Genomic DNA, 54,924 nt, shown 5'->3' with positions numbered 1-54,924 from the left:
TTCTCGACCTCGGTGGTGTTCATGAGCGCACCACCGGCGGTGACGGCTCCCTCGAAGACCAGCGGCTTGAGGGAGGCACGGGCCGTGTAGAGCGCAGCCGCGTACCCGGCCGGGCCGGAACCGATGATGATCACGTTACGGATGGGGGTGCTCAAGGCGGTTGCCTCCTGATAGCTCGCGGCGACCTGGTAGCTCGCGGCGACGGTTCTCCACGCCGGACCCGGCCGCGCCGTTGCGGGGCCGTGCGGCGGGCGTCCGGCCGATCCCTGGGGCGGGAGCGACCGGAACACCTGCAACGCATCACGGCATGGTGATATCAGGCAAGAGTGGTATCACGATCGAGTGATGTGTGATAATCGAGGCATGCTGACATCAGGTACCGACACGGCGACGCCGACGCAGGGCGACCTCATCCGGGTACTGGGTGAACCACTGCGCCTGCGCATCGTGACGCTGCTCGCGCAGTCGGCCCTGTGCACCAACCACCTGATCCAGGAGACGGGTGCGCGGCAGACCGCGCTGTCCAACCATCTGCGGGTGCTGCGCGAGGCCGGCATCGTGGAGCCGGAGCCGCACGGCCGCTTCACGTACTACCGCCTGCGCCCCGAGGTGCCGCAGGCCCTGGCGGAGTTCTTCGGCGAGCTCGCCCGCACGGCGGCGGAATCGCTGGCCGAGGACCGCAAACGGCCGTGCGAGTGACCGGCGCCGAGCTTGCCGCCCCGCTCGCGAGGACGGCTGCTCGGCCCCTCTGACACCCCGACCCTGCCGGAAGCCGGCAAGCCCATCTCCCCTGCCTGATCGTTGTCGACTCCGGGGACTACGACCCAGTCGCCGCGTCAGTCGTCGTGGCGGGCCCGAAGGCCGTCCAGGGTCTCCTGGAAGCTGCGGATCAGCGCGGTGAGGCCGGTCTCGAAGGCCTGCTCGCGGAAGTCGGGCGGCGCGTTGCGCAGCGGCCCGAGCCCGGGCGGGAGCGCCTCGTCCGTCCAGGCCGCCTCGTGCGGGCTGTTGAGGTGGAGTGCGGAGCCGATCAGCAGGTACTCGATGGACTGGACCACCGGGAGCACCTGCTCCTCGGGCCAGCCCGCCTCCCGCAGCATGGCGAACGCGCAGGCGTAGGCCTGCAGGGCCGCGGCGGACCGGGTCGGCCGGGCGGAGAGCAGCGGCACCATGTTCGGGTGCCGGGCGAGGGCGGCGCGGTAGGAGCGGGCCCAGGCGTCGAGGGCGGCGGTCCACGGCTGGACGGTCGGGTCGAGGTCCATCTCGGCGACGATGAGGTCGCTGACTCCGGCGATGATCTCGTCGCGGCTGGAGACGTAGTTGTAGAGCGAGGGCCCCTTCACGCCCAGCCGGGCCGCGATGCGGGTGGTCGACAGCGCGGCGGCGCCCTCCTCGTCGACCAGCGCAAGGGCTGCCCGCATGATTCCGTCCCGGGTCAGCAGTGGCCGTGACGGCCTGCCCATCTGTTGGTCCTCTCGTCCGCTGGCGGTTACCCCCGGGTAGTGGCGTTGCCGCGGACTAGTGTACGTTCTCGCCCAGGCAAAACTACTGGTTCTAGTTTTAGGGATTGCCCGTGGCTGGGCCTGGCGTCTTCCCCTGTGGCGCCAGGCCACGGTCGCGAAGGCCGACGCGCCTTCGCGGCACCGGCCGACGGCGGACTTCGGCCACCTCCCACGTGCCCCCTCGATGCACCGGTAGCCACCCGGACTTCCTCCTGCGGTGGACCTTGCCGACCTCACCGTCTGGCATGCCCTTGACACCTTGTTGATCGCATACCGACGGCTTCCCTGCCCGCCTTACGCCGAAGGTGACCCTCCGCATGTCCATGCGCACCCTCGCGCTGCCGGCGCTCGTCGTCTCCGTGGTGCTCTCGCTCAGCGCCTGCGACCCGACGAGCCCGACAGCCCAGCCCGCCGACCACGGCGCCGCCGCCCAGGCCGTACCGGCTCCGCCCGACGGGACCACGCCGGTGCCCCCGGCCCCCGGCAACCGCGCGGTGGCCCTGGTGGTCCCGGCCGCCGACCGCACACCGTCCAGCACGCCGCCGCCGCCAGCTGTCGCTTCGTCGGTCACCCAGGCGGTGGCCCCGATCGTCCCGGGCACTCCGGCCGCCACCCCGGCCCCGTCCGGGACACCGACCGTCGCGGCCGGGGCTGCGGACCTCCAACTGACCAAGTACGACCGGCAGACCGGCAAGGCCGAGCTTGCCGTGGTCGCCGACGACGGCAAGGGAGTCCCGAGCCCGTCCGCCACCGCCGCGGCCACCACCGCCGTGCAGACCGGCCGGCTGATCGACAGCCCGCCGTCGGCCGCCGCGCCGCAGGGCGCGCTGCTGGCGATCACGGCCGTCAAGCCGGCCGGCACGGGGAAGGTGCAGGTCGACACCCGCCCGGCCACCATCTCCGAACTGCTCGGCCAGACCTGGGCGAAGATCAAGACCGCGCTGGATCCGCACAAGATCCAGGTCACCCCCCAGGTCAAGGACCTCAAGGTCTCCTACGTGCCGAAGCCCGACGGGGGCAGCGGCTCGGCCTCGGCCGTGTTGAAGCTCGACGCGAACGACACCGTCCCGCTGCCCGGCGGCTCCAAGGCGGCACTGACGGGTTCGCTCGAACTCGACCCGAGCGTCGTCTTCTCCTACCAGGGCAGCCACGGCATCCTCGCTCCCGAGCAGGCCGAGGTCGGCTTTGATCTGGGCGCGCACGCCGACTGGCACCTCACCGCGGCCCTCACCGGCTCCACCGGCCCGGTCAGGATCCCGGTCGCCACCCTCACCGCCACCCCCACCGTGATGGTCGGCGCGCTGCCGGTCGTGATCACCCTCAACCTCACGGTCTACGCCGAGGTCAGCGCCGACGGCACCGTCAGCGTCGACGTCGGGCAGACCATCGACGGCACCTGGGCCGTCCACGCCGACTACACCAAGGCCGCCGGCTGGCACAGCGTCACCAACCCGGTCAGCACCACCGTGACCCCGGTCAAGGCCACCTTCACCGGCTCCGCCACCGTACGCAGCGCCCTGGTCGCCGAAGGGTCGGTCGCCCTCTACGACGCGCTGGGCGTCAAGGCGACCGTCAGCCCGTACCTGCGGGCCCAGGTGCAGGGCACCGTCACGGTCACGGTCGACGGCAGCGGCGCCAAGCCGACCGTCGACGGTAGCGCCGGCCTCTACGGCGGGCTCGACGTGGACGGGGCGGTGCTCGGGAGGATCGCCATCCTCGGCACCCCGCTGATCGAGAAGGACGTGCCGTTCCCGATCTACCACCAGGAATGGCCCATCGTGGCCTGGTCGCACCACGGCAGCACGACCCCGAGCGCCACACCGGCCACCTGACCGACCGACCCTCAACTCGAAAGCTGATTCACCGATATGAGCATCAAGGCACAGCTCGTCGCCACCGCCGCCCTGACGACCGCGATCACCGCCGGTCTCGCCACCCCCGCCGTCGCCGCCCCGGCCGCCCCGGCCGCCCCCGTGGTCGCGGCGGCCCCGGCGGCCGGCGGTGCGGTGACCGAGCAGCAGTGGCTGGCCGACGTCACCGCCGCGGTCGCGCCCGCCCGCGCCTACCTCGAGCAGCGCACGGCCGAGCCCTCGGACGAGAAGCCCGCGATCGTCTTCGACATCGACAACACCACCCTCGCGACGCACTTCCACCCGTTCACGATGCCGGGCATGGCGCCGGTCGTGGAGCTGGCGCAGTACGCCCACTCGCGCGGGGTCGCGATCATCTTCGTCACCGCGCGCGTGGACTTCATCGAACCCGTCACCCGCTACAGCCTGGAGAAGGCCGGCTACACCGTGGACGAGCTGCACGGGCGCGACCTGGGCGACCTCTTCAAGCCGGTCCAGCAGTACAAGACGGACGAGCGGACCAAGGTCGAGAACGAGGGCTACACGATCATCGCCAGCGTCGGCAACAACTGGACCGACCTGAACGGCGGCCACGCCGAGAAGACCTTCAAGCTCCCCGACTACAACGGCCTGCTCTCCTGACCCACCCCACCGGGACGCACCCACCCCGCCCGGGCCCGGCAGACCGCCGGGCCCGGGCCGGATGTCACAGCTTCCTCAGGAGCCGGTCGAGGGCCTCGGCCGTCGCCTCGATGTCGGCGGTGGTGTGCGCCGTGCTGAGGAAGACCTTGCCGGACGGCATGAACAGGAAGCCCTGGCGCAGCATCCCTTCGAGGATCACGCTCCAGAGCCCGCCGGTTCCATGGAGCCCGGTGTCCCCGCCGGCGGGGACGTACTGGAGGAGCGAGCCGACCCGGTTGAAGCGGCCGAAGTCGGCAGACGAACCGAGAGCGCCGCCGACGAGGGCTTCGAACTCGGAGGAGGTCTTCTCGAGCTGCTGGTAGACCGCGGGATCGGCCAGGACGCGCATCGTCGCCTCGACGGCTGCCAGGGCGATCGGGTTGGCGTTGAAGGTTCCCGCGTGCACCACACCGGCGGTCACCTGGTCGACCAGCTCCGCCCGGCCGACGACGGCGCTCTGGGTGAAGCCCCCGGCCATCGCCTTCCCGAAGACGGACAGGTCGGGTAGCACGCCGTACGCCTCGGCCGCCCCGCCCCGTGCGATCCGGAACCCGGCGATCACCTCGTCGAAGACGAGGATGACGCCGTGCCGGTCGCAGAGGGTCCGCAGCGTCGACAGGAACTGCGGTGCGGGCGCTTCGACGCCGGCGTTGCTCATCACCGGGTCGACGAGCACGGCCGCGATGTCGCGCTCCACGGCCTCGCCCAGCAGGCGCTCGGCCAGGTGTACGTCGTTGAAGCGCGCCACGACCAGGTCGTCCAGCACGCTGGGCGACTGTCCCGGCCCGCCGGGGGCTGCGGGGCGGTCGCAGTCGTCCTCGGACATCCCGGCGTACACGGTGTCGTGCCAACCGTGGTAGCTCTTGGCGAACTTGAGCACGCGGCGCCGCCCGGTGGCGGCTCGCGCGAGGCGCAGCGCGACCTGCACCGCTTCCGTCCCCGTGTTGCTCCACAGCAGCCGCTCCCCGTGCGGGACGGCCTCCAGGACCGCCTCCGCCGCGCGGTACTCGAGCGCGTGCCCGGTGCCGACGACCTGCATCTTCGTCACGATGTCGGCCACCGCGGACACCACGCGCGGGTCACCGTGACCGAGCAGGAGCGGGCCCCAGGCCATCACGTAGTCGGTGTACCGGTCGCCGTCGAGGTCCCACACGTGGGCGCCGAGTGCCTCCTGCACGAAGAGCGGGTGGGGAGGCATCGCGGCGCGCAGGCCGGACCCCACGCCACCGCCGATGCTGCGGCGAGCCCGCTCGAAGGCCAGCCGGGACGATTCCAGGGCCATGCGATTGCCACCGCCTTTCAGTACGTGATCACCGAGCGGATGCCGATGCCGCGCTTGAGGTGGTCGAAGCCTTCGTTGATGTCCTTGAGGTCGATCACGCGCGTCACGAGGGAGTCGAGGTCGATCCGGTCGTTCAGGTAGTGGTCGATCAGCAGGGGGAAGTCCGAATCCGGCGTGCTGGAGCCGTAGTTCGACCCGATGAGGGAGAGCTCCTGGTCGGACATGACGAACGGGTCGATGGAGATCCGCACACCGTCCGCCACCTGCCCGGCGACCACCGCCGTGCCGCCGCGGGCGAGGGCCGCGTAGGCCGCTTCGATGGTGCGCGGCAGCCCGATGGCCTCGATGGCCACCTCCACGCCGCGTCCGTCGGTGAGCTGGACGATCCGCTCCGCGAGGTCCTCGCGGCGGTTGTTGATCACGTCGGTGGCGCCGAAGTGGCGGGCCTGCGCGAGCTTCTCGTCGGAGACGTCGGCGGCGATGATCCTGCGGGCGCCGACGAGCCGGGCGCCCTGGATCGCGTTGAGGCCGACGCCGCCGCAGCCGAGGACCAGCACGGTGTCGCTCGGACGCACCTTGGCGGTGTTGACGGCCGCACCGACGCCGGTGGTGACGGCGCAGCCGACCAGTGCCGCCTGGGCGAACGGGGCGTCCTTACGGACGGCGATCGCCGCCGACTCGGGCACCAGGGTGTACTGCCCGAACGAGGCACTCGCGCATCCGCTCGATGGAGGCGTAGCCGCCCAGCGGGTCGCCCTCGGGCAGCGGGGTGACGATCTGCCGCGAACCCGGGTAGTGCGGGGCGATCAGGTTGGCCACCTCGCGCACCGAAGTCGGCGTGCCCGTACCGATGTTGATGACCTGGCCGGCCGCGCGCTCCTCCACCAGCGCGAGGACGGTCGCCGCCGCGATGTCCTCCACGTGGACGAGGTCGCGCACCTGCACGCCGCCGCCGTTGAGGTGGATCGGCAGGCCGAGGTGGGCGTGCATGGACATCCACGCCACCATCCACGAGTGGCTGCCGGGCTTGGGGATCTGCGGGTCCCCGTAGACCGAGAAGTACCGCAGCACGGTGACCTCGGCCCGGCCGGGGCCGCCCAGCATCAGCCGTGCCTGGTGCTCGGCCCACAGCTTGGTGTTCGCGTAGACCGAGACGGGGACGAGGAGTTGGTCCTCCTGGAACACCTGCGGACCGGTCACGCCCGGGCGGCCGTTGCCGTAGACGGCGGCCGAGGAGATGAACACCAGCCGACGCACCGGGGCCGCGGCGATCTCCTCCAGCACGATCTCGGTGCCGCGCACGTTCGCCTCGAAGGCGACGTCGGGGTGGCGGGCGCAGGCTGCGACGTCGGCGTAGGCGGCGGCGTGGATCACGTAGTCCGCGCCCTTGACGACGCGGCGCACGGTGTCCCGGTCGCAGATGTCGCCGACGGCCAACTCGGCCCCGAACCGGTCGAGTCCGAACAGCTCGCGGACGTCCTCCGGGTACGCGTCGAAGCGGTCCAGCACGGCGACGGAGGCACCGGCCCGGCGCGCCAGCGCGACCACCCGGCTTCCGACCAGACCACCCCCGCCCGTGACGGCGACGCGGGCGCCCCGCAGTCCTGAGAGACGGCGCAGCAACGATTCTTCCGCTGCCGTGTCCTTGTCCTGGGATTCGGACCCCAGGGATGGTGCCTGCACGCTGGGCGCGATCATCGGTTCCCCTCCGGTTCTGCGCGGGAGCGGTGGCCCGGAAAGCATGCAGTGGTGCGCAGGCAACGACAAGAGTGCCTTTTCGGCCCACCTGACACACCATCAAGACCTGCTTGTTTCACGGCAGAAGGCTGCTGGTAGCTTCCCTCCGAGGCCGGGCGGACGCGCAACGGATGCTTCCGCCCGGCGGCATGGGCCGAGGAGACGACGGAGCGCGCGATGCCTGGAAACAGCTCGACCCGCCACCGGATGAGCGGTTCGGTGATGACCCACCCCAAACGACTCGAAGCGGCCGAGCGGATCGCCGCCGACGCCCCGCCCGGCGCCCTCTCGGTGGTCGTCGACCCCGACCCGACCGGCAGGCCCTCCGTGTTGCGCACCGCGCTGGCCGCCTGGTCGGCGATCGAGGAGGGAGCGAGCCACCACCTCGTCGTCCAGGACGACATGATCCTCTCCGACTCCTTCTTCGAGCGCGCCCGCCTGGCCGTCGAGGCGATGCCGGACGCCGCACTCGCCCTGTTCGCCCTCTGGGACTCCCGCAACGGGGCGGCCGTCCGCTTCGGCGCCCTCTCCGGCGCCCGCTGGGTGGGCGCGGTCGGCGAGTACTTCCCCTGCGTGGCCATCATCCTGCCCCGGGCGGTCGCCGCCGGGTACGTCGAGTACGCGAGCCGGCACCTCTTCGCCTGGCCCGACGACATCCTGATGGACCGCTATCTGCGCGCCGCCGACGTCCCGCGCTTCGTCGCCGCACCCAACCTGGCCGAGCACGACGACCAGGGCAGCATCTCCGGCAACGCCTTCCGCGGCCCGCGCCGGTCCGTCTGCTTCCTGCCGTCGGACCAACCAGGCCATGAGGGTCGGCAGTTGGCGGATCTGGAGGTCGTGCCCTACTTCAAGTACGGCATCGCCCGCTGCGACGTACGCCTCCCCGGCCCCGGCCGACCGCGCTGGCTGCACCTCGAGTCCGAGCAGTACCTGGCGGGCCGGGGTGTCGCGGTCGACCAACTCCGGTCCCGGCTACCGCGGTTCGACCGTGCCATCGACTCCCGGATCGCCTGGGGCAGCTGGCTGACGGCGTACACCACGGGCCTCCTCCACCACGGACTGCCGACCCTCGCCGAGCCCGACCCCGCCGTCCTCACCGAGTGCCTCGACACCCTGGGAGCGGGTGGCATCGCCCAGAACGGCACGGCGGCCGAGATCGCCGCGCTGCGCGAGGGCCTCGCCGAACTCACCCGGCACGGCCTGCTCGCCGCCCGGGAGGACGGCCCCCGCGGCCCCCCACCGCCCGCCGCCGCCCCTCCCGCGGCACGGTCGCCGTCCTCGGGGCCGACACTCCGCTGGGCCAGTACCTCGCCCGCGGCCTGGCCGACCAGGGGTACCGGATCGTCGACGCCTCGGCGGACGCCGTCATAGAACTTCCCGCAGCCGACGGCCCCTTGACCATCCACCGCCCCCCGCGCCCGCCGGTCACCGTCCAGCCCGGAAACCTCTACGGCCCGGGCACCTCCCGCCGTACCCCCGTCGGCCGCATGGTGTGGAGCGCCCTACGCAGTCACCCCGTCGTCCTCGACACGGACCCCGAGGCTCCGCTGCACCCCCTGCACGTCAAGGACCTGGTCTCCGCCCTCTCCGCCGTCCTCCAAGACCCGTCCGGCGCGGGCGGGTTCACCCTCGCCGGCGAGAAGCCCAGCACCGCCCGCGACCTCGCCGAGACCGTCTCCCGCGTCGTCCGCCCCGTCCCGGTCGAGCTCTCCCCCACCCCCTCCGCCTCCCCGTCGACCCCCCTCGTCCCGGCCCTCCCCCCGGGCTGGCACCCCACCGTGGACCTCGACTACGGCCTTCACTCCTTCGCCCAGTGGCTCGCCTACGAGGCCATCCACCTCCCCGAAGCGGACCAGTGACGAACGAACTGTACGGTCGGGGACATGACTGCTTGCGCTGCCGGGGCGAGCCCGGAGAAACTGCCGTACGACCGCCTCGGCCACACCGTCGCCGCCGTCCGTCCGGTCCGGGACAGCGGCAGGTGATCGGGGTGGACACCGGTCACTGGTACGCGGTGCAGGAGCTGGACGACGGCGTCGTCCGGATCACCGAACCGCAGGTCGATCCATTGCTGCGGGCGAACCTGTGGTGGGTGCGCGGCGCCGATCGCGACCTGGTCGTGGATGCCGGCCTGGGGGTGGCCGCTCTGCGTACGGAGATCCCGCAGTTGTTCGAGCGGGATCCGTTGGTCGTTCTCACCCATGCCCACCTGGACCACGTGGGCGGAGCCCGGGAGTTCCGCGAGCGAGCCGCTCATCCGGCGGCCGCCGAGGCCCTGGCACGAGGCATCCCGGCGAGCCTGTACGGCCCCGAACTCTACGACCAGCTCGGCATCGACGCCGGTGGAGAGCCCGTACCGGAGCTGCTGATCAACGCCCTCCCCCATCCCGGGTACGACCCGCGCACCTACCGCGTGGCTCCCCTGGCGGGGGTTCAGCCGCTCCAGGACGGGGATGTCGTCGACCTGGGTGGTCGGCGGCTGACCGTCCTGCACCTGCCTGGCCACACCCCCGGGTGCATCGCCCTCCACGAGGAACGCAGCGGCGCGCTGTACACCGGCGACGTGGTCTACAACGGTGACCTCATCGACGACCTTCCGGAGTCCGACCCGTCCGCCTACCGGCGCAGCATGCAGTACCTCTCAGACCTGGACGTGTCGGTCGTCCACCCGGGCCACGGACGCAGCTTCGGTAGAACCCGACTGCGCGAGCTGACGCAGAACTACCTCCGTTAGTCGACCGGGGCTTCGACTACGACAGGTACCGCCGCCTGTCAGCGAACGTCGGGCCGCGGGACGGTCCAGGAGGGGCGGTCGTTGACGTCGGCGACGGTGGCCAGGGACAGCTCCTTGTACCGTCCGGAGACGGCGGCGGCTCGGTCGGCGGGCAGCGGGCCACCGTGCTCGGCCGCGCGGGCAATGATCTCCTCCGGCCCGAGCGCGCGGTTGGCCAGGACCAGCGCGTTCAGGGCCGGGCGGCGGAGGTCGTCGTACTGCCGCAGGGCGGCCACCGGATCGGCCTCCCGAGCCAGGCACCAGGCCAGCACCCGGGCGTCGATCACGGACTGCGAGCCGCCGTTCATTCCCATCGGGAGCATCGGGTGGGCGGCGTCCCCGAGCAGGGTGACCCGTCCCGCGCTCCAGGACGGCAGCGGGTCGCGGTCGACCATCGCGTACGCGAGGACGGTGGAGGTGCGCCCCGCCAGGGCCGGCAGGTCGATCCACGGTAGCTGCCACTCGCGCAGCCGGGCCTGGGCCTCGGCCGCCGTGACCGGGCGGACCTCGGTGGGGGCGGTGGGGCGGCCGGCGTGCCCCGGCGCCTGGGCGGGCGACTCGTCGGGTACCTCCAGCACCCAGTTCAGCAGCTCCTCGCCGGGTTCGGCGGCCGGGGCGATCGGGTAGGCGACGAACTTCGCGCCGGGCGTGCCGCCCGCCACGACCAGCGAGCGACCGTCGAGCAGTCGCGGGTGGGGCGCGATGCCGCGCCACATCCAGACGCCGTGCCGGCGGGCGGCGCTCTCGTGCGGGTGGAGCCGGGCCCGGACCGCGGAGTTGATGCCGTCGGCGCCGATCAGCACCTCGGCCTCCTCCACCACCGTCGCCCCGCTCGACCGGTCCAGGAAGTGGGCCCGGACGCCGCCCGGCACCGTCTCGAAGTGCCGCAGCCGCCGCCCGGTGCGGACGGCGTCCGGCCCCAGCCGCTCGCGCACCGCCGCCAGCAGCAGGGTGTGCAGTCGGCCGCGGTGCACGGAGTACTGCGGCCACCGGTAACCGGCCGCCGTACCCACCGGCTCGTCCCACACGGGTACGCCGGCCCGGTCGTAGTAGCGCAGCCGCTGCGGCGCGAGGCCGATCGCGGCCAGTCCGTCGGCCAGACCGAGCTCGGCGAGCTCCCGGACGGCATGCGGCAGCAGGTTGATCCCCACGCCCACCGCCTCGATCGCCCGCGCCGCCTCGCACACCCACGGGCGGAACCCGGCCGCGTGCAGGCTCAGCGCGCAACTCAGCCCCGCAATCCCGCCCCCGACGACCCCGATCCGCATCAGCCCCTCCTCCTTCTCGCACCACTCCGGTCGACGGTCGACACGGGCGCAGGACGCCCGCCCCAGGTGGGGAGAAACGTATCCTCGCCGCTACCGCCTGCTGTGGGGCAGACGCCGAAGCCTTCCTCGCATTCCGGTGACACACTGTCAGATGCTCGTCCGCCGACGGACCGCCCCGTCGATCTGCGCCCCGAACGGGTGATTGCCCCCGGCGTGCTCCAGTACTCGATCGCCGCCGTGCTGAACTCCTCGGCGGAGAGCGTGCCGTTGCCCTCACCAGGGCCCCGGAGCACCACCTCGACGACCGCACGACCCACGGTGATGCGCCCGGTCCCACCACGACGGGATCGTCGGGCAGCGCCGACCGGCCCAGGGCTGGTGGGACAGGCCCGGGACCCGGCCCGGTGCCGCGAGCACCGGACCCGGGAGGCGCAGGCCTAGGGCGCGTCTTGTGGATCAGGCCAGGCCCGCGACGCCAGGGCACGCACCTCGCCGCGTTGTCGTCGGTCGCCGATGCTCCGCATGGACTCCCTCCTCCGCCTTGCGATGCACGCACCCTGACGCCGCGGCCTGGTCCGACCTGATCCACAAGACGCGCCCTAAGCTGCCGTGGGGGAAGCGCCGACCGGCGCGGAAGGGGGAGTGGCGGCGATGACGACGGCTGTGGTGGTCGGCAGCGGGCCCAACGGGCTCGCCGCGGCGATCCGGCTCGCCCAGCGGGGCGTGACGGTCCGGGTGTTGGAGGCGCGGGGCACGATCGGGGGCGGCACCCGGTCCGGTGAGCGGACGCTGCCCGGGCTGCTCCACGACGACTGCTCCGCGATCCACCCCACCGGTGTCGCCTCCCCGTTCCTGCGAACGCTGGGACTGGAGGCGTACGGGTTGCGCTGGCGGTGGCCGAGCGCGGAGCTGGCGCACCCGCTGGACTCGGGGGCCGCAGGGGTGCTGTGGCGCGACGTGGACCGGACGGCCGCGGAGCTGCCGCGGGCCGACGGCAGGGCGTGGCGGCGGGTGTTCGGCCCGATGTCCCGGCGTTTCGACCGGCTCGCCGAGGACGTCCTCGGGCCCCCGCTCCACGTCCCGGCCGCACCGCTGGCCTTCGCCGGGTTCGGCGCCCGGGCCATGCTGCCCGCGTCCTGGACCGCGCGGCGGTGGCGCGCCGAGCAGGCCCGGGCGCTGTTCGGGGGCGTGGCGGCCCACGCTTTCAGCTCGCTCCGCACGCCGTTCAGCAGTGCCGTCGGCCTCCTGCTGACCGCCGCCGGCCACGCCCACGGGTGGCCGGTGGCCGAGGGTGGCTCGCAGGCGGTCACCACCGCGATGGCGCGGCTGCTCGGGCGGCTCGGCGGCACGGTGGAGACGGGCGTGGAGGTCGCCGACCTCGGCCAGCTCGACCGGCCGGACCTGGTGCTGCTCGACGTCGGTCCGCGGGCCGCCGCCGGGATCCTGGGCGACCGCCTGCCGCGGCGGACCGCGCGCGCCTACCGCCGGTATCGGTACGGGCCGGCGGCGTTCAAGGTGGACCTGGCGGTCGAGGGCGGCGTTCCGTGGACCAACGAGCACTGCCGCTCGGCGGGGACGGTCCACCTCGGCGGCACCTTCGAGGAGATCGCGGCCGCCGAGGAGGCGACCGTGCGCGGCAGGATGCCCGGTCGGCCGTTCGTGCTGGTCGGCCAGCAGTACCTGGCCGACCCGTCCCGCTCGGCCGGCGACCTGCACCCGGTCTACGCGTACGCCCACGTCCCGCACGGCTACCGGGGCGACGCCACCGGGGCTGTCCTCGACCAGATCGAGCGGTTCGCCCCCGGGTTCCGGGCGCGGGTGCGCGCCCGGTCCGTCCGGACGGTGGAGCAGCTGGCTACGGACAACGCCAACCAGGTCGGCGGGGACATCGTGGGGGGTGCCAACTCCGTGGGCCAGCTGCTGCTGCGACCCCGCCCCGCGGTGGACCCGTACGCGACCGGGGTGCCCGGCGTGTACCTGTGCTCCGCCGCGACCCCGCCGGGCGCGGGGGTGCACGGGATGGCCGGCTTCCACGCGGCGGAGTCGGCCCTGCGGCACCTGGCGGCGCGCTGACGGACCGGGGCGGCGGCCCGCCACCCGGAGCGGCCGTCCGGGACAAAGGCGATGAACTGCGACCGGACTTGCACGTACCATGATCTGCTTCCGTGCAGCGGGGGGCAGTTGACGTGGCATCAGCGCCGCAGGGCCCTCCCAGGTGTCGAGGAGAGAGCAGCGCACATGACCGACCAGCAGGTTGTCCGACCGGCCGCCATCAGCGGATTTCCCGAGTGGCTCCCTGAGGTGCGGCTCGTCGAGCAGCATTGGCTCGACGTCATCCGGGCGGGCTTCGAGCGGTACGGCTTCTGCTCCGTCGAGACCCCGTCCGTGGAATCCCTCGACGTGCTGATGGCCAAGGGCGAGACCTCGCAGGAGGTCTACACGCTGCGCCGCCTCCAGGAGGATCCGAACGACGCGTCGGACGCCAAGCTGGGCCTGCACTTCGACCTGACGGTGCCGTTCGCGCGCTACGTCGCCCAGCACTTCAACGACCTGGTGTTCCCGTTCAAGCACTACCAGATCCAGCGGGTCTGGCGGGGCGAGCGCGCCCAGGAGGGCCGCTTCCGCGAGTTCACCCAGTGCGACATCGACGTCATCAACGTCGACCGGGTGCCGCTGCACTTCGACGCCGAGCTCCCCCGGATCATCCACGAGGTGATGACCGAGCTCGACCTCCCGGCGTGGACCATCAACGTCAACAACCGGAAGGTCCTGCAGGGCTTCTACCAGGGCCTGGGCGTGGACGACCCGCTGGAGGTGATCCGGACCGTCGACAAGCTCGACAAGATCGGCGTGTCCGGGGTCAGCGAGCTGCCCGTATACCGGGCCGTCTCGACCCTGCGCAATGCCTTGAACGCTGCTGTCCGCTCGTGGCGGCTGCGCTACAACCCCGCCACGTACTCCGTCCCGCCCAGGCCCCGCTCCGAAGAGCGCACCTGCTGGACACTACCGTGCCGCGAACGCGCCGACCTTGAAGTCGGTGCCGCAGACGCTGAAGACGCCGCCCGGCGAGCCGTTCGCCTTCATCACGTTCACCGTGGTGCCCACGTCCTTGGGCAGCGCGACCTTGACGTGGGACGCCTGCACCGGGCAGGTGAAACGGGCCGACGTGGTGCCCTCGCTGTTCACGTCGTTGTACAGCACGTCCGCCACCACCGCGGCACCCGCCGGGACGTCGACCGCGTCCGAGCCGTCCTTGGAGTTGTCCCCCGAGACCGGGCTCGCCTTGCCCTGGTCGTCGGCGGCGACCACGGTCGTCGGGCCGACGATGGTGCAGGGGGCACCCGAGCTGTTGGTGATCTTGAGGGTCGCGGCGGCGGGCTGCGCGTCACTGGCGTGGCCCGAGGACTGGAGGAACGTCACCGAGGTGTTCTTGGTCGTGCAGGCCGCGGTGACGCCGCCCCCGCCAGCGCCGGAGGACGAGCTGCCACCACCGCTCGTGCTCGTCCTGCCCCCGGACGGCGCCGAGACCGAGCCCCCGGACGGCGCCGAGGCCGAGCCCGCGGCCGGCGCCGAGGCCGGGACCGAGGTTGCACCCGACGGGGCGGCTGATGATGCGCTGGTGCCGACGGCGCTGTCCTGCGTGCCGCTGCCGTCGTTGCAGGCGGTCAGGGACAGGGCGAGCGTCGCGACGGCGCCGACGGCGAGCAGGGCGGGACGGGTGGTGGTGCGCATGGCTGGTTCCCCCGGTTCTCGTTCGTGGGTCGCGATCCTGCACGAGGTCGTTTCCCCTTACACGAACCAGGGTGTTGCGGCGCGCTGGCAGATCACTAACGAGCGCGGCGGCGGCGCTAACGCCCGGCTAACGCGCCCGGATCCTGGCGTGTGCCGCCGCATGCCGACGCCGCAGTTCGGGCAGTTCGTCCTGGTCGGCGATGCGCAGCAGGGCATCGAGCGCGGTGACGGCGCCCGCGTCGTAGCCGGTCTGCTCGGCCTCAAGCGCGGCCTGCGCAAGGCAGCGCCGCCCGGCCACGGTGTCGCCGAGCCCGGCCAGCGCCTCGCCCTGCCAGGTACGCAGGAGCACGCGCCGGGCGACCGCCTCGTGCTCGGGGCCGAGGCCGAGCGCCACCTCGGCCGCCTCGTACGCCTGCCGGTGGCGGCCCGCGCCGAGGTGGATGCGGGCCAGGTGCTGGAGCGCGAGCATCCGGGTGTGCGCGTCGTCGGCCTCGGTGGCGAGGGCGAGGGCTCGGGTGCAGGCAGTTTCGGCGGCGCCGGGTTCGTCGTCGGGGAGGGCCGCGGCGAGGTTGACCAGGGCGGTGGCCTCGCCGAGTACGTCGCCTGCGCGGGCCGCGAGTTCGGGCGCGACGCGCAGGTGCCGGACGGCCTCGGCGGTGCGGCCCTCCTCGGCGAGCACCCAGCCGAGCAGGGTCAGGACGCGGGCCTCTGCATAGGGGTCGGCGCAGGCGCGGGCGTCGGCGAGGGCGGCCTCCAGGGTGGGCGCCCAGTCGGCGAGGACCCGCCAGACCACGAGCGGCCACTGGGTCACGGCGATCCGCCAGGCCCGCTCGGGCCGGTCCTCGGCGCGGGCCGCAGCGGCGATCAGAGCAAGGTCGTCGCGTTCGGCGGCGAACCAGCCGAGCGCCTCCTCGCGGCTGGTGAAGTCCCGTACTGCGGGCGGCTGTTGAAAGTCATGAGGCTGCACGAAGGCGGGCTCCCCGCCCGGTTCCGCGGCCTCGGACGCGGACAGCGCGGTCGCCACGCAGTGGTCGTACAGGCGCAGCCGGGCCGCGGTGCGGGCGGCCGGGTCATGGCTCTGGCCACGCGCGTAGAGCCGGACCAGATCGTGCAGGACGTAGCAGCCGGGGGCGGTCTCGGTGAGCAGGTGCGCGGCGACCAGGCAGTCGAGGGCGCGGGCCGCATCCGGCGGGGTCGTGCCGGCGAGCGCGGCGGCGCTGAACCGGTCGACGTGTGTGCCCGGGTGATGGCCGAGCGCGGTGAACAGCTGTGCTGCGTCGACGGGGAGGTGGGCGGTGGTGAGCCGCAGCGCGGAGGCGACGCCGATGTCCTCGACGGCGAGCAGCGCGAGCCGCTGGCGCTCGTCGGCGAGCCGGTCGGCGAGGGAGGCGAGGCCGAGGGCGGGGAGTTCCACGAGCCGAGCGGCGGCGACCCGCAGCGCGAGCGGCAGCCCACCGCACAACTCGGCCGTACGGCGAGCCGCTTGGGGCTCGGCGGCGGTGCGGCGCTCGCCGAGGAGACGGGTGAGCAGGGCCACGCTGTCGTCGGTGGCGAGGACGTCGAGGGCGAGGACGCGGGCGGCGTCGGAGGCGACGAGACCGGCGAGGCGGGCACGGCTGGTGACGACGGTGACGCAGCCGGGTCCCGTGGGCAGCAGCGGGCGCACCTGGGCGGAGGTACGGGCGTTGTCGAGGACGACGAGCAGACGCAGTTCGGCGGTGAGCGAGCGGAACAGGGCACCGGCGGCGTCCGCCGACTCGGGTATCCGGCGCGGTGGAACGTCGAGAGCGACGAGGAACTCCCGCAGCAGCTCGGCCGGTTCGGGGTCCGAGGTGTCACTGAACCCGCGCAGATCGGCGTAGAGCGTCCCATCAGGGAAGTCGGAGTGCCGGCCGGCCGCCCAGCACACGGCCAGTGCGGTCTTGCCGACCCCGGCGGGCCCGGTGACCACGACGACCGGCCCGTCAGGTCCGGCCGCGGCCGCGGTCAGCGCGGCGCTCTCGGCGGTGCGGCCGTGGAATCCGCGCGGGGTACGAGGCAGCAGGTTGGGCCGGAACTGAACTGGTTCCAGGGCCGGTTGGGGCGCATCGGCCCGGGCCACGGGGGCGCTGTCGGGGCCGAGGGCGAGGGTGAAGGCGGCGGTCAGCTCGGCGCCCGGAGCGACGCCGAGCTCGTCGGAGAGGACCTGGCGGGCGCGTTGGTAGGCGTCCAGGGCCTCCGAGGAACGCCCCGCATGGTGCAGCGCCTCGACCAGCCGGGCGGCCAGCGGCTCGCGCAGCGGATGGGCCCCGGTCTCCGGCCGCAACAGCTGGACAGCGCGCTCGTGTTCACCGCCCACGACGTACGTGTCGGCGAGCAGCTCGACCGCTGCGAGCCGCGCCTCGTCCAAGGTGTGCGCGGCGGAGCGAAGCAGCGGCGACGGGTAGGCGCCGGCCAGCGCGGGGCCCTGCCACAGGTCGAGCGCCTCGGTGAGCAGCGCGGCCCTGTCACCGGGGTCGGTGGCACGGCGGGCGAGCGCCACAAGACCCTCGAAGCGGTGGGCGTCGAGCAGCGTCTCCGGCAGTTCCAGGTGGTACGCGGAGCCGCGCGTGCTCAGCTCGACGCCGTACGCCGATGCGTCGACGCCCGCCAACAGTGCCCGCAAGCGTGAGACATGGCCTTGGATCACGGTGCGGGCGTGCAGGGGGGGTTCGTCGTCCCACAGCGCCTCGGTGAGTGTGTCGACGGAGACCGCGACATTGGCCCGCAGCAACAGCATCGCGAGCAGGCTGCGCCGCTTGGCGGGCCCGAGCGGCAACGGCCCATCGCTCCCACTGACCGACACGGGGCCGAGGACCTGGAACTCCATGGACGGAACCCTATCTTCCGAGGGCTACTGGGGATCGGGACGTCGAACCGTACGGATACCGCGCTGCTCCGTCACCGACCAGGTCGGGCCGGTCGGCGGCGGAGGCGATGGGACGAGGGAGCAGGGCTCGGCGGTGAGGGCGGTGGCTTTGACGGACCGGGCCAGGTGGCGCCGTCCATCTCGCCGGTGCGGCGATGTACGGCCGCTGACATCGGATCAGGGGGTGCTGGTGAGCGCGGCCCAGAGGGTGTCGGCGGTGAGGGTGCGGGCCAGACCAGCGGCCCAAGTGGTCTCGTCGCCGTCCTCGTCGCGCCAGGACCACAGGCGGGTGGTGGCGAGGTGGAGCGGGTGGAGCTTGGTGATGCCGATGGCACCGTGCAACTGGTGGGCGATCCGGGCGATCTCGGCAGCCGAGGCGGATGCCTGGGTCTTCGCGCCGGCGATGGCGAACCGGGCGGCCGCGGGGCCGGCGTCCAGCGGGACGGCGGCGGCCTGGACGGCGGCGCGGACCAGCGCGGCTTCCTCGATCAGCTTCGCTTCCTCCTGCTTGACGGCCTGGAAGCGGCTGAGCGGGCGGCCGAACTGGGTGCGCGCGGTGGTGTGCGCGACCGTCAGCTCGACACAGCGCTCGCCGGCTCCGGCGATCAGGGCCGCCCGGGCCAGTGCCGCCCGCAACTCGGCCTCCGCCAGGAGCTCGCGGGGGATCCGGCGGACCCGCGCGGCGGGGATCTCGACACCGGCGAGGTGCAGGTCGTCGCGTGCTTCCTCGGCCAAGTTGACGCCTGGGGCGAGGACCGCCTGGTCCGGGGCGAGGGTGAACAGGACGGGGCCGAAAGGGGCGTGGGCGAGCACCACCACGGCGGTCGCGGTGCGGGCCCAGGGGACGCGGCGCAGGGTCCCGGCGACCAGCACGGTGTCGTCCTCGCCCGCGCTGCCGGCCGAGCCGACGGCCGAGGCGGCCGGGTGCGCGTGGCGGATCGTCAGCTGGGGGGCGATGGCGTAGGTGAGCGGGCCCTCGGGCACCGACAGGCCGGCACGGCGCAGCAGTGGGCGGGCGACCAGGGCGGTCTCGGCGAACGGGGCGGGGACGGTGCGGCGGCCGGCTTCATGGACGGCGGCGAGGAGTTCGGCGGTGCTGGCGTCCGGGGTGGGGAGGGGCACGGTCTGGGAGTCGGCGGTGTTGGTGACGGTGGCGATGGCGTCCGGGTCGGCGAAGAAGGCGGTGGTGTCGTAGTCGTCGGCGGGGACGGCGGGGGCGCTGGTGTCGATGGTGTGGGTGTTCATCAGTGCTGCTCCAGTCCACGAGTGATGATGCCGCGAAGGATTTCGTTGGTGCCGCCACGCAGGGTGTAGCCGGGGCTGTGCAGCAGGGCGAAGGCGAGCAGTTCGGCGTGGCTGCCGGGGGTGGCGTGAGGGTCGGCCGGGGTGGGCAGGATGCTGCGGACAGAATCGACCAGCGCGCCCTCCAGGCGGGTGCCGAGGTCCTTGACCAGGGCGGCCTGGGTATCGAGCGAGGCGCCGGCGTCCAGTGCAGCGGCAACGCCGAGGGAGAGCTGGCGGATGCTGTGCAGGCGGGCGGTCAGGATGCCGACCTGGGTGAGCTGTTCGGCGGTCATGGCGCGCCGGTCGAGCTCGCGCAGCAGGGAGACCAGCAGGGGGAAGGTGGACAGGTAGCGCTCCGGCCCGCTGCGTTCGAATGCGAGTTCGCCGGTGACCTGCTTCCAGCCGTCGCCCTGCTGTCCGAGGAGCATGGCCTCCGGGACGTGAACGCCCTCCAGGTGGAAGGCGTTGAAGCGGTGCTCTCCGCTCATCAGGTGGATCGGCTCGATCCGCACGCCCGGGGCGCGCAGGTCCACGATGAACTGGCTCAGGCCGGCGTGCTTGTCCTCGGCTTCCTCGGTGCGGGCCAGCACGATGGCGTAGTCGTTGGCGTGGGCGCCGCCGGTCCACATCTTGGTGCCGGTCAGCCGCCACCCGCCTGCGGTGCGTTCGGCGCGGGTGCGGACGGAGGCGAGGTCGGAGCCGCTGTTCTTCTCGCTCATCCCGATGGAGAAGAAGCACTTACCGGCGGCGATCCGGGGCAGGAAGAAGCGGCGCTGCTCCTCGGTGCCGTGCTGCAGGATGGACGGGCCGGCCTGCCGGTCCGATACCCAGTGCGCGCTGACCGGGGCGCCGGCGGCCAGGAGTTCCTCGATCACCACGTAGCGCTCCAGGAAACCGCGCCCGGCACCGCCGTACTCGGTGGGCAGCGCCATGCCGACCCAGCCGCGTTCGGCGAGGCGGCGGGTGAACGCGGGGTCCCAGCCGGCCAGCCAGGAGTCGGGGCGGCCGAGCACGGTACCCCGGGCACGCTCCTCGTCGAGGAAGTCGCGTACATCGAGGCGCAGCTGCCGGGCCGATTCGGGCAGGACGGCCTCGGGAAATCCGAGCGGGGAAATTGTCGCTGTGGGCATGGTTCGCTCCGGAATGGTCGATGGGGATTCGGTCTCGGGAAATCCAGTGGATCGGGTCAGTTGGCGGAGTGCAGCAGCGCGGGGTCGAAGCCGGCCTGGCCGAGGACCTCGTCGGTGTGCTGGCCGATGGCCGGGCAGGGCCGCAGCGGCGGTTCGGGGTCGGCCGAGTAGCGGACCGGGCGACCGATGACCCGGTAGCGGCCCTCGGTGGGGTGGTCGGCCTCGTAGAGCAGGCCCCCCTCTCGGGCGTAGGCGGTGGTGGCGGCGGACTCCAGGTCGAGCACCGGGGCGGCGGCGATGCCGGCCTGATCGCAGAACTCCTGCCATTGGGCGCTGGTGTGGTTCGGCGTCAGTTCCGCCATCAGCCGGTAGAGGTCGTCGGCGTGGTGGGCCCGGTCGGGGCCGGTCGCGAAGCGAGGGTCGTCGGCCAGTTCGGGACGGGCGACGAAGGCGGTGAAGTCCCGCCAGTTGCGGTCGCTCTGCGGCAGGATGCACATCCAGCCGTCGGCAGTGCGCTGGGCACGGCGCTCGGGGCTGAGCGAGCGGGTCGAGCCGAACGCGCCGTCGGGCTCCAGGCTGGCCGCGCCCAGGTGCTCGACCAGGTTGAAGGCGAGCATGGTGTCGACCATCGGGACCTCGATGTGCTGACCGGTGCCGCCGTGTTCCCGATAGTGCAGCGCGGCCAGCACCGACTGGGCGATCTGCATGCCGCAGATCTTGTCGGCCAGCACGGTCGGCACGTAATGCGGCTGGCCGGAGACCTGGTGGTTGAGCCAGACCAGACCGCTGGTCGCCTGGATGATGTCGTCGTAGGCGGCGTGGGTGCCGTGGCTGCTGTCGCTGCGGAAGCCCTGTGCGTTGGCGTAGATCAGGCCGGGATTGACGGCCGCGACCTCGGCGTAGTCCAGGCGCAGCCGGGTCAGGGCCTGCGGGCGCAGGTTGGTGATGAAGACGTCGGCGGTCCGCAGCAGGGCGAGCAGGGCGTCGCGGCCGTGCAGGGCCTTGAGGTCGATGGCGACGCTGCGCTTGTTGCGGTTCAGGTTGAGCGCCGCGCCGCCCATACCGGGGTGGCGCAGCGGCGGGTAGTGGCGGGTCATGTCACCGGTCGGCGGCTCAACCTTGATCACGTCCGCGCCCAGGTCGCCGAGCTGCTGGGCGGCGTACGGGGCCATGATCACGCTGGCCAGTTCGACGACGCGGACTCCGGCGAGGAGTCCTCGCCCGGACGGACCGCTGGGCTCCTGGGTCATCTGCTGGTACCTCCTGAAATGTCGGGTGAAGGGCGGGCGGCCGGGCCGCGTCGCCTCGTTCCGCAATCCAGGAAACCCGCGGGGAATCGGCACCGTCCAATACGAGTTGGGCGCCGGATCGATAGGGCGGAGGATATTCACGCGGCGCCGGCTCGGGTCATATGGGCACGGATATCGGTGATTCGGGGAATCCGTATTGGACGGTGCGGGGCCGGACCGGCTGTTCTGGTGGAGGCCGCCCGACCGGGTCGGCCGCCGCGGCACGCGCGGCTCGTCATCTCCGGAAGGAGAGTCGGACATGGCAATCGATCAGGCGCAGCGGACCAGTGCGGCGTACCGGGCCCTGGAGGACCTGTACCGCGAGTTGGGGATCACGGCGGCGGACACGGGCGGCACCGTGAGGATCCAGGGGGCTGACCCGGTGACACCATCGGTGCACCGGATCGGCGACGCCGCGGCGGCTGCCCTGGCCGCCCTGGGCACCGAGGCCGCCGCGCTCCACCGGGAGCGCGGCGGCGCGGCGCAGGACGTGACCGTCTCGGTGACGGCGGCGGTGCGCCAGCTGATGGCGGTGTTCTTCACCCGGATGCGGGGCGTGCCGGTCCATCGCTTGCAGGAGGACCCCAACCTGCTCGGCAACAGCGACTTCTACCGGGCAGCCGACGGCCGGTTCGTCTACCTGCTCCTCTCCTACCCGCACCTGCGTGACACCGCCTGCCGGGTATTGGACTGCCCGCCGGACCGCGAGCGGATCACCGCCGCCATCGCCCAGTGGGACGCGCTGGAACTGGAGGAGGCCATCTGCACCCTGGGCGGCACCGCGATCGCAGTGCGCTCCCGGGAGGAATGGCAGCGGCATCCACAGGGGCGGCTGCTGCAGGACGGCCCACTGATCCGGATCGAGAAGATCGGGGAGAGCGCGCCGGAGCCGTTCTCGGCGTTCCCGCCGAAGCTGTCCGGCGCGGCGGACCGGGACCTGCCGCTGGCCGGGGTGCGGGTGTTGGACAACACCCATGTGATCGCCGGCCCGATCGGCGCGCGGATCGCCGCCGAACTGGGCGCCGACGTGCTGCACATGTCCTCGCCCGACCATCCGGACCCGACCGGGATGATCGTCGAGACCGGCATCGGCAAGCGGGCCGCCTTCTGCGACCTGCTCGACCCGGCTCAGGCCGCCGCCTTCCGGTCCGTGCTGGCCGGCACCGACCTCTACGTCTGCAACTACCTGGGTCTGGACGCCAAGGGCTTCGGCCCGGCGGCACTGGCCGAGCAGCGGCCCGGACTGGTTGTGCTGGACTTCCTCGGCTGGGGAACCGAAGGGCCGTGGGCGGCACGCGGCGGCTTCGACCAACTGGCCTCCGCTGCCACGGGTTTGGCAGCCGAGGAAGGCTCGGTCGACGCTCCCCGGCTGCCCCCGACCTACCTTCTGAACGACTACCTAGCCGCAGTGCTCGGGGCCGCGGGCGCGCTGGAAGCGCTGCGCCGCCGGGCCCGGGAGGGCGGCAGCTACCGGGTGCACGTCGACCTGGCGAAGGTCTGCATGTGGGTGCAGGACCTCGGGCTGCTCCAGCGCGCGGGCGTGGTCGAGCTGCCCGCCCCCGACCCGGCGCACGACCAGGCCGAACTGGTCACCGTGCGGGGACCGTTCGGAGAAGTGTGCTACCTGCCGACCCAGGTGCGCTACTCCACGCTGGCACCGCGCCTGTCCCGCACCGCCGAGCCGCTGGGCGCATCGGAGCTCATCTGGTGACCACAGTCCGGCGCGTCGGCCTCCTCCTGCGGGCGCACCGTTGCGGGGCCCTCGATCTCGGAGCGGTGGCGCTCCATCAGCTCCAGCAGAGTGGCGACGGCCGGATCGGCGTTCGGACGGCTCAGCGCCGCGACCGTGGTCACCAACCGGTCGCCGCCCTCGATCGCGACGAAGCGGATCATCGGGTGACCGAGCGCCGCGACCCGCTCCGGGACGAAGCAGACGCACACCCCGGCCGCGGTGTAGCCGAGCATGCTGGTCAGGTCCTCGGCCTGGGCACGGGTGCGCAACTCGAAACCGGCCTTGCGACAGGCGTCCTCGATCAGCGCCCGGATCCGGGGCATGGCCGGCTGCGCGGCGGTCACGAACTCCTCGTCCCGCAGCCGGGCGAGCGGCACCGACCCGGCCCCGGCGAGTGGATGGTCGCACGGGACGGCCAGCACGGTGCTCTCCTCGGCCGCCTCCCGCACCTCCAGACCCGCCAGGTCGGAGACCGGCAGCCGGACCAGCGCCAGGTCCGCCACCCCTTGCCGGACCTGCTCGCACAGCTCGGCGGACGACCGCTGACGGACATCCAACCGCACGCCCGGCAACTCCCGGGCGGCCATCGCGAGCAACCGGGGCAGGTGCCAGTACCCCAGGCTGCTCACGTAGCCGAGCCGAACCGTGCCCTCGACGCCCTTGGATATCCGACGGACCCGAGCCACCGCGGCCTCCTGCGCCTCCAGCATCCGCTTGGCGTCGGCCGCGAAGGCCGCCCCGGCCACCGTCAGCCGCACTCCCCTGCTGGTGCGCTCGAGCAACAGCACTCCAAGGCCGCGTTCCAGGCGCTGGATCGCCTGACTGAGTGGTGGCTGACTCATCGACAAGCGCCGGGCGGCATGCCCGAAATGCTGCTCCTCGGCGAGTACCACGAACTGCTCCAGCAGGCGAGGGGTGAGCTCCATGACCGTCAACCCTAGGGCGCGGTTCACACACCGAACAAGGACAGGGGACACACGGGCGATCTTCTTCTCGTTGACCGGAACGCCGGCCTCCCGCATTTCGGGGGTCACGCGCGGTGAGCCGTAGGAGGTGACCCCCGGAACGTGGGCTGCAGGCTGGCGCATCTCCTGCACCGGCCGAATCGCCACGATGCAGGGTGCCGGGCAATGGCGCGCGCCTCGGTCACCGCGCTCGCCCTCCGGCCCCGATTTCTACCTCGAGCACCTCAAGCGGCTGACCGCCAACGGCATCCAGCCGCACTTCATGCTCGCCAACCTGCCCCAGCCTGGAGACCGTCGAACGACTGATCCGCGCCGGCCTCTACACCGGCCCGCTCAACCTCAACTTCGTCGCCATCGGCGGCGGCGCGTCCGCGTTCCACCCCGCCGATTTGGTCGAGTTCGCCCGCCGCACCCCGGACGGCGCCGTGCTCACCATCGAGAGCATCATGCGCTCCACCCTGCCGATGAACACCATCGCGATCGCCCTGGGCCTGCACGTCCGCGTCTGAGCACCACCCGGTAACGGGGCACCCACGCCCCGCTCCCCGTCCGGTCGGCGGCCCACCGCTGGCCGATCTGGCTCACCAAAGTGGAACCCGATGCCAGCTGGCTCGGCCGGGTGGCATCTGACCTCTCGGCCGATCAAACCAGCGCTTTGAAGCAGATAGCGGTGTCGCTCTCCCGACACGATCGCCATCTGCGCGCTGGGGGCCGCGCCGTGCTTCGCGCGCCGGCCGCGTTCTCCTCATGAGTTGTTGGCTGGTGGGCACTTGTCTCACCACGATCACCTGACGCAGGGAGAACACGATGAGCACCTGTCCACCCGTGGCCGTGTCTACCGCCGCTGTGGCTGCCGTGACGAGAGCCGACGGCAGTTGGGATCCTCGTGTCCGGCGCTGCAAACCAAAGCAGGGCGCGGGAGTTGGGCGTACACGGTAAACCTGCCGTCTTCGGAGGTGGGACGCAAGACCCGCCGCCGCAGCGGTTACCGCTCGGAGCAGGACGCGCGGCACGCGCTGGAACTCGTGCTGGCTGCGGAGCGGATCGGAGTGTTCGAAGACCCGAAGATCACCGTGGGTGCCTATCTGCTCGAGTGGCTGGCGTTGAAGGAGAAGACCCTCAAGGCCTCCACCTACGCGAACTACCACGCGTACGTCCACAAGGACCTGCTGCCCACATTCGGGCGGATCCGGCTGGTCGAACTGAAAGCCCGACACATCGAGAAGTGGAGCACCGATCAACTCTCCGCCGAACGCGGCCCGGTCGCCGTGTACCGAGCCGGCTCCGTGCTGCGTAGCGCGCTCGGCCCGGCCGTGTGCGGCAAGCGCTTGACCTACAACCCGGCCCGGCGCGCCATCAGGGCGCGGCCGGCCTCGCCCGAGCGGCTGTGCTGGACCTCGCTGCAGGCCGCCGGTTCCTTAGCCACAACGCCCAGAATTACGCGGATCAGCTCGGGGACCTGTTCGAGGTGATCCTCGCAACCGGTCTTCGGCGCGGTGAGGGACTCGGTCTGCACTGGACGGACGTGCGCTTCATGGAGCGCAAGGTGTACGTCCGCTGGACCCTGTCCGCGGTCAACAACAACGAACTTCACCTGGGACCGCCGAAGACCAAGGCGAGCCTGAACTGGGTCAGCCTCAACGCCCGGGCCATGGAAGCCCTGCGGCGCCAGGCCGACCACCAGCAGTCACTGCTCCCGCCGGGCGCGCCGTTGGACGGACTGGTCTTCGCCGGGGTGGACGGCTCGCCGCTGCGGCCCCAGCACGTCCTGAATGAGCTGCGGCGCACCGCCGAGATCGGGCTGCCCCGGATCGGGGTGCATGACCTGAGGCACACTGCGGCGACCATCATGATCACCTCTGATGTGCCCATGGCGGTGGTCTCCAAGACCCTGCGGCACTCCACCCTGGCCACGACCATCAACATCTACGGGCACCTGCTCAAGTACGCCGCGGACGAAGCGGTCCACGCCCTGGCCGACGCCCTCGCACAAGCCGAGGCCGACCTCGACTCCGGCCGTCCTCACCACCTCGGACGCGCTGCCTAGCAATCGAAGTGCCGGGCTCCGGGCGCCAGGGCTTCTCGCATGCCGGGCTTGGAGCCGGACCGGGCACGGTCAGCTCCAAGCCCGAGCGAGTGCCGCTCGCACGGGGTCGCGATCCGGTGATCACGAGCCCAGGCAGTCACCATCTTCTGCCTCCACAGCGAGGGAACCGCTGCGAAGCAGTTGATCAACGACAGGCCCCGGCACCAGCAGATCAACGCTGCCGGCCGACCAGTGCGCAGCCACCTGATACACCGCGAGGACACCGGCCTCCCACCGGGGAAGCCGGTCCTCCTCCCCCTCCCCGCCGTGGGCGCGGTCGAGCGGCGGGAGATCGACCGTGACCGAACGGCGAGGCCAGGCTCCGACGTGCGCAATCCACTGCTCCGGCGAGCCCGGTACGCATCGGCTCGACTCACGGCGCAAGCCACGGGTACGCCGCCGTGACCACCTGACTCTCCAGCAGCTGCGCCTGCAAGCTCCACCACCTCCGACGCTTCCCCTCGCGCGCAGCATCCGAGTCCGCCCGCCTCACGCCCTCCGTGACGGGGCCCGCCTCGAACTCTGCCTCATCGCCCGGGGCACACACCCGCGCCCTCAATGGCGTCAGAGACGACACCGCTTCAGCGAAGGCGACGAGCGGATGTTCACCCGGAAGCGGCCACGCGCAATGCGTGCACAACTCCCCGACCGCGAGCATCAGCGGCATCTCCAGACGGTGAACCGCCGGCGCGGATCGCAGCTGCCCGCAATCCGCGCCGCCATGAAGCCTTCCCAGGCCGGACGACGACCGGAAGCAGGACAGCGGCAGCTCCTGGAACAACCCCAACGGAACATCGGCCGCAAAGATCTGACCCAACCGAAGCCTGCGCGTTTCCGGGTTCAGCATCGCGGCGCCAACCGAAAAGCACAAAGACGAAGAGCGAATCGCGCCTCACCCGCCGCGACCCGAGCGGTTACCAGCGGCCCTCGGCGCAGCGACGGGCGAAGTGAGCTCCTCGTCGCGCTCTCAAGGGGTAGCAGCAGCTCAGCAACCACGCCCGGCCTCTGGTGATCGCGTGGTGGTCGCAGCGCAGCGATCACTCGACAGGACTTCAAGCGAGGATCCCGACCCAGAAATCGGGACGAACCGGTGCGAATCAGTCGCCACCGAGGAAGATCGCGTACGGCGCCCGTCAAGCCGACGACAGCAGGTCACCCCCTCAGGAGGGCCGAGCTCCTCCGACCGCGAAGCACCACGCTTGACCACCCGGCCCCAACTCCAGCCTGGCTACGGCGAGTTGTCCACCGCCACCTGCCATCAGGCTGCGTTCCCAGACCGGCCAGGGCGCGACCACGACCACCACCCCGCGACGCGCACAAAAAGGCGCTCCCATCATTTTGATGGAAGCGCCCTCCGACCTGCGAAAACTCGCGGTCGGGACGACAGGCCTTGAACCTGCGACCCCTTGACCCCCAGCCTGTTGACCCGGTTGTCCGAGACATGGAGCAGGATGAGCCTGACCATTCGTGTCTCAAGGAGGGATGTGCGGCATGGCCACCACCAGCTCACGGCTGCCCGTGGATTTCCTGGTTGCCGTCGCAGCCGGTGCCGACGCCGGGTCGGCTGCGGCCCGGATGGTTGCCGGGCAGGCCCGCGCGCTGGCGGACGACCGGCAGTACACGCGCCTCCTCGAAGCACTGCTCACGAAACCGTTCCGGGGCGAGGCGCCTGACTGGCTCCTGGAAGCAGCGGTGACGAACGGCCTGCGGAAGGCAGAGTCGGAGCCCGACTACATGGTCGGGACGGCGATCGAGCTGGTGGCTCTCGCACTTGCCCATCCCGCGTGCGGGGATGCCCTTCGGGACAGCGCACTCCGACAGTGCACGGCTAACCAGCTCGGCTCGCTCGGTACCGCCCGCCGACCGCCCGTCCTGTGCAGGGCCGTCGCAGCTGAACTGCGCAGGCGCGTGCCTGAGCGTCCGTTCATCACACCGGCCCTGCTCAAGGAACCGACACCGGCCCAGCTCGTCCTGCGGACGGAACGCCTCCACGACGACGTGTTCGACACCGCGATCTCTCTGCTCCCCGATGCACCAGACGAGAGCGATCACGACAACGAGAGCTCCGAGGCCAGATGGAAGCGGTTCAAGCAGGCGTTCGCCGCCTGGGGAACCATGTGGTTGGCGGTCCTCGAGCGCCACCCCGACCGGCACTCCCAACTCGTCGTCGGCACCGAAGGAACCGACGCCCATCCCGTGATCACGGACCGGCTGCTCGGCAGCGTGCCGTGGATGGTCGAGCCCGGCCTGCTCAAGCGGATCGCCCTGCAGGACCTGGACCGCTTCGCTCAGGCCAGGTTGGCGGCCCGGGTGTGCCGCGCCGTCCAGGACGGGTCCTCACCGGAGGAAGCCCGGGAGCGCTTCGCCGCCGAACTCGCCTCCCTCAGCGCGGAGGACCGCGAGCACATCGAGCACTATCTCGAGGACAGTGGTCGCCGGGCCCGGTGGGGCGTGCGCGCCGCCGTATTCTGGGCTTCCCACGCCGCCGAGGAGCCGTGGCGTCTGGTGCTCAACCCCGCAGAGGCCAAGCCCTCGTACGGCGATCCCTACACCTGGCTCACGCCAGCGGATGAACTCGCCGAACTGGGACGGCGCTTCGCCGACGTGGCCGTACAGGCGCTCCACACCTGGCAGCCGAACGACTCCCTCGGCGTCAGCCGGGCGGCCGACCTCCGCTGGGTCCACGCCATGCTGCTCCACCTGCCCGAGGTGACGCCTGCCGTCAAGAAGACGGTCCAGTCGATGATCCACGAAGCCCGCCGCGGCCAGGCCCGTCCCAGGTCCTACGACTACACGGCGCAGGAGGACCATCGACAGTTCACCGAACTGATCACCGCGATCAGCCGGATCGTCGCCGACCCGCTCCCCCAGACACCCGCCACACGACGCGCGGCCCTCGGCGATCCCGCGCAGGTAACGCCCCGCGCCCTCTCCGCCGTAACGGCGGACGTCCTCGACGAGTACCTCGACCGGCATGCCGACGACGAACTCGTCGAGAAGGCACTGCTGTCGTTCGCGCACAGCGGCTACGGGCACAACCGCTCCTTCCCCGACGTCCTCGCTCGCCACACGAACCCGCAGCAGGCAGTCCACATCCTGACCCACGAACTTCGGAGCAGGCTGGGCGGCAATCCCGCCAACCGCGAAGCCTGGGCCCGGCACGTTCTCGCTCTGCCCGACTGCCGCAACGAAACCGTCCTCGCCATGCCCGCCTGGACCGCGCTCAAAGCGAGGGGAAACCACTACGACAGCATCCACCCCACCGTGGTCGCCCTGGTCGTCGGCACGCTCGGCAACGACGACAACGCCTGGCAACGGCTCGCCGACAGCCCGATCAGCCCCTCCGGCCCCAACGCCTGGCTCCGCCTCGGCGACATCCTCACCGCCGCAGCAGAGGGATCAGCATGGCCAAAGCCGCCCACCTCCCGATGACAGCCCCGGGCCGCCCCGAAGCAGGCTGGCCGTAGACAACACCGCGCCGGTCCGAGTGCGCAGGTCAAGACGGTCGGCTGTCTCGGGCCTGGCCTGCGTGCCCCAGAAAATGCGGCTGGCGCTCCAGACCTCCTCAGCGCCTCACAACCCCGCTGGATGGCAACGGCCGGCCTTCCGGCCAGAACCCCAGCACCGTTCTACGAGGAGGGGCGCTCGCTTGAACGGGCGACCGCGCTGGTGGCTCGCTGTGTACCGCGGTCGGCGCGGCCTGCCGGGTCTGGGGGCTGCGCTTCCCTTCCCTGGCGTGATCCCGCGAAGCTACGATGACGACCTTGATGTGAGGGGGATCGGTGAATTTCGAGCAGCGCATGTACGCCCGTTTGAAGTTCCTCGACCTCATGGCCGACCTCGACGGCGCCGCCTTCGAGACCTTCTTCCAAAAGGTCATGCAGGCGGTACCCGGGATTCCTGGCCGTACGGACGCACGGCAACGTGGGCGATCAGGGTTCAGATGGGCTGATGCTGAACAGCAACCGGCTCTACGCCTGCTACGGCCCGCAAACAGTGAGCGCGAAGGACATCAAGAAGAAGTTCAAGGACGACCTCGCAAGCGCACGCAGACAGCGCTCCGGCCAGTTCACCACGTTCGTCTTCGTACACAACGACCGGCGCGGCGTGCATCCGGAGGTGGCGACTCTTGTCGCTACCGCCCGCAACGACCACCCCGATTTGCGTTTCGAGGAGCTGGGCAGCCGGGCGCTGTGGCAGGAGCTGATGCAGCTCGACGTCGTCGTTGCCGAGGACGTGCTCGCGTGTGAGATCCCGGTCAGACCGATGGCCTACGGCGTCGGACTGGAGGACCTCGTCCCCCTGCTGAACCACCTCACCCAGCTGCGCGCCCAGGCCGATCCACTCATGGAACTTCCACAAGTGCACGCGGACAAGCTCAGCTACAACCAGCTCGACTCAGAATCGCGTGAAAGCCTCAAACTCGGCCTGCGAAGCGTCCACCTGGTAGGGGCCTTCTACGCTGGCGGGATCCGCGAGCTGGAACAGGACGAGGTCGCGCGTGGCTTCCGCATCTACTACGAGCAGGTTCGCCAGGAGTGCGCCGACCCGGAGGACGTGCTGTGGCAGCTTGAGATGTACGTGATCGGCAACGCCGCCCAGCCACCCAGCCGCCATCGCGCGGCATGGGTCGTGCTGGCGCACTTCTTCTTCCGCTGTGACATCTTCGAGGCGCCACCGGCAGGCTGGAGCCCGGCCGAACTCACAGGGGCAATCCGGTGATCACTCCGACCAGCTCAACGAACCCAGAACCGTCAATCAGACGTGGGCACGGCTCAAGGCCTGGCGCGAGGAGAAGGATCACAACTCGCCGCTGTCGTTCAGCTGGTTCGTCCTGGCCCTGGACGTGCTGTACGGAATGGGCGTGGTCGAGCTGCGCCACGACCTGCTCGTCGCGAGGAGTGCACATGCTGCGCCGGCTGAGCGCTGACGACGCCCGGTTCAAGACGGTAGTGTTCGCTCCGGGCCTGAACCTCGTCCTCGCGGACAGGACCAACACCTCGGCGACGACCGACAGCCGCAACAGCGCCGGCAAGTCGAGCATCATCGAGCTCGTCCACTTCCTGCTCGGTGCGCGTGCTGATGCCCGCAGCCCCTTCGCCAAGCGTCCCCTGAAGTCGATCACGTTCCAGCTTGACCTCGACTGGCCAGGCATCACCCAGCCGCTGACGGTGCGTGGAACCAGCTCATCGACCGCAACCTGTTCGGCATGGGGCCGGACCACCCCGGGGTCAGCGGCCGCACCCTCCTCTCGTACCTAGCGCGCCGGGTGTCGTCACACGGCTTCAACGAGGCTGGCCGGACCCACTCCAAGCAGTCCGCGGCCGACGCCACGACCAACCTCGCCTTCTTGCTCGGACTCGATTGGCGCCTGGCTGATGGCTACCGACAACTGGCCGCACGCGAGGCGACCCGCAGGCAGCTTCGCCAGGCCGTGAACGACGCCTTCCTCGCCATCGAAGCGACCCGTAACCAGATCAGCGTCACACCGCGCATCGACAGCGACGGAAGCCGCGGCATCGGCAACATGGTGATCTTCTGCTTCGACCTCACTCTGGCCGTCATCGCCCACCGCCACAGACGAGGACCCGACTTCCTCATCCACGACAGCCACCTCTACGACGGCGTCGACGCGCGCCAGGTAAAGGCCGCACTTGAACTCGCCATCCAGGTCGCCGGCGAAGAGAACATGCAGTACATCGTCACCCTCAACACCGACGACCTCGACAAGGCGACCAGGCTCGGATTCGACTCCGCCCCCTACGTGAACACCACGGTCCTCACGGACGAGCACGCGGCCGGCGGCCTGTTCGGTTTCCGCTTCTGACCGCCCGAACACACCTCCCAAGCGGTCGTCGCGAGCGCGGCAGGGGGACCCGAATGCTCTCCACCCGACTATTAACCTGTCCACATTCATTCGAGCGATGATGGAGAGCCGTAGCGGGCAGTATCTGGTCGGTGCCACCCGCCGGCCGACGAACGCCGTAGTCGGTGCCCCGCTCGGCCAGGGCGCCCCTTTCCTCAGCCGATGCCGACCCGTCACCGTGACGGGGTTGGTGGTTCGCGCTCGCCAATGAGTTTGCCGACCTCTCGTACGCGATGGTGCTTGCGGGCCTCTCGCACAGGAGCGCCGGGTGTTGTCAGTCGAGGCTTCGCCGCCGGGCTGACCGCGCAGACGGATCCGGAGGCTTCTTGGGAGGCCGGTGGCCATGAGCGCGGAACTCGGTCTCGTCGGGGTGCCGCCTGACCCGGACGGCCCTCCAGGCTGTGTCGAAGTCGATCTGTCCGCCGGCCGCCCGTGTGAGGCGCCAGGCGCACCAGCTGGTTCGCGGGGCAAGCACCCAGCGCAGGACGGTGGTTCTCATCCTGCCGGTTCCGACAGGCCAGATCCCTCCGCCGGGTCGGCCGGGCCAGGTGGCTCGAGGAGCGCGTCGAGACCGTCCGCGAGGTCGCGGTGGCCTGCTTTGCGCATGTAGTCGGAGGTGAAGGCGAGGAGCATGCGCCGCTGGTGCAGCTGCTCGAAGCGGGAGAAGAACGTGCGCAGGATCTCCAGGAACTGAAGGTCGGCCGGACCGGTGGCCGGAGCCCGGGCGGTCGCCAGCAGTTGCGACAGGTTGGTCAGGGCCTTGATGAAGTTGGTCCTGGCGCTCTCGTCGGTCAACTTGAAGTCCTTGAGGTGCTCCGCCCAGGTTCCCGTGCCGGGCATGGTCAGGGCGGCGGCCAGGATCGCCGGATCGGCGAGTGCGTGAGCACGGGCTCTGGCCGCCTGGAGGAAGACGGTGTCCTCCAGTGCCTGGCTGCGGCGGGCGCGCATCAGTACGGCGGTGGCCTCGGTGGCCGTGGGGTCCAGGACCGCGGTGATCTGCGCCTGCAGGATGACGTCAGGGTGCCCGGGCAGCGGGCGGCAACCGGCCAGGTGCTCGGCCAACGCATCCTGGGCGCCTGGCAGGTCGGCCGGGTCCAGCCGGGCGGCGGCATCCACGGCGGCGCGGCGGAGCGTGGTGCGGACCAGCCGCGCGAGGCCCGCCGTGTCGTGGCCCGGCAACTGGTCGGGGTAGGTGGTGGCGGTGATCTCGGCGGTGAAAGCGATGTCCGGGTACTGGGTGGGCAGGACGGCCGGGAATGCGGTCACCGCGCGCCGTAGTTCCCGCCGCTGTGCGCGGGTCGGCTGGTCACTTCTCACGACGGCTCTGGTCGGGCGGCGGGGAAGCGGCGGCTGATCAGGCGCCGACGGAACTCGCGCATGGCCTTCGACTCGGTGTTGACCTCGCGGCCGATGACGACGGCGGCAACCGGGTCTAGGCTGATGCGGCCGCTGACGACCCGCTCGATGAGCTCGAGGACTTGGTCGGCCGGCAGGGGTCCGTCGATGCTGGCCTCGGCCCAAGCAGTGAGGCTGCTCTCGCAGGTGCGTGCGAGTGACGAGTCGGGCAGGGTGGCATTCCAGGCCGCGACGATCTCGTCGGTGACGGACTCGTCATGGCGGGCTGCGGCGAACAGGAGCTCCGTGGGATTCGGGTCGGTGGTCAGGTCCGCCAAGGCGAGGAAAGCGCGCCGGCCGGCGCGCGAGCGGCCGGCCCTGGCGGGGCTGCTGCTGTCCGGCGGTCCGATCCAGTCGTTGACCGCCGCCCAGGTCACAGCGAGCTTGCCGTGCTCGCTCACCAGGGCGCGAATGGCCTGTCCGGCCTCCTCGTTGGCCTGGTCCTCCACGTCGCGAGCGAGGACGTGGCGGAGGCGTACCAGGGCCTGGCCAGGAAACTGCTCGGCGAAGGCACCCTGGCACACCAGTGCGGCGACCCTGGCGACCTCTTGGTCCCGGCTCGGTGCCCAATTCTCGCGCAGCTGTTTGCGCACTCCCGCGCCGAGGACAGGGTGCCGGGCGGCGGAGGACAGCATGAGGGCGGCGGCGCTACCACGGCTGAGTGCGGCGGGGGCGCCGCCGCCCCGGGTCGTGGGGCTGGGCAGCACGCTGCTGTCGTTGTACTCGGCCGCCAGCTTCGCCAGCAGGTCGGCGATGGTGCCGAGCCGGTCGGCCCCGATCTCGCCCGTGGCTGTGATCCGTGCGATCCACTGCCTGATGTGGCTCTGGGTGTTGGCGAGTTCGGTCCAGATGTGTTTGAGGACCGCGTAGCCGTAGCCGGGCCGGTGAGTGAAGGTGACCTTGTTGTCGCTGACGTTGGCTCCTGCCTCACGCAGGCGGCTCCCCAGGTCCAGGCCCGACAATGCGTCGCGCACGCTGTTGTTGTCCGAGTCCCCAAGCAGGTCGCGGGCCGCCTGGTGCACCTGAGAGGGACTGGCGCCTTCGAGGAGTACCGCGGCCAGGAGCAGTGCGCGATCTTCCGGGCGTTCGACGGTCCGGCCGAAGAAGCCTGTGATGTAGTCCTTCCAGCCGGTGAACCGTTCGACGGCCGCTGAGAGCTTCTCCTCGCTTTCTACCGCGTCGGCGAGCAGCCGGGCGAGTTCGGCAGCGTCGGCCGGATGCATGCCCTTGGTTACGAGATGGGCGAGGTCCTGCTCGTGCTCCTGGGGCTCATGTCCGGGCTGCAACCGCTCGAGGAGTTCCGGGCGGCGGTGGTACAGCCCAAGGTGCGATCTCACCAGGTCCAGAGGGGCCGGCGGCCGTGCCCGCACAAGCACCGCGGATTCAGGGCCCATGGTGGGCCAGCCGTCACGGCCTGCGATCACGACCAGGCAGGAACCGACCTGCGCGAGACGGCGACCGTAGTCGCCCAGCTTCGAGGGCATCTCCTTCGGCCAGTCGGCGATCTCGGCAGAGACGTCCAGCAAGTACCCACAGTTCTCTTCGATCGGGAGCAGGCTGGTGTCCGGCGGATCCCAGTCCGGTGTGATCTGCCACAGCCGCAGCGAGGGTCTTCCTTCGCTGCGGCGCGGCTTCTCCAGCAGGACCAGGGACCGGACGGCGATGGCATAACGCCCGTCGCCGCCGTCTCCGCCAACGACCGCCAGACCGCCTTCGCGCAGGAGCACATCACGGGTCTGCTCTGCGGCGAGCACCTCCGTGCCGTCGCGGCTCGTCCTGACCCATGCCTGCCGCACCGCAGAGATCACCGACGGATCGACGGGGTGAACCGGAAGCAGTTCCTTTTCATGGATGTTGACCACGGCGAGCACGCTGGCCCCGCTGGCGGCCTGGGCCTGGACGATCACCGACCGGTGATTGCCGTCGGCGCGCTGGACTCCGGGCGTGCCAGGGCCCGGCTCCTTCAAGGGCTGTTCCACCGTCACCGCTTAGGCCAAGTTGAGGCAGCGATGGAACCTTGCCCCGTGCTCACGTTGCCGCTTGCCTGGATGACGACGCTGCCGGTGTTGCCGTTCGCGTTCATCACGGAGCCCGTTGTCCTGCCTCCGTCCCCCAGCTCGACGAGCAGCTGCTCCAGTTCCTCAACCGCGTCGGGGTTGCGTTGCAGACAGGCTCCAAGCTGCCAGAAGCACTGTGCCCGGAGCGCATCGTGTGCTCCGTCGCCGTCCGGGCCCTTCTCCGCGGCAGCATCGAGGTCCGCCAGCTGCCGCTCCGCGGCCTCGGGTTCATGACGCGTCAGGAAGCGAGCGATCCGCTCCTTGACCAGACCCCACCCGGACCGTGCCACCTCCACGGCCAGCGCCTCGGACGCCCGTGTCGCCAGGTCCATCACGTCGATTTCGGCAGCACCCATGTCTCACCTCTCGTCCGGCCTCACGCGATGGGCCGCGCCACGAAAGGATGCGAACGGAATGTGACGCCGCACAAGCCGATCGTGCACATCGACCGGATCCCGCCCTCCCGGAGCGCCGACCTGCCGCCGGCGCGTCCCCGCCGTCGTTCGAATCCTGTGCACGGCAGGTATGTCGACGCATACACAGTCTTCGACCACGGGCAGGCCCGTGCTGTTCGACTGCCGGAAGCCCGACCACGGCACGAGGCAGCGGCCCCAGAGTGGCGCGAATCCAGGGTCGGGCTGAGAAGACCTGCCCTGCCGCCCGCTCCCCGGATGACAGCGGCTGTCCCACCGACCCCAGAGCCTCGATCGCTCTGAATCGCGCAACTCCCGCCAAGGACAAGGTGCGCCGGGCAGGCTGTTGCCCGCTGGCAGGCAGCCGTGCTGGAAGCCAGCGGGCTTGCGCTGGTCCGGCCATGAGGCCCACTGTCACACCAGTCACAGGAGTGTGACCACCTGTGGACCGACGGCTCGGCCGCCCTTCCGGCCCACAGGTGGCGGTGGCCCCGGTCAGCGGCGGAAGCCGCGGTGGGGGTCGCGCGCCTCGACGTTGTCGAACGACTCGAACCACGCTGCCGGGCGCAGGTCTCCGATGCCGAGTCGACGGTTCGCGTCGTCGTCAGGGTCCTCGATCCCGTCGAAGCGGGGGCTGTAGAGCATCAGCACGTCGGCGTCCTGGAAGAACAGGTCCTTGCAGGTGTCGAAGTCGTAGTCGTCGTCGTGGACGGGGAGCTTACGGTGCAGGCTCTCCTCATTGTCCTCGACCTCGTCGAGGTAACTCGGTGCCTCCCGGAGGGCCAGGTGGAGGGCCAGTTCCTCAGCGGTGCACGTCGGTTCGGGCCAGCGGCCGTGTTCGAGGTCGTCGGTCAGGTCGTCCAGGGCCCTGGCCATGCGGCGGCGCCACTGCAGGTCGCAGCCGTGGGTGAGCTTGGGCAACCGGGCGAAGAACTCCCAGTCGCCCTTGTCCTCGACCGTGACGGGCTCGTCCCCAAATGCCTCCGCGTCGTCGTATGCCTGGTCGGCCAGGCCGCACAGCGCGCTGTGCAGGAGGTCAGCGGTACGCGGGGTGAGCCGCCAGGCGCAGTCGTCGCACTCCTCGTCGTCGCAGTCATGCTCGGTCGCCGCGAACAGCGCTGCGAAGTCCGGGACTTCCCCCCATTCTGTGCTGATGGTCCGGCCTTTGGCCTCCTGGGTGGAGAGTCGCCAGCCAGCGCCGAACTCAGCGGTCACGGGCTTGGGGCTCCAGTCGGCGACCTCGTCCCCGTCCTCGGCCCGCAGCCGGTGGCCGGTGCTCTGGTCGGTGACGTTGTCGGCGCCGTCGATCACCTCGTCGCGACTGCTGAGGCACATGACCGCGCCGACTACGTCGTTCGGGTCGTCGTCATCCAGTTCCTCCGCCGGCAACGGCGCCCAGCCTTGCGCCGCAGCCGTCCTCACCAGCAATTCGGGGTCGTAAACGTGGTACTCGCGCAGTGTAACGATCTGCACGACCGGGCCCGCAAGCTCGCGAAGGCGCGCGTCGTACGGCGTTCGGACTTCCCGTTCCTGGTGCCCACCGTCGTCGGCCTCGTCTCCCGCGCCCTGCGCGGTGTCCTCGGACAGCCCGCGCCAGTCGATGAGCGATCCGGCAACCGCGGGCCAGGTCCGAGCGAGCGCGTGCGTGACGGCCTGCCGGAGGGAGGCGGCCGGAGCGTCCGGAAGCTGCGCGCAGAGTTGCTCCATCGACACCGCCCGCCAGGTCTTTGGGGCGGAGGTGAGCGCCTTCCGCAGCAACTGGGCTGCTCGGTGCGCGAGATCGCTGTCGCGGCAGGTCAGTACAGCCTGGAGCGAGGTGGGTCCGGTGGCGTGGCTGACGAGGGCCATGACCCGGCTCTTGCTGGATGTGTGTTCGCAGAAGAAGTCTTCTGGAACCGCGTTGACCTGGTGGTCGGGCATGCGGAAAGCTCCGATGTAGGAAGGCGCACAGCACGGCAAGCGTGCGCTGACGTTGGAGTTCCGCTGGTGGGCACGCTGCGAACGTTCCCCCGGACGGCGATGAAGTCGGTGAGCCCGTAGCTGGTTCCGCCGGTGCTACCGGCGGTCCGGACCAGGTGCTACCGCCACTGTACCTGGGCGCCCGGTGGAAGCGCCCCGGCACACGGGCGCACCGTCCGGTCACACGGGCACGTGAGTAGTTACGGAGGGCCGTTCCGATCAAGTCAGCTTTGGTTCCGCCAGGTTGAGAGGCCGTAGGCAATGGGGCTTCGAACAGGTGTGGTGGCACGGCAAGAGGCCACTGCGGAGCGATCGCAGCGCCATCCACGTCAACCACCCATCGACCACAGAACGTGACCGCTCAGCCAGTGCGTCATGGGCAGGTACACCACTGACCACTCCACGACCAGCCACGAATAGGGTTCGCTGGAGAACGAGCCAACAGGAACCATGAGCGGGCGCCCTCATGCATATGCCGACCAAGCTCGGTCAGCCCCGGACAGCAGCATTGCGTGGCGGGAACGATACATCCTCTGACAACTACGGAGGGCTGCCCATGGACGGCGCAGGAACGCCGATCGAGCGCATGCACAGACTGGATCACCTGAGCCCCTTGGAGGCCGCGAAGGCGTGGGGTGTCCCCAAACCGGCGTTGAAGAACGCGGCGGAGCAGATCCGCCAGATCCGGGCCGGAACAGACCGTTCACTCGCCAGTGACAGGCCGCGCTGTCCCGAACCGGTCGCTTCGTTCTACGGCTTCCCCTGCAAGGTCCCGGTCGAGTCCGGGATGGACGTCTGCTACCAGCACCGCCGGGTGAAGGCCAACCCGGGTACGGATGTGACCTCTTACGCTCTGGCCGCTGTGCAGGCCCACGCCAGCTGGGAGGAACTGCGCGAGAGCACTCGGAGCCTGGACAAAGGCGCGCTGCAGAGCGAACGACTGCGCCTCTTCAAGGCGTTCGAAGCCAAGGCTCCGATGACCGAGGAGGACTATCGGCTCGCCTCCCTGCTGCTACCCTCCGACGATCCGGCCACACAAGCCCGCCGCGCCCTGGGCCTGCCCGGGCCCAACGACGGAATCGGCGACGGAGCTCGCCTGCGTGGACTCGGCGTACTACTCGCCGCCGCAGAGGCGGCCGCGCTCAACCTGCCCACCGGGCTGCCCCAGCACACGCCCACAGGTTGCTCGAGCGACGACAAGCCCAAGAGCGACGAACCCCTGCTGCACTCCGTCACGGAAGCCGCGAAACGCCTCGGCGTCGGCGTCGCCTGGCTGCGTTCGGAATCCGCCGCCGGTCGAGTCCCACACCGGCAGATCGGCAGCCATCGAATGTTCAGCGAGGACGACCTCGCGCAGATCGTGAAGGACGCGTACCGGCCGAGCAGCGGGAAGACCCGAGGCCGACGCTGGTGAGATCGAGCGTCCCCGCACCTGCCGGATCACGCGTAGGGGTCGCGCAGTGGCCTGGGCGCACGAACCCCGCGCGTGATCTCATCGGGCAGGTCGGGGCCAGCGGTGTAGTAGCGGCCCTGGGCCTCGCCTTTGGCGGCGAGCCAGCCGGCGCGGACGAGTTCGCGGATGTCGCGTTGGGCCTGCTGTTCGCTGAGCTCGGCGTCGGCCTGGTAGGTGGCGCGGCGCAGGCGGTTGCCCATGGCCGCGGGGTAGAGGGCGTAGAGCATGCGGTCGGGCCAGCCGTGTTGCTCGACGGCTTCGTCGAGGGCGGTCCAGACCTCGCGGGTGGTGTTCACCTGGCGCTCGACGCTCTGGGCCTGCTGGTGGTGGGCGCGCAGGCAGAACCGGATCCAGGGCAGGGTGTCGCGGTCGGGGGTCCAGACCGGGCCGCCGACGTCGGCGAGAATGTCGTAGTAGCGGTAGGTGTTGCGGGCCCGGCCGAGCCATTCCTCGATGCTGGAGAATTCCGGCGCCATGATCCCTTCGCGGGCCAGGACAAGGGTGTGCAGGGCGCGGGACATCCGCCCGTTGCCGTCCGACCACGGGTGGATCGACACCAGATTCAGGTGCGCCATCGATGCGCGCACCAGACCCGGTGCGTCGAGGTCTCCCTCGTTCAGCCACTCGACCAGCTCGCCGGTCAGGCCCGCCAGCTGTTGGGCATCAGGGGCGGTGTAGGCAGCGATGGTCGGGTCTTCGGCGGAGGTGACGTACACCGGCCCGGTACGCCACCAGCCGGGCCGTTTGATCAGGTGGTGGCCCTGCATCATGAAGTGCAGTGCGTTGAGCAGGCCCTTGCTGTAGGCGAAGTCGTCGCCCGCGTCGGCGAGGCGCTGGATGTAGGTCATCGCCTGCCGATAACCCTCGATCTCGGCCGTGACGGTGTCGTTCGCATCGATCGGCGCCTCGCCGACCATGATGTCCTCGACGTCCGAGACGCTCGCCGCGTAGCCCTCGATCGTGTTCGAGCCGGCGATCGCCCGCGCCGTGAGGTTACGGCGCAGCTGCCTCTCCCAGCGACGTGGGGTACGCAGGTGAAGACGCAACCGGTCCCGCATCTCGTCGATCTCCGCGAGGACGGACTGGTCGATGTCCTGCAGCGAGGGCACACGGTAGAGCATGACGCAATGACACCATGACGGCATCAAGCAAGCAAGGAGAATCGGCGCAATCATGGTGCATGAGTGCTTCAACGCATTCCTGGAAATCAGCCACCCCGGACCCGTTCAGCGAGATCACCACCGCCGACCTTCCGGCCCCTCCGAGCGGCCTGCGCTCGCAATACCGCATTTCGCCGCTCACCAGCCGCCGCTCGCTGGCCTCCCAGGCCACCCCGGCCCAGACACAGGCCTGGGCCGGCATCCTGGCAGGGGCCGTCCACAATGGGCTCGACCCGACATTGATCACCCAATGGCTGACCATCCTGGCCGACGCCACCGGCAGCCCTGTCCTCCCGTCCCTGGCCTCCATGCCGTTGGGTGACTACGTCAATCCCCGCCTCCCGGTCATCCTGACCGGCCTGAAAACCACCACGCACGCTCCATACCTCGCCGGCTGACACCTGCGGATCGAGCCTGAGCTCGGACGGCTCCCCCTTCGCCTGATCACCACCGCTCTCATCACTGCGGCAGTTTTCGGCTGGATCGCCGATGGCTGCAGCCGCTCCACGATGAAGAACACCCTCGCCATGCTCTCTCTCGCATCTTCGAGCACGCCATAGTGGACGGCATCCTCGAACACAACCCCGCCCACATCACCGGCTGGCAGCGCGAATACCAGCAAGCCGAAGACGAACTGCGGGATCCCCCGCTCCCTCGCCCCGCGCGACTGGGACGCCCTCACCGAACTCGCCGATGCCCTGGTCGCGGCCTCATACAACCGCTATCGCGGATGGGGTGATGTCGTCGTCCACAGCGCCTGCACTGCCACCCGGATCGGCGAGGTCTCCGGAGTCCGGGCCCGCGACGTCGATACCGACAAGTGGCTCCTGACCTGCCGCCGACAGACCACCCCGCTCCCGGCGGCCTGGTCGACAAGCGCACCAAGGGTAGGGTCGCCCGCCTCATCCCGATCATCGAACCGTTGCGCCCGCTCATCATCAGGCGGATACAAGCGGCGCGAGGCGATCCGGATGCCCGCCTCTACACCGGCCCGCGCTGCGCTCGCATCAGCACCGCAGTCCTGCGCGACGCCACCCACTGGGACGACGTAACCCGGGACCTCGGCTACGAACACCTGCGTCGCCACGACCTGCGCCACACCGGCCTTACCTGGACGGCCGACGTCGGCATCCTTCCGCACATCCTCATGGAAATCGCGGGACACCGGCTCATCACCACCACTCAGCGCTACTTCCACCCCGACGTGCTCCGGATCCTGGAAGCCGGCCAATCCCTCACCCATCACCTCGAGAAGCTCCAACGCGACGGCCAGATCACCCGCCGCTGGTAACACACCGTTACTGCCATCGCCTCGAAATGGCCGCTGACAAGCCGCTCCGAGGCTGCCCGAGTCACTCCGCGGCAAGCAGAAGGCGCCAGAAGGGCCTTAGAAATGACCCGATATGAACCAGTTTGACCTACTTGACCCGCGGCCGGCGCACTTCACCTAGATTCGAAGAACAACCCGCATACGAGCCGCTGGAGCAACGGGTGGCGACGCACCAGCGGCCAAGCCTGGGGACCATCTTGGGACCCGCCCAGGACCAAAAACGGGCCCCGAAAACCAGTAAGAGCGGGCCCTTGGTTTCCCAAGTACCCGCTCTCACAAGCGACTTCACAGTCGGGACGACAGGATTTGAACCTGCGACCCCTTGACCCCCAGTCAAGTACTTCAAGTAGTGTCGCCAGCCAGGACCTTAAGGTCCTGGCTCCTCTGCTTCTCAACTGCCTTGCTCTCAATGGGCGTTGGAGGTATCAGACATGCCCGACCGATCGAAGGGGATCGTGCGGAGTGAGGCACCGTCAGCGTTCACTTCGTGCACAAGCGTCCGTTATCGCCCATGGGCGCTCATTGGCGCTCGTCGCGCGTGGTCCCAAAGTGGTCCCCAAGCGGTCCCCAGGGCTCCGGTCGCGGCGAGTGACACCAATCTGGCGGGCCTTCAGCAACCGCGGGTCGAAGCACCCCACGATCCACCAGCAACGCCACCGGCCAGCGGGTTCGCAGAGGGCGAATCAAGGTCGACTACCCATCGGCTACGGATGGTGATCTTCCAGGCGGTGTGTCGTCTTGAGCGTGTCATCGCCGATTGGTTCTGACGTGCCTCGCGCCCCCTCCCACACGCTCTGCCGCCACGCCCGACAGGGCAGCGACTCTTGGTCCCGGGATCACCCAATCCGAGAGAGGGAAGCTCATGGGACAGCGTGCGCAGCGGGGCCGGGTTTACCGGCGGTGTGGCTGCTCGGACGGGCACGGGAAGCAGTTGGGTCCGTGGTGTGTGCGGTTGTTGGAGGAGGCGGATCACGGGAGGTGGACGTACTGCGTGGACCTGGCCAGGGAGGACGGGAAGCGCAGGACTCGCCGTCGGGGCGGTTTCGCCTCCCGGGCGGAGGCGGTGCGGGAGATGAAGGCGGTGCTGGACGGTGAGCTGCGCGGGGTCTACGAGGACCGCCGCACCACCGTGGCGAGCTTCCTGCGGGAGTGGCTGGCGGCGAAGAAGGAGGTGCTCGCGCCGAACACCTACGCCGGCTACGCGGACTGCGTCGAGCGGGACCTGATCCCCGCCTTCGGCCACTACCGGCTCCCCGACCTGCGCCCCAAGCAGATCGACGCCTGGGTCACCGCCCAGCAGAAGGCCGGCCGCGGCCGGGTCACCGTCTACCGGGTTGTTTCCACGCTGCGCAACGCCCTGAACCACGCGGTGCGCACGTGGCGGCTGCGGTACAACCCGGCCAAGCACTCCGTTCCGCCCAGGCCCCGTGCCGTCGAGCGCACCTGCTGGACGCCGGACGAGGCGGCGGCGTTCCTGCGCCACAACTCGGAGCACTACGCCGACCGGCTGAGCGACTTGTTCGAGGTCATGCTCGGCACCGGCATGCGCCGCGGCGAGATCCTCGCCCTGCACTGGTCCGACGTCCACCTCATGGACCGCAAGCTCTACGTCCGCTGGACCCTCGCCGCCGTCAACAACAACGGCATCCTCTTCCGCGAGCCCAAGACCGAGGCCAGCCGCGCCTGGATCAGCCTCTCCCCCAGGGCCATGGCCGCCCTCCACCGCCAGGCCGCCCTCCAGATGGCCGCCCACCCCGAAGGACGTCTGGAGGGCCTCGTCTTCGCCAAACCGGACGGCTCCCCGCTTCGCCCGCAGTGGGTCCTCGACCAGCTCCGCAAGCGCACCGCCGAAGCCGGCCTCCCCAGGATCGGCCTGCACGACCTGAGGCACACCGCGGCCAGCATCATGATCGCCGCCGACATCCCCGTCGCCGTCGTCTCCAAGACGATGCGCCACTCCACCCTCGCCATCACCATCAACCTCTACGGCCACCTCCTCAAGGACTCCGCCGACGAAGCCGTCAAGGCGCTCTCCGCCGCCCTCGACCACGCGGACGCCCAGGCAGCCCGCCAGACGGACCCCGCCGTCGGTCGCAACTTCGGACAGGCGGCGTGAGCAGGACGGGACCCACCAGTGCGCCGGGCAGCGTAGACATGAGCTGCCCGGCGGTGTCTGGGGCACGGGATCGACCGATCTCCCGTCGTCTACCAGGTCAGGGGCAGTTGCACGGGGATTCCGGAGGTCGTCTCCACTCGCGCGACCAGGTCGGTCGGGATCGGCACATCGAGCCGTACTGTGGCCGGTGTGTAGAGGTCCGTCTCGATCTCAGGTGTCGTGAGGGACACGAGGAGGTCGTAGGAGGCTGGCTGGCCGACGCGGTCGGATCTGTTGTGGGACTTCCACCAACCACCGGTCGGGTAGACCGCCAGGGCTCCGCAGTCGGCGAGTCCGGCCGCGGTGCCGCGCCAGATGTCGGCGGGCAGGGAGCCGCGGTTGCGGTTCTCGGCGCCGACGAGCCAGGCCTTGTCACCCTCGAACTTTCCGGGGTGGTCATTCCGTCGTCCTCGGCCTGTGCGTCCTTCTCGATCCGTGTTTCGAAGTCGGCCAGGTTCTCCACGCCCTTGATCGCGAACCGCAGCCGGTGGGACGCGTAGGTGTGCTGGCCGAGGACGCCCTGCCGGCCGGGATGCCCGCAGAGCAGTCGCCGCCGGACGCCGGTAGAGGCGGTCCTCCACCGAACCATGACACGCGGCCCCGCCGCAGAAAAAGGCCGTTCCCCGCATCGCTGCGGGGAACGGCCTTCCGGCCTGCATGAGCGTAACGCCGACCGGGGCAGCAGGATCTGAATCTGTGCCCCTTCCCCCCATTCACCCTGTGATCTTTCCCGCCGAAAAGGCGGACAATTTTTCGATCACGAGTCGCAGAGCCAGGGATCCTGCCTCAGTGATCTGCATATTCGCCTCCTCGCGATCGTCCTACCGGTAACTTCTTCCGGTACTTTCCAGGATACTCCTTACTGCGAGAATTCGATCCCACCATGCACATAAGTTAATTTTTGAAAATTCCTCCGCTTGGCGTTTGACCAGAAATTCCACTCGAGAGATTTCCTGCGCCTCACCCCACGCAGTCACAGGATCCACCCTGGCCGAGGTGTCGCAGGGTGAGGGCCGGTGCCACGCCGGGACAGGGAAGTGCCGGTGAGTCGTACGCCGATCCGCGTGGGCCCAGGCGATGAAGTCGGCCGACGGAGAGGACCGCTACGGGCAGACCGGGGTGCGTGGCGGAGTTCGAGACGAAGGTCGACCAGCGGCGACCCATCGACCACCCCTGCTCACCCCGCCCATCGACCACCCCTGCTCACCCCGGAGGGCGGGGCTGCGGCCGGAGTACGGTGGAAGAGCGCACCGTCCACGAGCTGCAGACTTCTGCGGCGCCCTGGCGGTAGCACGAGGCCGTCCACGAACGAGCCGAGGCAGGTGTCTCGACATGACCGCGACCCCCGATCCCGCCGCCACCCAGCCACCTGGGCCAGGGCCGACGGTCCGCCTGTCACTGACACCCGAGGGCGCCACGCGCGGCCGGCTGGACGGAGCATGGTGGCCGCGCTCGCACGATCTCCTGCGCGAGCTGCCCCCGCTGGCGGCAGCACTGGACCCCACGTGGGGGAAGGTCACCCGTGTCACCGTGAATCCGACGCACTGGCCGGTCATCCCCCGACGCGTCCAGGTCGCAGGCCACGTCATCCACGTCGGGTGGTTCGAACAGGAGCAGGACGCGGACGAGGTGATCGTGTGCTCCTTCACCCCTCTGCGCCTGGAGCTCCTGGTGATTCCCCCCGAGGCCGAAGCCTCCGCCGCCGAGTGGCTGATGACAGCGGCGTCCGACCCGGCCAACACCCGCACCGGCACCGACCTCCTGACAGCCGCGGGCGCGCCGACCGCAGACCCGCGGGCAGACGGGTGACTCCGTTCACCAACGGACACACCACACCGACCATCGTCGGCCCCGGCCCTCCTCCCCCGGCCGGCTGCGGGCTGCTCCGGCTACTTGCGTGACCACTCGGTCCCGGCCTGGGGCTCGCCGACCATGTGCTGCCCCTCCCAGACCCGGACCCTGATCGCCGACCGGTGGCCGTACCGAGTCGCCCTGCCGGCACACCGGGCAGATGGCGGCGGCACACGCCGGAGGGAGAATGGGAAGTGCCCACCGACATCGGAGGTTGCCGATGTTCGAAGCGGCTGACATCCGGGAATGGCGCGGCCCTCGACGCGGTGGATGCCGACCGCCACAAGATCGGCACGCTGGAACCCGTCTACGTCGACACCGCGACGGATCGGCCGGCGTTCGCCACCGTCACGGTCGGGCTGCCCACACGCCGCCGCCTGGTCTTTGTTCCTCTCGCCGACGCGCGGGTCGGCCCGGGCTATCTGCAGGGTCTGGCCCAGGAGCCAGGTCAAGACGGCGCGGGGATCGGCATCGACGGCGTACTGCCGGCCGAGCACGAGGCGGCGATCTTCGCCCACTACAAGCTGGACTACGCGCCGGGACGAGCGGTGAACGCCGCCTGGCACTCTGATACCCGCGCACGCATCGAAGGAGCCCGAACGATGGCATTGGTGCTGTTCCTGATCATCCTGGCGATCGTGCTCGGCATCGTCGGCGTGGCCATCCACGGCCTGATCTACCTGCTGTTCATCGGCATTGCCGTACTGATCATCGCCGTGGCCATTTCCGCTGTCCGGTTCCGGCACGGCGGCCGCTCCTCCAACCGCTGAGACCCGCCGGTAGTCCGCCAGTACGGGGAACCGCTTCGCAGTAGGTGCCTGCGACACGCCGAGTCGGGGCCGCCGGTCCAGAACCGGGTGAGGCGAGCGAGGCACAGCCCTGCGCTCCGAGCACGAGACAGCCTGCGTGCGCCTTGCCCCCGGCAGGGGACGCCATGCGTAACACTGTGTGCCGTGTCGGATACGAGTCGAGGTGGCGAGGGCGGCGCACCGAGCCCCGACGCCCTGCTGTCGGCGCTCGATGCGGAGCAACTCGGGGTGTTGCGCCGGGTGGGGCTTGAGTGGGGTCGGGTTGCCGGGGATCCGCAGGCATGGCGGCATGCGCTGCCGGTGGATCCGGATCTCGGTCGTTATCCCGCTCCTTCGGAGATCCGGCCGGTCCGCTTCGGTCGTTTCGTGCGGGTCGCCGCGGTTGGCGGAGGACCGCCTGCGGTTGAGGCGACCAGCGAGGACACACGGACGTCCCGGCTCGGCCGGGTCGGTACCGGGGTCCGGCACGTGTTGCTCGGGGCTCCGCTGAGGAGCACCGCGATCGCGCATGAGCGGATGCGCAAGCTGGTGGCGTTGCCGGTGCTCTCCGCCGACGCGCTCTCCTCGGTCGCGTACGGGCCCGAGGCGATGCTGGGCGTCCTCGTCCTGGCTGGTGCTGCGGGTTTGCGGTACTCGGTGCCGATCGCCGTGACGATCGTGTTCCTGATGCTCGCGGTCGGGGTGTCGTACCGTCAGACGATCCGGGCGTATCCGCACGGCGGCGGTTCGTACATCGTCGCCACCGCCAACTTCGGCCGCGTTCCCGGGTTGGCGGCCGCTGCCGGACTGATGACCGACTACATTCTCACGGTCGCGGTCTCGATCGCCTCCGGCATGGCGGCGATCACCTCCGCGATCCCCTCGCTCCAAGGCGATGTCGTGCCGATCGGCGTCGCCGTGATCGCTGTGCTGCTCGCCGGGAACCTGCGCGGTGTGCGGCAGGCGGGTGCGCTGTTCGCCGCACCGACGTACGCCTTCGTGATCGCGGTCCTGGCACTCGTCGCCGTGGGTCTGTCCGACGCGGCCGGCCGCGGTTTCCACCCGGCGGCGACACCACAGCTGACCGCGACCGAGGGCGTCAGCCTGCTTATGGTCCTGCGTGCCTTCGCCTCGGGTTCGACGGCGATGACAGGCATCGAGGCGATCTCCAACGCGGTGCCGGCCTTCCAGCCGACCGAGTGGCGCAATGCCCGCACGACACTGACCTGGATGGTCGGCCTGCTCGTCGCACTGTTCGCCGGCACGGTCACACTCGTCCACCTCGACGGCATCGTCCCGAACTCACGGGAGACGGTCCTGTCGCAGCTCGCCCATCGCACCTTCGGCTCGGGCTTCGGCTACGTGTTCACCCAGGCCTCCACCGCCGCGATCCTGCTCCTCGCGGCCAACACCGCCTACAACGACTTCCCCCGCGTCCTGTTCCTGCTGGCCCGTGACAGCCAGGCACCGCGGATCTTCCTGCGACTGGGCGACCGTCTGGCTTTCAGCAACGGGATCATCCTGCTCTCGGTCGCCGCGGCCGCGATCTACGCGGCGTTCGGCGGCAAGACCGGCCCTCTGATCCCGCTCTATGCCGTCGGCGTCTTCCTCGCCTTCACTCTGTCGCAGGCCGGCATGGTCGTTCACTGGTGGCGCCTGCGCGACCGCCACTGGCGCAAGAGCCTGGCCTTCAATGCCACCGGCGCCCTGCTCTCGGCGGTCGTCCTCATCACCGCCGGCATGACCAAGTTCACCGAGGGCGCCTGGTTCGCCGTGCTCACGGTGGGACTGTTCGTCCTGGTGACGACAAGGATCCGGCACCATTACGACACGGTCGGCGCGGCGACCGCCCTGCATCCGCATGCCGTCGAAGTCCCCAGCCGTACGGTCGCACCGCCGAGTTCGGAGGGGCGCACGGCACGAGGCACCGCGCGGACATCGGGCACCGCGACCGGAGCAACGTTCGAGACCACGGCTGAAGCCGAGAGCGAGGAGACTCCCGAGGAGATCCACCCCCTGTCGATCGTGCCGATCGCCACCCTGGACCAGGCCGGCATGCGGGCCCTCGCCTACGCCGCCTCGCTCCAGCAGCCGGTCCTCGCGCTCCACATCAGTTCCAGCGCGGACGAGGCCCAACGCTTCCGCGCGTACTGGAACCTGTGGGGCGACCACCTACCCCTGAAGATCGTCCTCTCCCCCTATCGCGCGATCGTCGCACCGCTGGTCAACTACATCGAGTCGCTGCACCACCAGCGCCCGGACCTGACCCTGACCGTCATCCTCCCGGAGATCGTCGTACAGCACTGGCGCCACCGCCTCCTGCACAACCGGCTCGCGGCCAGGCTACGGAGAGCGCTGCGCCCCCTGCCGAAGGTCGTCGTCACGACCGTCCCGTTCCACGTGTAGGACAGCGGCGGCACCGACAAACCCGACGCGTCAAAACGGGGCGGTCGTACGAGCGACGACGCGACCCTGTTCCTGATCGAGTGGCGCTGAGACGCCCGCACCCCCGCCGCGGCTCTCCCGAGCGGCCGGATCGGTCCGGCGCGGGCGGAGTACCGTGAAGATGTCGGGGCGGCCCGAGCCGCCGCGCCCTGAGGGGTGGGTCTCGCTCAGCGGGCTCAGCCCGCGTCCACGGACAGGTGGCGAGCCATGTCGGACGAAACCGGTGCTTCGCACCGCGGGCTTCTGCCGGACCGGTTCCGGCAGGCCGCGCAGCCGGGGACGGTCCTGCTGCGTCTGGAGACCACCCAGTCACGCGAAGGTGCACTCGACGGCGCGTGGTGGCCACATTCACGGGACATCAGCGCCGAACTTCCCGGCCTGGTCCGCGCGTTGACCGAACACCTCGGCCCCATCGCGAGCGTCGGCCTGGACACGGAAGCCTGGGACGACGTCCCGGCCCGCCTGGTCGTCGACGGCCGGTCGGTGCACATCGACCGGTACCCGGTCGGCGACGACACCGTGATCATCACGCGGGGCGACCGCGATCACTTCAGCCTGCTCGTCGTCCCCCCGCAGGCGAGCCAGGAAGCGGCCCTGGCCGCAATGGCCCGCGCGGTCGAGGCCGACGGAACCGACTCCGCGCGGCAGATCCTCATCGCCGCCGGCACCGGTCCCGAGCCACCGGCCGAAGCGTCCTGAGGGACGGCCTCGTGGGCCGGAGTCCTCGGGCAGACAGGAAAGGCGGGACGCAGAGATGTCCGTCTACGTGAAACTCTCGGCCGACGCCCGGGCACCGGCGGAGCCGTCGAAGGGGCCGCTGGACCTGCAGTACGAGGACGACACGGACAACGGCGTCACCTTCGAGTACGACCTGCACCCGAGCGGCGCGCTGCGCGTCCTGCGGGTCTTCCAGGACACGCCGCACCGGATCGAGGCGTGCTTCAGCCCCGGAGCGTGGCTCCAGGTCGCGGGCACCTACCTGCGAAGCGGCTCCGAGTACTGACGGCGATCCGTTCAGAGCGAACCGCAGGCCGTCGGCGGCGGTTGCCCGGCTGTCAGCGGTGCGCGGATCGGCCCCCGTGCCGGAACCGGACGGCGGAGCACGACCTCTCCTCGCCGACCCTCCCCGCGGCTACGCGCCTTTGTTCGGCCGCACCGACCTCGCCACCGCGGCTTGACCCGGACCGGGCAAATGGCCGTCATCGGTACCGTGCGTCGCCCAACGGGCAGCACCGCGCATTCGCAGCGGCCACCACGCCAGGTGCAGGGTCGACCTGAACGCCTGGTCGGGCAGGGTCGCGAGTGCGTTCTGGTGGGAGTCACCTCTACCCGTGGACGCTGGATGGGAGGGCGGTGTCGAGGGCGTCGCGCAGGGCGTACAGGTCGGCGATGGTGGCCAGTTCGGCGAAGCGGGCCAGCAGCCGGCGGACGGTTCGGTCGTCGCCGTCGTGCACGGCCTCGATGATCGCCTCGATCAGGTCCGCCTGTCCGTCCCGGGCCGACTCCGGTACTGCGGGCACCAGCTCTTCCATTCCCGCCTCCCTGCGCGGTGTCGCTGGGTCCTTCTGCCGCTGCGCGGCGGCGGCTCGGGGGGTCGCCGCCGCCGCGCAGCGGCAGATTACCTCACACCCGAATGCCGCAAAATCTATACTCGCCGGAGTAGACATTCCTTACGGGCGGGTCTAACGTTTCTCTCGTAGACAGGAGTCGGCGATACCGGCCAGACACGAACTGGCCGACGTTGTTGGACAGAAGTTCGCAGGACGGTCCGGCAGTGGAGTCCCGAAGCCAGACAGATGACAGGACGGCGACGGGGCTGACTGCCGGACCGGGCGGCCCGCAGGTATCAGGGGCCGCCACCAGCGGTACCTAGCCCTACGCAATTCAGTGAGAGCAGTACCAGCAGTACCAGCAGTACGAAAGTGACAGTTCAGTACAGAGGATGAATGGAGGGCGCAAGCGCCATCAGGATCGCCCGGCCCGTGAACACTCACCCGGGCGGACACCGCAGACCCCAACGCAAGGACGGTGGTTTCCGGTCACGCATACGCGATCCCCGCACACCCCCCGAGGGCAGTGCGGAAGTAACAGGACCGGCCAACGCTGGTAGATGGTGTTGTTACCCTTCGGGGCCCCGGAGCCGACACGGCCCCGGGGCCCCTCGACGCGTTCTCCCCAGAACCAGAGAGGTGCAGTGACTACAACGACCAGCCCCGACACACCCGACAAACTCGACGACGACGACTACCCCGCCTACACCATGGGCCGCGCCGCCGAGATGACCGGCACCACCCCCGGCTTCCTACGAGCCCTCGGCGAACACCGCCTCATCACCCCACTGCGCTCCGACGGCGGCCACCGCCGCTACTCCCGCTACCAACTACGCATCGCCATGCGCGCCCGCGACCTCGTCAACCAGGGCACCCCCATCGAAGCCGCCTGCCGCATCATCATCCTCGAAGACCAACTCGAAGAAGCCCTACGCCTCAACGAACAGCTCCGCCACACCCAACACCACCAGGAGCCCACCACGGACACCTGACCCGCCCGGCAACCTGGCCACAGCTCCTTCCAGCCCTACGGCCGCGCCGCAGCTGGCTCGGGCCCCGGAGCCCTCGCACCGGGACCCCCGGATGTGCGGGGTTGCGCCGTCCGTTCCAGCGCGGTGTGCCCACGGGTGGCCGGTGCGGCAGCTTCCCACTCAAAGCCGGCCTTCCAGCACGGATCCAGGACCCGCCGATGGCCTCACCGTCCGCGCGCTGAGAGCACCCGGACGCCGTCGCCTTCGCCATCGAGCCGGACACGTTCACCGACCCGGCTGGGCAGGCCACGCACCGAAGCATCCGTGCATCCCCGTCCACGCACGTGTACCCGCCGTTCCAGCTCGGCCGGTTCCCCGCCGGGCGGCCAGCGGTGAGACGATGAAGAAGCGGCTACCGTGCCGCCGGCCATCGCACCTCGAAACGAGGGATGATCATGGCCAAGGTCCTTCTGGTGCTGCTGTGCCTGGTCCTGCCGTTCCTGGCAGTGCTGATCAGGACGGCCCGAGCATGAAGGCGCTCCGGCCTTCCTCCTCCAGCTGTGCGGCAGGTGGTCAAGGACTGAGGCCCCGCCCCAAACACAGGCACTCCACACGCCGGGTTGGCACCCATGTCACGACACGAGAACGAACACCGGCACACAAGCACAGCTGACGAGACCAGGGCCGCCACCCGTGGCGCCGGCCCCGCCGAGAGCCCGACCGACCTGCCCCAAAGGTCGTGGTGGGGCGTCCTGAAACGCACCACCAAGCAGTTCAAGGCCGACAGCCTCAGCGACGCCGCAGCCGCGCTCACCTACCACGGCCTGCTGGCGATCTTCCCCGCCCTGCTCGCGCTGGTGTCGATCCTGGGGCTGATCGGCAGCTCCGCCACCAAGCCGCTGCTCGATCACATCCGCAACCTCGGCCCCGGATCCGCCCGCCAGATCCTCACCACCGTCGTGCAGCAACTCCAGAACGCCCAGGGCAAGGCAGGCATCGCACTGGCCATCGGGATCGCACTCGCCCTGTGGTCCGCCTCCGGCTACGTCGCGGCCTTCATGCGCGCCGCCAACAACGTCTACGGCATCGACGAAGGCCGCCCGCCCTGGAAGACCCTGCCCACCCGGCTAGCCCTGACCATCGTCCTCGTCGTGCTCCTCGCCCTGACCGCCACCGGTGTCGTCTTCACCGGCACACTGGCCACCAAGACCGGGAAGATCCTCGGAGTCAGCGACAACGCCGTACAGGTCTGGGGCATCGCCAAATGGCCCGTCCTCATCATCATCGTCATCGCGATGGTCACCCTGCTCTACTGGGCCGCTCCCAACGCCAAACGACCCAAGCTGCGCTGGATCCTGCCCGGAAGCCTGGTCGCCGTGGCCCTGTGGATCATTGCATCCGGCGCGTTCGCCCTCTACGTCGCCAACTTCAGCAGCCTCAACAGCACCTACGGCAGCATCGGAGCCGTGATCCTCTTCCTCCTCTGGCTGTGGGTCTCCAACCTCGCGATCCTGCTGGGCCTCGAGTTCAACTTCGAGCTGGAACGCGGACGCGCGATAGAAGCCGGTCACCCACCCGAGGAAGAGCCCCACCCCGAACCCCGCGACACCCGCAAACCACCGCCCGACACCCCACACCATCACGACAGACCCAGTCGCTGAGTGTCTGACGCTGTCGGGGATCTTGCTCCGGTTCGGCACCACGCAGGGAGTCACCCGCCACCGTCGTGAGCTGCCTTCGCGCCGCATCAACGATGCTCGCGGTGCTGTTCTCGTGCCGGTGGGGTCTGTACGGTCTTCGGGAGCGTGTCCGAAAGATCGTGTCGACGCGCTGTGGGTGAAGATCCGCTCCGGCGCGGTGAGTTCGAAGCCCGTCTACGTGGCGGTCGGGGTCGACATGGACGGCCGCAAGGACGTGCTGGGCCTGTGGGTGGGCGCCGAGGGCGAGGGCGCCAGCACGTGGATGGCGGTGCTGTCGGAACTGCGTAACCGGGGCAGCGAGGACGCGTGCATCGTCTGATGCGACGGCCTGAAGGGGCTGCCGGAGGCGGTGACCGCCACCTAGCCCCGGGCAACCCACAGGCAGACGTGCGTAATTCACTTGATTCGCGCCTCGCCGCGGCTGTCCTCGGCCAGGGACCACGCCACGCTGGTGCCGGCCCTGCGGGCGATCTACACCGCGCCGACCGAGCAGGCCGCCGAGCAGGCCCTGAACGAGCTTGCCGCCTCCGACCTGGGCGAACGCTACCCGGCCGTGGTCCGCACCTCGCGGGCGGCCTGGAGCGAGTTCACGCCCTACCTCGCGTTCCCGCCCGCGATAAGGAGGGTTGTGTACTCGACGAGAACTCCCCCAAAAGACACACTCCGCCGTCCGTCGAGAAGACGATGTACAGCTCGTCGGCGGCAGCGGGCCGCATCGAACGCAGCAGACGCAGATGATCCGCGGTGAGCGGCCAGCGCCCGCGGGCCGGGGTGTCGTCGAAGATCCCGGGCCGGATCGAGCTCGCCGAACATGCGGGAGTGGTGGGTGTCGGCCTGTCCTGGTGAGCTTCGCAGTTTGGCCAGCAGCTCGGGGCCGATGCGCCACCGGCCCGCCGCGCGCATGCTTCCAACTGCCGAAAGGGCACCTCACGACTCAACCGGCCCCACCCACCTGACACAAACACTGACCCACATCAACTGCCTCCGGCACGGGGGTGCGGCACGGGGGGTGTGTCCGGGCCGGCGCCGGGGAGGTCGGTCCAGCGCCAGTCGTTCCGGGTTGCGAGTCGTCGCAGTTGGCCTTCGTTTTTCGGGGTGCGCGGAATCAGCCAGGTTCCGCCGGCGCGCTCGCCCATGCGATTGAGGGCGACGTAGATCGGATTGGTCAGCTCACCGGGGTCGGCGGCCTGGAGCTGGAGCCAGTCGTCCCACCGCGATACCTCCACAAGCGTGCTATCGCGATCGTCGACCTCGTTCTCGGTGAAGAGCGCGCCCTCCTGCTCCGCGGCCGGGGAGATGCCGTACTCATTGGGGGCGAGGTTCAACGGCGTGTCCTCTCCGGCAGCGATCCGGTAGCTGCGACCCCGAACCCCGAGCATCCGTCGCACTTCGTCGAGTTCGGGCTCCAAGGTGCCAACCCTGGCAGGACACACGGCGTAGTGGATCACTCGGCACCGCCCCGCCTTCCGGCCGGGACGCACCAGTCCTTCGTCGTCCTCATGCCAGGCGACCCTGGCCGGCACGCGATAGCTGGGCAGATCCTTGGGCTGCAGGGGGATCCACTTGCCTCCGGTGGACATCCTCCACTCGACCGTGGTCAAGCACTCCTTGCAGCGCGAGTAGGGAGTGTAGT

At 70.4% G+C, this 54,924-nt stretch carries 47 protein-coding genes and 3 pseudogenes (1 of these 50 cut by a window edge); 30 read left to right on the top strand and 20 right to left on the bottom strand.

What is annotated here, in order from left to right:
• On the bottom strand, positions 1–155 hold a 155-nt coding region (locus AB0F71_RS25310), incomplete at its 3' end, for an FAD-dependent oxidoreductase (RefSeq protein ID WP_360238338.1).
• Between the two features lie 208 nt (positions 156–363).
• Here AB0F71_RS25310 and AB0F71_RS25305 point away from each other — a divergent pair.
• Positions 364–699: a metalloregulator ArsR/SmtB family transcription factor gene (locus AB0F71_RS25305; protein WP_360238328.1), complete on the top strand. Its 336-nt coding sequence runs from the start codon at positions 364–366 to the stop codon at positions 697–699.
• Between the two features lie 137 nt (positions 700–836).
• Here the strand turns inward: AB0F71_RS25305 and AB0F71_RS25300 are convergent, their stop codons facing one another.
• Entirely contained in the window at positions 837–1,418 is a 582-nt protein-coding gene (locus AB0F71_RS25300) for a TetR/AcrR family transcriptional regulator C-terminal domain-containing protein (RefSeq protein WP_360238326.1), read from the bottom strand.
• A 398-nt stretch (positions 1,419–1,816) separates the two neighbouring features.
• Between AB0F71_RS25300 and AB0F71_RS25295 the strand changes: the two genes are divergently transcribed.
• A complete protein-coding gene (locus tag AB0F71_RS25295; protein ID WP_360238324.1) occupies positions 1,817–3,331 on the top strand; it encodes a hypothetical protein in 1,515 nt (504 codons plus the stop codon).
• A 36-nt stretch (positions 3,332–3,367) separates the two neighbouring features.
• Positions 3,368–3,991, top strand: coding sequence for an HAD family acid phosphatase (locus AB0F71_RS25290; RefSeq protein ID WP_360238322.1), 624 nt, complete (start codon positions 3,368–3,370; stop codon positions 3,989–3,991).
• A 64-nt stretch (positions 3,992–4,055) separates the two neighbouring features.
• On the opposite strand, the gene AB0F71_RS25285 is transcribed toward AB0F71_RS25290, so the two are convergent.
• From AB0F71_RS25285 to AB0F71_RS25275, 3 genes are read right to left on the bottom strand one after another with little or no spacing between them, the layout of a single operon-like run.
• Positions 4,056–5,312 (bottom strand): aminotransferase class III-fold pyridoxal phosphate-dependent enzyme, encoded by a 1,257-nt coding sequence (locus AB0F71_RS25285; protein WP_360238320.1) that lies wholly within the window; start codon positions 5,310–5,312, stop codon positions 4,056–4,058.
• Between the two features lie 17 nt (positions 5,313–5,329).
• Positions 5,330–5,998: a zinc-binding dehydrogenase gene (locus tag AB0F71_RS25280; protein WP_360238318.1), complete on the bottom strand. Its 669-nt coding sequence runs from the start codon at positions 5,996–5,998 to the stop codon at positions 5,330–5,332.
• Positions 5,967–7,010 carry an NAD-dependent epimerase/dehydratase family protein gene (locus AB0F71_RS25275; protein ID WP_360238316.1) on the bottom strand — a complete coding sequence of 348 codons (1,044 nt, stop codon included), beginning with the start codon at positions 7,008–7,010 and terminating at the stop codon, positions 5,967–5,969. Before AB0F71_RS25275 ends, AB0F71_RS25280 begins: the two co-directional genes overlap by 32 nt.
• Before the next feature lie 216 nt (positions 7,011–7,226).
• Between AB0F71_RS25275 and AB0F71_RS25270 the strand changes: the two genes are divergently transcribed.
• The 3 genes from AB0F71_RS25270 to AB0F71_RS25260 all read left to right on the top strand — a co-directional run bounded on the left by AB0F71_RS25270 (position 7,227) and on the right by AB0F71_RS25260 (position 9,786).
• Entirely contained in the window at positions 7,227–8,423 is a 1,197-nt protein-coding gene (locus AB0F71_RS25270; RefSeq protein ID WP_360238315.1) for a hypothetical protein, read from the top strand.
• A gap of 23 nt (positions 8,424–8,446) precedes the next feature.
• Positions 8,447–8,911, top strand: coding sequence for a hypothetical protein (locus AB0F71_RS25265; RefSeq protein WP_360238313.1), 465 nt, complete (start codon positions 8,447–8,449; stop codon positions 8,909–8,911).
• Between the two features lie 131 nt (positions 8,912–9,042).
• Positions 9,043–9,786: an MBL fold metallo-hydrolase gene (locus tag AB0F71_RS25260; RefSeq protein WP_360238311.1), complete on the top strand. Its 744-nt coding sequence runs from the start codon at positions 9,043–9,045 to the stop codon at positions 9,784–9,786.
• Positions 9,787–9,824: 38 nt separating this feature from the next.
• Here the strand turns inward: AB0F71_RS25260 and AB0F71_RS25255 are convergent, their stop codons facing one another.
• Positions 9,825–11,093 carry an FAD-dependent monooxygenase gene (locus AB0F71_RS25255; RefSeq protein ID WP_360238309.1) on the bottom strand — a complete coding sequence of 423 codons (1,269 nt, stop codon included), beginning with the start codon at positions 11,091–11,093 and terminating at the stop codon, positions 9,825–9,827.
• Between the two features lie 651 nt (positions 11,094–11,744).
• On the opposite strand from AB0F71_RS25255, the gene AB0F71_RS25250 reads away from it, so the two are divergent.
• Positions 11,745–13,166, top strand: a complete 1,422-nt coding sequence (locus AB0F71_RS25250) for an NAD(P)/FAD-dependent oxidoreductase (RefSeq protein WP_360238307.1) — start codon at positions 11,745–11,747, stop codon at positions 13,164–13,166.
• A gap of 51 nt (positions 13,167–13,217) precedes the next feature.
• Positions 13,218–13,892 (top strand): annotated as a pseudogene (locus AB0F71_RS25245) (ATP phosphoribosyltransferase regulatory subunit); the annotation flags it as partial.
• Positions 13,893–14,096: 204 nt separating this feature from the next.
• Here AB0F71_RS25245 and AB0F71_RS25240 read toward each other — a convergent pair.
• The 5 genes from AB0F71_RS25240 to AB0F71_RS25220 form a co-directional block, all read right to left on the bottom strand.
• Positions 14,097–14,825, bottom strand: a complete 729-nt coding sequence (locus AB0F71_RS25240) for a DUF4232 domain-containing protein (RefSeq protein WP_360238305.1) — start codon at positions 14,823–14,825, stop codon at positions 14,097–14,099.
• A gap of 127 nt (positions 14,826–14,952) precedes the next feature.
• Complete coding sequence (locus AB0F71_RS25235; protein WP_360238303.1) at positions 14,953–17,673, bottom strand: transcriptional regulator; 2,721 nt, start codon at positions 17,671–17,673, stop codon at positions 14,953–14,955.
• Positions 17,674–17,889: 216 nt separating this feature from the next.
• On the bottom strand, positions 17,890–18,957 hold the full coding sequence (locus tag AB0F71_RS25230) for an acyl-CoA dehydrogenase family protein (RefSeq protein WP_360238301.1): 1,068 nt from the start codon (positions 18,955–18,957) through the stop codon (positions 17,890–17,892).
• A complete protein-coding gene (locus AB0F71_RS25225; protein WP_360238299.1) occupies positions 18,957–20,126 on the bottom strand; it encodes an acyl-CoA dehydrogenase family protein in 1,170 nt (389 codons plus the stop codon). Before AB0F71_RS25225 ends, AB0F71_RS25230 begins: the two co-directional genes overlap by 1 nt.
• A gap of 56 nt (positions 20,127–20,182) precedes the next feature.
• A complete protein-coding gene (locus AB0F71_RS25220; protein WP_360238297.1) occupies positions 20,183–21,376 on the bottom strand; it encodes a CoA transferase in 1,194 nt (397 codons plus the stop codon).
• Positions 21,377–21,674: 298 nt separating this feature from the next.
• On the opposite strand from AB0F71_RS25220, the gene AB0F71_RS25215 reads away from it, so the two are divergent.
• Positions 21,675–23,126 (top strand): CoA transferase, encoded by a 1,452-nt coding sequence (locus AB0F71_RS25215; RefSeq protein ID WP_360238295.1) that lies wholly within the window; start codon positions 21,675–21,677, stop codon positions 23,124–23,126.
• Here AB0F71_RS25215 and AB0F71_RS25210 read toward each other — a convergent pair.
• The gene (locus AB0F71_RS25210) at positions 23,057–24,073 is read right to left on the bottom strand and encodes a LysR family transcriptional regulator (RefSeq protein WP_360238293.1); all 1,017 of its coding nucleotides are present in this window, start codon (positions 24,071–24,073) and stop codon (positions 23,057–23,059) included. The genes AB0F71_RS25215 and AB0F71_RS25210 overlap by 70 nt on opposite strands.
• A gap of 323 nt (positions 24,074–24,396) precedes the next feature.
• Here AB0F71_RS25210 and AB0F71_RS25205 point away from each other — a divergent pair, with 323 nt between their 5' ends.
• The 3 genes from AB0F71_RS25205 to AB0F71_RS25195 all read left to right on the top strand — a co-directional run bounded on the left by AB0F71_RS25205 (position 24,397) and on the right by AB0F71_RS25195 (position 26,159).
• Complete coding sequence (locus tag AB0F71_RS25205; RefSeq protein WP_360238336.1) at positions 24,397–24,621, top strand: 3-keto-5-aminohexanoate cleavage protein; 225 nt, start codon at positions 24,397–24,399, stop codon at positions 24,619–24,621.
• A 447-nt stretch (positions 24,622–25,068) separates the two neighbouring features.
• Entirely contained in the window at positions 25,069–25,584 is a 516-nt protein-coding gene (locus AB0F71_RS25200; protein WP_360238291.1) for an N-terminal phage integrase SAM-like domain-containing protein, read from the top strand.
• Positions 25,581–26,159, top strand: coding sequence for a site-specific integrase (locus AB0F71_RS25195; RefSeq protein ID WP_360238289.1), 579 nt, complete (start codon positions 25,581–25,583; stop codon positions 26,157–26,159). Before AB0F71_RS25200 ends, AB0F71_RS25195 begins: the two co-directional genes overlap by 4 nt.
• A 412-nt stretch (positions 26,160–26,571) precedes the next feature.
• On the opposite strand, the gene AB0F71_RS25190 is transcribed toward AB0F71_RS25195, so the two are convergent.
• On the bottom strand, positions 26,572–27,045 hold the full coding sequence (locus AB0F71_RS25190) for a hypothetical protein (protein WP_360238287.1): 474 nt from the start codon (positions 27,043–27,045) through the stop codon (positions 26,572–26,574).
• A gap of 644 nt (positions 27,046–27,689) precedes the next feature.
• Between AB0F71_RS25190 and AB0F71_RS25185 the strand changes: the two genes are divergently transcribed.
• From AB0F71_RS25185 to AB0F71_RS25165, 5 genes are all read left to right on the top strand, one after another.
• A complete protein-coding gene (locus AB0F71_RS25185) occupies positions 27,690–29,630 on the top strand; it encodes a hypothetical protein (RefSeq protein ID WP_360238285.1) in 1,941 nt (646 codons plus the stop codon).
• A gap of 519 nt (positions 29,631–30,149) precedes the next feature.
• Positions 30,150–30,920, top strand: coding sequence for an ABC-three component system protein (locus tag AB0F71_RS25180; RefSeq protein ID WP_360238283.1), 771 nt, complete (start codon positions 30,150–30,152; stop codon positions 30,918–30,920).
• Entirely contained in the window at positions 30,856–31,128 is a 273-nt protein-coding gene (locus AB0F71_RS25175; protein ID WP_360238281.1) for an ABC-three component system middle component 6, read from the top strand. Before AB0F71_RS25180 ends, AB0F71_RS25175 begins: the two co-directional genes overlap by 65 nt.
• On the top strand, positions 31,106–31,459 hold the full coding sequence (locus AB0F71_RS25170) for a hypothetical protein (RefSeq protein WP_360238279.1): 354 nt from the start codon (positions 31,106–31,108) through the stop codon (positions 31,457–31,459). The genes AB0F71_RS25175 and AB0F71_RS25170 overlap by 23 nt, the downstream gene beginning before the upstream one ends.
• Complete coding sequence (locus AB0F71_RS25165; protein WP_360238277.1) at positions 31,408–32,025, top strand: DUF2326 domain-containing protein; 618 nt, start codon at positions 31,408–31,410, stop codon at positions 32,023–32,025. The genes AB0F71_RS25170 and AB0F71_RS25165 overlap by 52 nt, the downstream gene beginning before the upstream one ends.
• 534 nt (positions 32,026–32,559) lie before the next feature.
• Here AB0F71_RS25165 and AB0F71_RS25160 read toward each other — a convergent pair.
• From AB0F71_RS25160 to AB0F71_RS25145, 4 genes are all read right to left on the bottom strand, one after another.
• A complete protein-coding gene (locus tag AB0F71_RS25160) occupies positions 32,560–33,330 on the bottom strand; it encodes a hypothetical protein (protein ID WP_360238275.1) in 771 nt (256 codons plus the stop codon).
• A gap of 47 nt (positions 33,331–33,377) precedes the next feature.
• On the bottom strand, positions 33,378–35,444 hold the full coding sequence (locus tag AB0F71_RS25155; RefSeq protein WP_360238273.1) for a hypothetical protein: 2,067 nt from the start codon (positions 35,442–35,444) through the stop codon (positions 33,378–33,380).
• Positions 35,441–35,872 (bottom strand): hypothetical protein, encoded by a 432-nt coding sequence (locus AB0F71_RS25150; RefSeq protein ID WP_360238271.1) that lies wholly within the window; start codon positions 35,870–35,872, stop codon positions 35,441–35,443. Before AB0F71_RS25150 ends, AB0F71_RS25155 begins: the two co-directional genes overlap by 4 nt.
• Before the next feature lie 552 nt (positions 35,873–36,424).
• Positions 36,425–37,849 carry a hypothetical protein gene (locus tag AB0F71_RS25145; RefSeq protein ID WP_360238269.1) on the bottom strand — a complete coding sequence of 475 codons (1,425 nt, stop codon included), beginning with the start codon at positions 37,847–37,849 and terminating at the stop codon, positions 36,425–36,427.
• Between the two features lie 595 nt (positions 37,850–38,444).
• Between AB0F71_RS25145 and AB0F71_RS25140 the strand changes: the two genes are divergently transcribed.
• Positions 38,445–39,302, top strand: a complete 858-nt coding sequence (locus AB0F71_RS25140; protein WP_360238267.1) for a helix-turn-helix domain-containing protein — start codon at positions 38,445–38,447, stop codon at positions 39,300–39,302.
• Between the two features lie 26 nt (positions 39,303–39,328).
• Here the strand turns inward: AB0F71_RS25140 and AB0F71_RS25135 are convergent, their stop codons facing one another.
• Complete coding sequence (locus AB0F71_RS25135; protein WP_360238265.1) at positions 39,329–40,462, bottom strand: Fic family protein; 1,134 nt, start codon at positions 40,460–40,462, stop codon at positions 39,329–39,331.
• A gap of 14 nt (positions 40,463–40,476) precedes the next feature.
• Between AB0F71_RS25135 and AB0F71_RS25130 the strand changes: the two genes are divergently transcribed.
• The 9 genes and pseudogenes from AB0F71_RS25130 (at position 40,477) to AB0F71_RS25090 (ending at position 50,073) form a co-directional block, all read left to right on the top strand.
• Complete coding sequence (locus AB0F71_RS25130; RefSeq protein ID WP_360238263.1) at positions 40,477–40,899, top strand: hypothetical protein; 423 nt, start codon at positions 40,477–40,479, stop codon at positions 40,897–40,899.
• A gap of 422 nt (positions 40,900–41,321) precedes the next feature.
• Positions 41,322–41,792 (top strand): tyrosine-type recombinase/integrase, encoded by a 471-nt coding sequence (locus tag AB0F71_RS25125; RefSeq protein WP_360238261.1) that lies wholly within the window; start codon positions 41,322–41,324, stop codon positions 41,790–41,792.
• A gap of 1,030 nt (positions 41,793–42,822) precedes the next feature.
• Positions 42,823–43,947 (top strand): tyrosine-type recombinase/integrase, encoded by a 1,125-nt coding sequence (locus AB0F71_RS25120; RefSeq protein ID WP_360238259.1) that lies wholly within the window; start codon positions 42,823–42,825, stop codon positions 43,945–43,947.
• Positions 43,948–45,318: 1,371 nt separating this feature from the next.
• Complete coding sequence (locus AB0F71_RS25115) at positions 45,319–45,795, top strand: DUF5994 family protein (protein ID WP_046386302.1); 477 nt, start codon at positions 45,319–45,321, stop codon at positions 45,793–45,795.
• A 262-nt stretch (positions 45,796–46,057) separates the two neighbouring features.
• Positions 46,058–46,408 (top strand): annotated as a pseudogene (locus AB0F71_RS25110) (PRC-barrel domain-containing protein).
• Positions 46,409–46,439: 31 nt separating this feature from the next.
• On the top strand, positions 46,440–46,607 hold the full coding sequence (locus tag AB0F71_RS25105; protein ID WP_143685857.1) for a DUF2207 domain-containing protein: 168 nt from the start codon (positions 46,440–46,442) through the stop codon (positions 46,605–46,607).
• A gap of 555 nt (positions 46,608–47,162) precedes the next feature.
• Positions 47,163–49,031: an APC family permease gene (locus AB0F71_RS25100; RefSeq protein WP_360238334.1), complete on the top strand. Its 1,869-nt coding sequence runs from the start codon at positions 47,163–47,165 to the stop codon at positions 49,029–49,031.
• Positions 49,032–49,277: 246 nt separating this feature from the next.
• On the top strand, positions 49,278–49,769 hold the full coding sequence (locus tag AB0F71_RS25095) for a DUF5994 family protein (protein WP_360238257.1): 492 nt from the start codon (positions 49,278–49,280) through the stop codon (positions 49,767–49,769).
• Between the two features lie 55 nt (positions 49,770–49,824).
• Positions 49,825–50,073, top strand: coding sequence for a hypothetical protein (locus AB0F71_RS25090; RefSeq protein WP_360238255.1), 249 nt, complete (start codon positions 49,825–49,827; stop codon positions 50,071–50,073).
• Between the two features lie 322 nt (positions 50,074–50,395).
• Here AB0F71_RS25090 and AB0F71_RS25085 read toward each other — a convergent pair whose 3' ends face one another.
• Complete coding sequence (locus AB0F71_RS25085) at positions 50,396–50,602, bottom strand: hypothetical protein (protein ID WP_360238253.1); 207 nt, start codon at positions 50,600–50,602, stop codon at positions 50,396–50,398.
• A 728-nt stretch (positions 50,603–51,330) separates the two neighbouring features.
• Between AB0F71_RS25085 and AB0F71_RS25080 the strand changes: the two genes are divergently transcribed.
• The 3 genes and pseudogenes from AB0F71_RS25080 to AB0F71_RS25070 all read left to right on the top strand — a co-directional run bounded on the left by AB0F71_RS25080 (position 51,331) and on the right by AB0F71_RS25070 (position 54,039).
• Entirely contained in the window at positions 51,331–51,612 is a 282-nt protein-coding gene (locus tag AB0F71_RS25080) for a MerR family transcriptional regulator (protein ID WP_360238332.1), read from the top strand.
• Between the two features lie 608 nt (positions 51,613–52,220).
• On the top strand, positions 52,221–53,252 hold the full coding sequence (locus AB0F71_RS25075; RefSeq protein ID WP_360238251.1) for a YihY/virulence factor BrkB family protein: 1,032 nt from the start codon (positions 52,221–52,223) through the stop codon (positions 53,250–53,252).
• A 112-nt stretch (positions 53,253–53,364) separates the two neighbouring features.
• A pseudogene (locus tag AB0F71_RS25070) lies at positions 53,365–54,039 on the top strand (transposase).
• A gap of 226 nt (positions 54,040–54,265) precedes the next feature.
• On the opposite strand, the gene AB0F71_RS25065 reads toward AB0F71_RS25070, so the two are convergent.
• Positions 54,266–54,924, bottom strand: the 3' portion of a protein-coding gene (locus tag AB0F71_RS25065; RefSeq protein WP_360238249.1) for a DUF6083 domain-containing protein. Its footprint extends 85 nt past the window's final position; 659 of the gene's 744 nt are visible here — the last part of the coding sequence; the start codon falls outside the window, past its right edge — the gene reads right to left on this strand; the stop codon is at positions 54,266–54,268.

It is taken from the genome of Kitasatospora sp. NPDC028055 (assembly GCF_040637885.1).
In the GTDB taxonomy this organism is placed as follows: domain Bacteria; phylum Actinomycetota; class Actinomycetes; order Streptomycetales; family Streptomycetaceae; genus Kitasatospora.
This window is presented reverse-complemented; position numbering and strand designations above follow the sequence as displayed.

Bases quoted from the DNA above. Each gene is read 5' to 3' on its own strand.
- AB0F71_RS25215 (WP_360238295.1), top strand. From the start codon at position 21,675: ATGGCAATCGATCAGGCGCAGCGGACCAGTGCGGCGTACCGGGCCCTG.
- AB0F71_RS25270 (WP_360238315.1), top strand. From the start codon at position 7,227: ATGCCTGGAAACAGCTCGACCCGCCACCGGATGAGCGGTTCGGTGATG.
- AB0F71_RS25095 (WP_360238257.1), top strand. From the start codon at position 49,278: ATGTCGGACGAAACCGGTGCTTCGCACCGCGGGCTTCTGCCGGACCGG.
- AB0F71_RS25240 (WP_360238305.1), bottom strand. From the start codon at position 14,825: ATGCGCACCACCACCCGTCCCGCCCTGCTCGCCGTCGGCGCCGTCGCG.
- AB0F71_RS25235 (WP_360238303.1), bottom strand. From the start codon at position 17,673: ATGGAGTTCCAGGTCCTCGGCCCCGTGTCGGTCAGTGGGAGCGATGGG.
- AB0F71_RS25140 (WP_360238267.1), top strand. From the start codon at position 38,445: ATGGACGGCGCAGGAACGCCGATCGAGCGCATGCACAGACTGGATCAC.
- AB0F71_RS25085 (WP_360238253.1), bottom strand. From the start codon at position 50,602: ATGGAAGAGCTGGTGCCCGCAGTACCGGAGTCGGCCCGGGACGGACAG.
- AB0F71_RS25230 (WP_360238301.1), bottom strand. From the start codon at position 18,957: ATGAACACCCACACCATCGACACCAGCGCCCCCGCCGTCCCCGCCGAC.
- AB0F71_RS25080 (WP_360238332.1), top strand. From the start codon at position 51,331: ATGGGCCGCGCCGCCGAGATGACCGGCACCACCCCCGGCTTCCTACGA.
- AB0F71_RS25100 (WP_360238334.1), top strand. From the start codon at position 47,163: ATGCGCAAGCTGGTGGCGTTGCCGGTGCTCTCCGCCGACGCGCTCTCC.
- AB0F71_RS25190 (WP_360238287.1), bottom strand. From the start codon at position 27,045: ATGCTGAACCCGGAAACGCGCAGGCTTCGGTTGGGTCAGATCTTTGCG.
- AB0F71_RS25225 (WP_360238299.1), bottom strand. From the start codon at position 20,126: ATGCCCACAGCGACAATTTCCCCGCTCGGATTTCCCGAGGCCGTCCTG.
- AB0F71_RS25255 (WP_360238309.1), bottom strand. From the start codon at position 11,093: ATGCGGATCGGGGTCGTCGGGGGCGGGATTGCGGGGCTGAGTTGCGCG.
- AB0F71_RS25105 (WP_143685857.1), top strand. From the start codon at position 46,440: ATGGCATTGGTGCTGTTCCTGATCATCCTGGCGATCGTGCTCGGCATC.
- AB0F71_RS25295 (WP_360238324.1), top strand. From the start codon at position 1,817: ATGTCCATGCGCACCCTCGCGCTGCCGGCGCTCGTCGTCTCCGTGGTG.
- AB0F71_RS25090 (WP_360238255.1), top strand. From the start codon at position 49,825: ATGTCCGTCTACGTGAAACTCTCGGCCGACGCCCGGGCACCGGCGGAG.
- AB0F71_RS25275 (WP_360238316.1), bottom strand. From the start codon at position 7,010: ATGATCGCGCCCAGCGTGCAGGCACCATCCCTGGGGTCCGAATCCCAG.
- AB0F71_RS25285 (WP_360238320.1), bottom strand. From the start codon at position 5,312: ATGGCCCTGGAATCGTCCCGGCTGGCCTTCGAGCGGGCTCGCCGCAGC.
- AB0F71_RS25250 (WP_360238307.1), top strand. From the start codon at position 11,745: ATGACGACGGCTGTGGTGGTCGGCAGCGGGCCCAACGGGCTCGCCGCG.
- AB0F71_RS25135 (WP_360238265.1), bottom strand. From the start codon at position 40,462: ATGCTCTACCGTGTGCCCTCGCTGCAGGACATCGACCAGTCCGTCCTC.
- AB0F71_RS25220 (WP_360238297.1), bottom strand. From the start codon at position 21,376: ATGACCCAGGAGCCCAGCGGTCCGTCCGGGCGAGGACTCCTCGCCGGA.
- AB0F71_RS25180 (WP_360238283.1), top strand. From the start codon at position 30,150: ATGCTGAACAGCAACCGGCTCTACGCCTGCTACGGCCCGCAAACAGTG.
- AB0F71_RS25300 (WP_360238326.1), bottom strand. From the start codon at position 1,418: ATGCGGGCAGCCCTTGCGCTGGTCGACGAGGAGGGCGCCGCCGCGCTG.
- AB0F71_RS25150 (WP_360238271.1), bottom strand. From the start codon at position 35,872: ATGGGTGCTGCCGAAATCGACGTGATGGACCTGGCGACACGGGCGTCC.
- AB0F71_RS25130 (WP_360238263.1), top strand. From the start codon at position 40,477: ATGACGGCATCAAGCAAGCAAGGAGAATCGGCGCAATCATGGTGCATG.
- AB0F71_RS25185 (WP_360238285.1), top strand. From the start codon at position 27,690: ATGGCCACCACCAGCTCACGGCTGCCCGTGGATTTCCTGGTTGCCGTC.
- AB0F71_RS25165 (WP_360238277.1), top strand. From the start codon at position 31,408: ATGGGGCCGGACCACCCCGGGGTCAGCGGCCGCACCCTCCTCTCGTAC.
- AB0F71_RS25115 (WP_046386302.1), top strand. From the start codon at position 45,319: ATGACCGCGACCCCCGATCCCGCCGCCACCCAGCCACCTGGGCCAGGG.
- AB0F71_RS25145 (WP_360238269.1), bottom strand. From the start codon at position 37,849: ATGCCCGACCACCAGGTCAACGCGGTTCCAGAAGACTTCTTCTGCGAA.
- AB0F71_RS25305 (WP_360238328.1), top strand. From the start codon at position 364: ATGCTGACATCAGGTACCGACACGGCGACGCCGACGCAGGGCGACCTC.
- AB0F71_RS25170 (WP_360238279.1), top strand. From the start codon at position 31,106: ATGCTGCGCCGGCTGAGCGCTGACGACGCCCGGTTCAAGACGGTAGTG.
- AB0F71_RS25210 (WP_360238293.1), bottom strand. From the start codon at position 24,073: ATGGAGCTCACCCCTCGCCTGCTGGAGCAGTTCGTGGTACTCGCCGAG.
- AB0F71_RS25290 (WP_360238322.1), top strand. From the start codon at position 3,368: ATGAGCATCAAGGCACAGCTCGTCGCCACCGCCGCCCTGACGACCGCG.
- AB0F71_RS25075 (WP_360238251.1), top strand. From the start codon at position 52,221: ATGTCACGACACGAGAACGAACACCGGCACACAAGCACAGCTGACGAG.